Origin of the sequence: Streptomyces zhaozhouensis, from assembly GCF_900230195.1 — a bacterium.
Classification (GTDB): domain Bacteria; phylum Actinomycetota; class Actinomycetes; order Streptomycetales; family Streptomycetaceae; genus Streptomyces; species Streptomyces zhaozhouensis.
Genome location: NZ_OCNE01000007.1, coordinates 57,672 through 113,870, shown reverse-complemented (window position 1 = coordinate 113,870; position 56,199 = coordinate 57,672). Strand labels below are relative to the sequence as shown.

Sequence of the window (56,199 nt, the reverse complement as noted above, 5' to 3'; positions counted from 1 at the left end):
CTCCGGCGCGGTCAACCTGCTGGATCCACGCCGGGTCGTGATCGGCGGCACCCTCACCCGGCTGGCGCCGTGGCTGCTGCCGCCGCTGCGGCGGGAGTTGGGCCGGCGCACGGCGGTGGCGGCCGGCGGCCGGGAGACCCCGCTGCCGGTGACCGCCTCGCCCCTGGGCCCCGACGGCCCGCTGCGCGGCGCCGCCGGCCTCGCCGTGCGCACGGCGCTGGACGACCCGGCGCGCCTGCTCGCGGCCGCGCGGGGCGACTGAACGTGTGGCCGGCGCCGTCGGCCGCTCAACTCGCCTTCCACGTCCGCGACTTGTCCGTACGGGAGAGCGAGCGGCCCCCCGCAGGGGTTGATCGGTTCACCGGATAAGGCGAAAAGCTGGCGCAACGGCCGTTCCGCGACGGGTGAGACGTCAGGATCGCCCCGTGACAAGTGGGCAGCGAACGTGGTGGAGCACCCTCGGCGCCCTCGGCGTCGCCGTGTCGCTGGTGGCCGGGTTCGAGGGCCAGGCGTCGGCCGCCGGGCGGCCGGGCGACTCGTGTGCGATCGCGGGTGAGCCGGTCTTCTGGGACTGCCGCACCCCGGAGCCGGAGCCGACTCCCCCGCCGCCCGAGCCGAGCGAGCCGTCGTCGCCGCCGAGCGAGGAGCCCCAGCCCCCGCCGGAGCCGGCCCCCGAGCCCCCGGCCGCGCCCGCGCCCGAGGCGCCCGCGCCGCCGGACGACCCGGAGCCGGCGCTCCCCCGCCCCCCGGCCGTCCCGGAGCCCGAGCCCCCTCGGCCGCCGGACGACCCGGCGCCGCCGGGCGAGCCCGAGGAGCCCGCTCCCCCGCCGCCGGCGGCCGCCCTGCCGCTGTCGGCGGCCGTCCGCACCCTGCCCGACCCCCCGCCGCCCGCCCCGAAGCAGTCGGTGGTCAGTCGGATGCTGCTGGTCGTCGCGCCCGCCGTGCTGGCGGCGGCGGCGCTGCGCCCCCGTTCCCGTGCCCGTCCCAGCGTCTCGTAGCCCCCGGGAGACCGATCGATGTCCGAATGGCTGGTCCTCACCCTCGCCGTCCTCGCCACCTGCTCGGTGGTGCTGATCGTCGCCGTGCTGCGGCAGCGGCGGCAGAGCGCGCGAGGGGACGACCCGAGCGAGACACCCGACGTCATCGAGTACATGACGATGATGATCGGCGTGGTCTACGCGATCGTGCTGGGCCTGGCCATCGCCGGGGTCTGGGAGGAACGGTCCGCCGCCGACGAGTGGGTGCGGCAGGAGGCCCAGGGACTGCACGAGATGACCGAACGCGCCGCCGTCTTCCCCGACGAGCACGCGGCGGAGATCCGCGCGGCCGTCGACTCCTATGTGGCGCAGACCGTCGGCCCGGAGTGGGACCACATGCTGGAGGAGAACGAACTCACGGACGAGGGCGAGGAGTTGCTGGGGACGCTGCGCGGCACCGTCGCTGAGCGCGAGCCGACCACGCTCGCCGAGGTCACCGCCTACCAGGCACTGCTCGACGAGGCGGCGGACGTCGACGAGGCGCGGGCCGGGCGCGGCCAGAGCGCGGAGTCCACCATGCCGGCCGTGGTGTGGGTCGGGCTGCTGGCGGGCGCCGCGGTGACGGTCGGCATGGTCTTCACCCTCCAGATCCAGCGCTCCGGAAGGGAGTTGCTGCTGGCCGGGCTCTTCAGCGCGTTGATCACCTTCCTGCTCTTCCTCATCTGGTACTTCGACGCGCCCTACGCCCGCGCGCTCGGCGACTCCACGGAGGCGTTCCAGAACTTCTTCCCCGAGGTGACCGGCGGGTAGCCCCCGCCACGACCTCAGGTCGGCCTCCTCGGGAGGCCGCGCCGCGCTTAGCATGAGCGGATGAGTTGCCTGTTCCCGGCCTTGGACGACCCTCCGGCCAAGCCCGCGCTGCACTTCGGTGACCAGATACTCGACTACCCGGCGCTGCGTTCCGCGGCGCTCACGCTCGCCGAGACGCTGCGCGACCAGTCCCGGGTCGCGGTGTGGGCGACCCCGACGCCCGGCACGGCCGTCGGGGTCGTCGCCGCGCTGCTGGCCGGCGTCCCGGTGGTCCCGCTGAACCCGCGCGGCGGGGCGCGGGAGCTGGCCCACGTGGTCGGCGACAGCGAGCCCTCGCTGGTGCTGGCCGAGCCGGGTGCCGAACTCCCGCCGGCGCTCGACGGGTTGCCGGTGGTCACGGTGACCGCCGAGGCGCCGGGAGGCGACCGGGAACCGCCCGCCGCGCCCGCCGTCGACCCCGAGCAGCCGGCGCTGGTCGTCTACACCTCGGGCACCACGGGGCCGCCGAAGGGCGTGCTGCTCTCCCGCCGGGCCGTGGCGACCACGCTCGACGCGCTCGCCGACGCCTGGGCGTGGACGGAGGCGGACGTGGTGGTGCACGGGCTGCCGCTCTTCCACGTGCACGGGCTGGTGCTGGGCGTGCTGGGCCCGCTGCGGCGTGGCGGGACGGTGCGCCATCTGGGCCGCTTCTCGCCGGACGGGGTGCGTGCCGCGCTGACCTCGGGCGGCACGGTGCTCTTCGGGGTGCCGACGATGTACCACCGGCTGGCCGGGGCGGCGGAGGGCGACGCCGCGCTCGCCGAGGCGCTGGCCGGGGCGCGGCTGCTGGTCTCCGGCTCGGCGCCGCTGCCGCTGACCGACCACGAGCGGATCTGGCGGACGACGGGGCGCCGGGTGGTGGAGCGTTACGGCATGACGGAGACGCTGATGAACACCAGCGTCCGCGCGGACGGCCCGCCGGCGACCGGCACGGTCGGGGTGGCGCTGCCGGGCGTCGAGGTGCGGTTGGTGGACGAGGCGGGGCGCCCGCTGGACGTGGGGGACGCCGAGACGGTCGGCGAGATCCAGGTGCGCGGCCCGAACCTCTTCAGCGGCTACCTCAACCAGCCGGAGGCGACGGCCGGGGCGTTCGACGCGGAGGGCTGGTTCCGCACCGGGGACGTCGCGACGCGGGACTCGACGGGCGGCTACCGGATCGTGGGGCGCCGTTCGACCGACCTGATCAAGAGCGGCGGCTACAAGATCGGCGCGGGCGAGATCGAGAACGTGCTGCTGGCGCACCCGGAGGTGGCCGAGGCGGCGGTGACGGCCGGGCCCGACGCCGACCTGGGGGAACGGGTGGTGGCCTGGGTGGTGCCCCGGGACGCCGCGCACCCGCCGACGCTGGAGGAGTTGAGCGAGCACGTGGTCGGTCAGCTGGCGGCGCACAAGCGGCCGCGCGAGGTGCGGTTCCTGGCGGCGCTGCCGCGCAACGAGCTGGGCAAGGTGCTCAAGCGGGAGCTGGCGTGAGCCAGGCGGCCCGCCCCGCGCGGGAGTTGCTCGAGCTGCTGGCGCCGGGCGCGGCGCCGCTGCCGGCCAGGGACGGCGTCGGGCCGGCGGACGGGCCGCTCGACTGGCCCGGCCACGCCGCGAGCAGGCGGCGGGCGGCGGAGCGTTCCGGCGCCCCCGAGTCGGTGCTGGCGCGGGTCGGGCGGGTCGGCGGGAGCGAGGCGGTGGTGCTGGCGTTCGAGTTCGGCTATCTGGGCGGCTCCATCGGCCGGGCGGCGGGGGAACGGATCGGCGCCGCGCTGCGCACCGCGCGCGACCTGGGGCTGCCGGTGGTCTCGCTGCTGGCCTCGGGCGGGACCCGGGTCCAGGAGGGGATGCACGCGCTGACCCAACTCCAGGTGATCGCGCGCGAGATGGTGCGGCTGCGGGACGCCGGGCTGCCGCATCTGGCGGTGCTGGCCGGACCGGTGACCGGCGGTGCCTGGGCGACCCTGGGCGCGGGCGCGGACGTGCGGCTCGCGCTGCCCGGGGTGCAGGTGGGCTTCTCCGGCGCCCGGGTGCGGCCGCCGGGCGCCGACCCGGCCGCCTACACCGCCGAGGCCCAGGCCGCCGCCGGCCAGGTCGACGCGCTGGTGCCCGCCGAGGAGCTGCCGGGGGCGGTCGCCGGGTGGCTGGCGCTGCTGACCCGGCCGCTCCGGGGGCCGGTCCCCCCGCCCCCGCCGCCGCGCGGGGCCGATCCCCCGCGCACCGGCTGGGAGGCGGTGGCCAGGGCCAGGGCGGCGGACCGGCCGGGCGCGCGGGCCTATCTGGCCGCCGCCTTCGACCGGTTGGCGCCGCTGGCCTGCGTCGATCCCGGGCTGCTGGTCGGCTTCGGGGAGAGCGGCGGGCGCGGCGCCGGCTACGTCGCCCAGCTCGGCACGCGCACCACCCCGGCGGGGTTCCGGTCGGCGACGCGGCTGATCCGCCTCGCCGACCGGCTGTCCGTCCCGGTGCTCACCCTGGTCGACACCCCGGGCGCGGCCAACGACGAGGCGGCGGAACGGGACGGCGTCGGCGCGGCGATCGCCGAGACGATCACCGCGCTGGCGGGGTGCCGGGTGCCCGTCACGACGCTACTGGTCGGCGAGGGCGGCTCGGGGGGCGCGGTGGCGCTGACCGCGCCGGAGCGGACCTGGGTGGCGCCGGAGAGCTACTACTCGGTGCTGGCGCCCGAGCCGGCGGCGGCCGTGCTCAAGCGCGACGCGTCCGACCCGGCCGTGGTGGCGGAGGTCGCCGACCTGTTGCGGCTGCGCCCGCAGGACCTGGTCGCGATGGGGCTGGCCCGGGGCGTCGTCGGCTGACCGCGCGGCGCTACGCCGCGGCGCCGCCCACGCCGACGGCGCGGGCCAACCGGCGGTAGGAGTCGAGCTGTTCGGAGGGGTCGTGGGTGGCGAAGGTGACCATGACCTCCTCGGCGCCGGTCGCGGCGACGAGGTCGGCCAGCCGGGCCGCGACGGTCGCCTCGGTGCCGCTGACCTGCCCGGCCAGCGCCTCGCCCAGGTAGCGCTCCTCCCGCTCGGTCAGCCGGCGCCCCGCGACCTCCGGCGGCGGCGGCAGCGGGGGGAAGTCGCCGCGGGTGCGGGAGTGGACCACGGCCCAGGCCTCGGGGAGCTGGCGGCGGCGGGCTTCCTCCTCGGTCGCGGCGACGGCCACGTTGACGGCGAGCAGCAGCCGGGGGCGGCCGCCGGCGGCGCGGGGCGTGAAGCGTTCCCGGTAGCGGGCCGCGGTCTGCCGGGTGCGTTCCCGGTCGGCGGAGGAGGCGAGCACCAGCGGAAGGCCGAGGTCGGCCGCCGTGTCGGCGCCGGTGCGGCCGGCCAGCACGAACGCGGGCACGTCGAGCCCCCGCGCGGGCACCGCGCGCACCGGACCGGTGCCGTCGAAGTAGCTGAGCAGCTCGCCGAGTTGGGCGGCGAAGTCGTCCATGGCCTCGCGTTCGGTGCCCAGCGCGCGCCGCACCGCGCCGGTGAAGCCGACGGACCGGCCGAGCCCCATGTCGACCCGGTCGGGGAAGAGGGAGGCGAGCACCCCGAACTGCTCGGCGACGACCAGCGGCGGGTGGTTGGGTAGCATCACCCCGCCGGTGCCGACCCGGATGCGGGAGGTGGCCGAGGCCACGGCGGCGGCGAGCACGGTGGGCGCGGCGCCGGCGACGCCGGGCACCGCGTGGTGCTCGGCGACCCAGAACCGGTGGTAGCCGAGCCGTTCGACCTCCCGCGCGAAGGCGACCGTGCCGCGCAGCGCCTCGGCCGGCGGGCGCCCCGCGCGCACCAGGGCGCGGTCCAGCACGGACCAGCGGGTCGCGGCGAGGGCCGGGGGCGGCGGCACGGGGTCGGGCGGGGTGCTCATGTTCCGAGGGAACGCCGGCCGCGCCTCCGGGATTCCCGCCGCCGGCTGGCCGGCAAGGCGGCGCGGGGCGGATGATGGGGGAATGCGTGAGGCGAGGACGGCGGCCCTGGACAGCCTGCGCGGCCTGGCGCTGGGGGACGCGTTCGGCGAGACCTGGTTCCCGGTGCTGCGCGCGGGCGGGGACGCGCGCGCGTTGATCCGGGCGCGGCGCGTGCCGGAGGCGGCGCGGTGGCCGTGGACGGACGACACGGCGTTGGCGGCGGCGCTGCTGCGCGCCGCCTGGCCGGACGGCGAGGTGGCGCAGGACGCGGTGGCGGGAGAGTTCGGCCGGACCTACCTGGCCGACGACGGACGTGGCTACGCGGCGGGGATGCACGAGCTGCTGCCCCGCCTGGCGGCCGACCCGGCGGCCTGGCGGGCGGGCTCGCGGGCGCTCTTCGGCGGGGAGGGCAGCCTGGGCAACGGCGGGGCGATGCGCGCCGCGCCGCTGGGCGCGCTGTGCGCGCGCGACCCGGCGGTCGCCGCCCGCCGGGCGGCCCTCGCCGCCGAGGTGACGCACCGCCACCCGGAGGGGGTGGCGGGCGCGGTCGCGGTGGCCCTCGCCGCGGCGTCGGCCGTCACGGCGCGCGCCCCGGTCGAGCCGGCGGCGCTGCTGCGCGGGGTGGCCGCCCGCACGCCGCCGGGTCGGGTGCGGGACGGTGTGGCACGGGCGGCGGCGCTGCCGTCGGACACCGGGCCGGCCGAGGCGGCCGCCGTGCTCGGCAGCGGGCGGCGGATGCGGGCCGACGACACGGTGCCGTTCGCGCTGTGGTCGGCGGCGCGCCATCTCGACGACCTCGTCGGGGCGCTGTGGTGCACCGCCGAGGGGCTGGGTGACGTCGACACCACCTGCGCCATCACGGGCGGGGTGGTCGCGGCGCGGGTCGGGACGGCGGGGGTGCCGGCCCCGTGGCTGGCGCGGGCCGAACCGCTGCCGGAGTGGGTGGCGCGGCTGGCCGGCCAGGGTCCCTCTCCGCGGGCCGAAGAAGATCGCCCGGACAGGGCCTAGGTCGCCTCGTTCGGATCTTCGTGGATCAGGGCGCGGCGTCAGATGCGGTGCATCGCAAGGCGCCGGATCGCAGCTCATACTTGGTCGTATTCGCGCGATTCGGTAACGCAGCGAGGTGCCGTAGCTGGCGTCGCGCCCCCGCGAAGGTCCAAACGAGACGGCCTAGTTGGCCGTGAGGTCGCCGGCCGGGCTGGTGGTGGCGACGGGGTCGACCCCGGCCAGGCGGCACATGGAGACGAAGAGGATCAGCGGTTGGCTGTAGGGGATGCCGTGGTGCGGCCAGTGGATCAGCCGGGGCGCCCACAGGCCCTCGCCGGCCCACTCGGGCGGCGCCGCGACGGCGAGCCGCACGTCGGTGAGGTAACGGGCGGGCGCCGGCCAGCACATGCCGGTCTGGGAGCCGGTCGGCACCGGCCACCACCAGCTGGGGCCCACGGAGAAGATGGCGCCGGGCCGGGGCAGGGCGCCCAGCACACGCAGGCCGTCCTCCCTGGGCATCTCGACGACGTCGCTCTCCAGCCAGCCAGGGCGGCGGCTGCGCAGGGCCCGCAGATGACGCGGGCGGGAGGCGGGTTGGGTGAGGGAAACCATGGGGTGGCGTCAGGACCTCTGCTCGGTGGGGGCGGCGGGGGTGACGGATGCGGCGGAACGTCGGGGGGCGCGGCCGGTCGCCGCGTCCATCTCCCAGTCTGCCCGCGGCAGTTCGGCCCAGACACGCTGGCCGGCGCCCGTTCCCTCGGCGGCGACGCCCCAGCGCAGGGTGAGGGCGTCGACGAGGGCCAGGCCCCGTCCGCACTCGTCCTCCTCGGCGGCGGCGCGGCGGCGCGGCCCCTCGGCGCCGGCGTGCTCGTCGGTGATCTCGACGCCCAACACGTCCCCGTCGTCCCACAGCCGCGCGCCGACGGTGGCGCTCGCGGTGTGCCGCACGGCGTTGGCGACGAGCTCGGAGACGACCAGCTCCACGGTGCGCGCGGTCTCCTCCGGCACGCCCCAGGAGGCGAGCGTGACCCGGACCCGGCGGCGCGCCTGGCCGGCGGCTCTCAGTCCTGCCGGGAGCCGGAAGCCGACCTCACCGGCGACGGCGGATCGCGGCGAACGCTCGGGGGCCGCGGCGGTGAGGGGAGACATGAGCGCTGCCTTTCTCTACAGATGCGCACACTGAACCCGCCAACACGCGAACGTAAAGGGATGATCCCCCCGCGTTCGGCCACGGGTCACGCCGGGGTAAACGCTTCCTACTCACTGTCGCACTGCCAAGTTCAGTCCGCAATAGGTAACTTGCAATTTGCATATCGCCACTGTCACGACTGCGAAACGGAGGGCGCGGAACGGTCACGGACCGCGCGCCGGACCCTCACCCGCCGGCGGGCGCGGGGGCGTTCAGCCGCGCGCGTCGTCCAGCAGGCCGGCGTCGTGGACCAGCAGCGCGATCTGGGTGCGGTTGGCGAGGTCGAGCTTGGTGAGCAGGCGCGAGACATGGGTCTTGACGGTCGGCACCGACAGGTGGAGCGCCGCGGCGATCTCCGCGTTGGATTTGCCCCGGCCGACGAGCAGGGCCACCGCGCGCTCGCGCTCGGGAAGGGCGTCGACCCGGCGCCGCGCCCCGCGGCGCTCCCGGCCCGAGCCGGCCACCTGGGCGATCAGCCGGCGGGTGACGGCGGCGGAGAGCACCGGCTCGCCCTCGGCGACCCGGCGGACGGCGTCGACGATCTCCCGGGGCGGGGTGTCCTTGAGCACGTAGCCGGCCGCGCCGGCGCGCAGGGCGCGCAGCACCTGTTCGTCGGCCTGGAAGGTCGTCAGCATCATCACCTCGGGCGCGTCGTCGGAACGGCGCAGCCGCTCGGTGGCGGCGAGTCCGTCAAGCCCCGGCATCCTGACGTCCATCAGCACCACGTCCGGCCGGTGCGCGGCCACCAGCGCCGGCACCTCGGAGCCGTCGGCCGCCTCGCCGACCACCGTGATGTCCTCGGCCGCGCCCAGCATCAGGCGCAGCCCCGAGCGCACCAGCGGATCGTCGTCCACCAGCAGCACACTGATCGTCATGGGGGCCACGGTAGCCAGGCGGTGAGCCGGAAGCCATCCCGGTCCCCGCCGTGCTCCAGCCGGCCGCCGGCCAGCGTCACCCGCTCCTCCAGACCGGTCAGCCCCGCGCCGGCGCCCGGCACCCGGAGGGCGGGCCCGGCGGCCAGCCGGTTGCCGACCCGGACGGTGAGCCCCTCGCCGGGGCCGCCCTCGACGGTGACCAGCGCCTCGGCCCCCGGCGCGTGCTTGCGGACGTTGGTCAGCGCCTCCTGCACCACCCGGTAGGCGGTGCGCCCGACGGCCGGCGGCGGGTCCTGGCCGGGCGCGGTGCGCCGGTCGAGCCGGACCGGGGTGCCGGCGCCGCGCGACTCGTCGGCCAGGCGCGGCAGGTCGTCCAGCGTCGGCTGCGGCCTGGTCGTGCCGGCCGGCTCCGTCCCGTCACCGGGCGGGCCCGCGCCCTCGGGGGTCTCACGCAGCACGCCGATGACGTCGCGCAACTCCTCCAGCGCCTGGTGCGCGGAGGACCGGATGACGGCCGCCGCCGCGCGGACCTGCTCGGCGGGGGCGTCGGGGTGGAACTCCAGCGCCCCGGCGTGCACGCTCAGCAGCGACAGCCGGTGCGCCAGCACGTCGTGCATCTCCCGGGCGATCGCCTCCCTGGTGCGGCGCTGCGCCTGCTCGTAGAGGGTCGCCCGCAGCCGCCTGCGGTAGCGCACCGACAGCCCCCAGGAGACCACCGCGGTCATCACGACCAGCATCATCGCGACGGAGGCGGTGTCCGAGAGCGAGGACTCGGGGCGCTGGGCGACGTTGAACGGCATCAGCAGCAGCTTGAGCACCAGCAGCCACACCAGGGTGCGGGTGCGGCAGTGCACGGCGACGGTGAACAGGGAGGCCAGCATGGGGCCCGCCATGGCGTGGGACGGGAGCGCCAGCACCTGGATGACCAGGGCGACGCCCAGCGGGTGGCGGCGGCGCCACCACAGCAGGCCGCAGGCGAGGGCGGCGACCACCTGGTCGAGGACGACGACATCGGGGTTCTCGTGGGTCTCGCCGGCCAGGACGCCCGAGGTCAGGACGGTGGTGACGGCGGCCAGCCCGATCATGGCCAGGTCGACCGTCAGCTGCCGGCGCCCCTCCTCGCGGCCGCCGCGCGTGCCCCGTTCCTGTGCCGTCACAGCTCCCGAAGGTACCCGCGGGGGCGCCGGCGCGGTGCCCTCCCCCGCGGAGTCGATACCTTCGTCGACGGCGGGCGACCAAGGTCGCGTCCGCCGGCGACCTTCGGCCGACGCGGCGCGACGGGTGGCCCGCCTAGCGTGCCGGCCATGCAGAAGATTCTCGGTTTCCTCAGCTTCGTGCTGCTGACCCAGGGCGCGGGCGGCCTGGCGCACTACTTCCTGGACTGGTTCGACCTGTGGACCGTGGTGCACCGGATCGGGTTCCTCGACGGCTACGAGGTCTTCGCCTCGGTGGTGCTGCTCGTGCTGGGGCTGCTGGTCGGCGCCGTCTCCGACCGGTTCGATTGAACGGCGGGGAAGTCGACGACCCGGTCGCACCAGCGGCGCAGCAGCACCCGGTCGTGGCCCACGGCCAGCAGCGCGGCGCCGGAGGCGGCGCGGTACTCCTCGACGACGGCGACCAGCGCGGCCGTCGTGGAGGCGTCCAGCATGGCGGTCATCTCGTCGCAGATCAGCAGCGCCGGCCTGAGCAGCAACGCCCGCGCCACACAGGCGCGTTGCAGTTGCCCGTCGCTGACCTGGTGGGGGTGGCGGGTCAGCAGTTCGGTGGTGAGACCGACGGTCGCGGCCCACTCGTCCACGCGGCCGGCCAGCTCGTCGCCCCGGCCGGTGGCGTGGGCGGGCGCGGCGATCAGCTGGCGGAGCGTCATCCTGGGGTCGGCGGCCAGGCGGGGCTGTTGGAAGACCAGGCCGACGGCGGTGCGCTGCTCCCGGGGCGCGCGGAAGCGGAAGCCGCCGGCCGGGCGGCCGGCGAGCCGGACGGTGCCGGCGTAGGGGCGGTGCAGCAGCGCGGCGACCCGGGCGAGCGTGGACTTGCCGCAGCCGCTCGGGCCGAGCAGTCCGACGGCCTCGCCGTCGGCGACCGCCAGGGACAGCTCCCGCACCACGGGGGCGCGGCGGTCGTAGCCGGCGGTGATGCGTTCCAGCTCAAGCACGGGCGGCCTCCCTCGGGTGGTGGCAGGCGACGCCGCCGGCCAGGGCGGGAAGCGCGCCGCAGGCGTCGGTGGCCGCCGGGCAGCGGGGCGCGAAGGCGCAGCCGGCGGGCAGCGCGTCCAGCTCGGGCGGCATCCCCGGGATCGGCGTGAACGCGCGCTCAGGCAGCGCGTCCAACAGCCCGGCGGCGTAGGGGTGCCGGGGGCCGGGAGAGCCGAAGAAGGCGTCGGCGCGGGCGAGTTCGACGATCCGCCCGGCGTACATCACGGCGACCCGGTCGGCGATCCGCTCGGCGGCGGCCAGGTCGTGGGTGATCACCAACAGCCCGCGTCCGTCGTCGACATGGCGGCGCAGCTCGTCCACGGTGCGGTCGACCAGGTCGCGGTCGAGCCCGGTGGTCGGCTCGTCGGCGATCAGCAGCGGGGCGTCGCCGACCAACGCCAGCGCGGTGGCGGCGCGTTGGGCGAGGCCGCCGGAGAGCTGGTGCGGGTGGCGGTCCAGGTGGTCGAGGGGGAACGCGGCGCGCTCCGCGGCCCGTTCCCCGGCGGCCCTGAGCTTGGAGCGGGGGACGTCGGTGATCTCCCTGACGGTCTCCTCCAGTTGGGAGCGGACGGTGCGCACCGGGGTGAGGTGGGCCGACGGGCTCTGCGGGATCAGCCCCAGGCGGCGACCGCGCACGGTGCGCGAGAGCGTCGCCTGGTCGGCGGTGAGCAGGTCCGGTCCCTCAGGCGCCAGCCGGGCGCCGCCCCGGACCATGGCGTTGGCCGGCAGCAGCCCCAGCAGGGCGGAGGCGAGCACGGACTTGCCGCAGCCGCTCTCCCCCACCAGCGCCAGGCACTCGCCGGCGGCCAGGTCGAAGGAGACGTCCTCGACGGCCGCCACGTCGCGCCCGCCCGGCATCAGGAACCGCACCGACAGGCCGGCCACGCTCAGCAGCGGCTCGCCCTCCGGGGACCGCCGGGCGGGCGGCGCGGGGCGGGTGGTGGGGGGTGCCTCGGTCACAGGACCAGCTCCGATCGGCGGCGTGGGTTGATCCGTTCGCGCCACAGTCCCGCGACTCCGGCGACGGCCAGGGTGGTGACCACGATGAACAGCCCGGGGAAGAGCGTCGGCCACCAGTCGCCGGCCGACAGCGAGCCGCGCGCACCGTTGATCATGGTGCCCAGGCTCGCCTGGTGGGCGGGGATGCCGAGCCCGAGGAAGGACAGCGCCGACTCGTGCCACACCGCGTGCGGCACCATCAGCACCGCCGCGAGCCCCGCCTGCGGCAGCACGGCCGGCAGCAGATGGCGCGCGGCCACCCGCAGCCGGGAGGCGCCGCCGGAGATCGCGGCGTCCACGAACGGCCGGGAGCGCAGCGAGTGGACCTCGGCCCGCACGATGCGGGCGGTGGAGACCCAGTGCGTCAGCCCCACGGAGGCGACCACCGGCCAGACGCCGGGCCGGAACATCGCCACGATGAAGACACCCATCAGCAGGTGCGGCACGGCGGTGAACGTGTCGACGACCCGCATCAGCACCCGGTCGAACCAGCCGCCGACCGCCCCGGCCAGACAGCCGAGCGCCAGCCCGATGAAGCTGGCCACCAGGGCGGCGACGAGCCCCACCAGCAGTGAGACCCGCAGCCCGTAGACGCTGCGCAGCAGCAGGTCCCGGCCCATGTCGTCGGTGCCGAACGGGTGCGCGCCGGAGGGCGGCAGCAGTTTGGCCGTGAGGTCGACGGCCTGCTGGTCCAGCGGGAAGAACACCGGCACCAGCAGCACCGCCAGCGCCGCGAGTCCCACCAGCGCGCAGGAGACCACGGCCCGCACCCGGCGGGTGCCGCGTCGCGCGTCGCCCACGGGGCGCCAGCCGGCCCCGGCGGACGCGGGCGCCGCGGCGGTGGTCGGGGCGGATTCCTGTGCCATGGCGGTCACATCTCGTTCAGGTCGACGCGCGGATCGGCGAGCCCGTAGAGGAGGTCGGCCAGCAGGTTGCCGGCCAGCACCGCGAGCGCCGAGAGGGCGGTGAGCGCGGCCAGCAGCGGGAAGTCCGTCGCCGTGGCCGCGCGCACGGTGGCCGAGGCGATGCCCGGCCAGCTGAAGACGGTCTCCACCAGCAGCGCCCCGGTGATCAGCTCGGGGATGCGGGTGCCGACCAGGGTGAGCACGGGGAGCAGCCCGGAGCGCAGCCCGTGGCCGAGCAGCACCGTCCGCTCGCTCACCCCGCGCGCCCGCGCCCCGCGCACCGGGTCCTCGTGCAGGGCGTCGGTGACGCCCTGGCGGACGTAGAGCACGAACCACGGCAGCTGCGAGACGGTCAACACGGCGGCCGGCAGCGCCAGATGGCTCAGCAGGCCGCCCGAGGTGACGGTGTCCTCGCCCGCCTCGGTGAGGCCGCCGGCGGGCAGCACGTCGAGCTGGAGCGCGAAGAGCCAGATCGCCAGCAGCGCCAGCCAGAACGGGGGCGCCGCCTGGAGGGTGTAGCCGAGGGAGGTGACGGTCCGGTCCAGCCAGCCGCCCTCCCGCCGCGCGGCGAGCACGCCGAGCGCGGTGCCCAGCAGCACGGAGCCGACGAACGCGACCGCGCACAGCAGCAGCGACCAGCCGATCCGTTCCGCGATGACCTGGGAGACCGGCTGGCGCAGCGCCAGGGACTGCCCGAGGTCGCCGCCGAGCGCCGAGGTGAGCCAGCTCCACCACTGCTCGACGAAGGTGCCGTCGGGCGAGAGGTTCTCGCGCAGCGCGTCCAGCGTCTCCTGGGAGGCGCCCGAACTCTCCCCGACATAGCGCCGCACCGGGTCGAACGGCGAGGCCGCGGCGACGGCGAACATCCCGAGGGTCACCACGACCAGCACCGGCACGGCGGCCAGCGCCCGCCGCCCCACCAGGCGCGCCACCGCCGGCCAGGGCACGGTCACGGGCGCACGCGCCAGTCCTCCACGTTCCACCAGGGACCGTGCCCCAGTCCGTGGTCGTGCGGCTCGACCTGGGTGGTGACCCCGTCCCAGGCGTCGGCCATCACGTAGACGTGGTCGACGTGGGTGAGGAAGGTGTAGCCGGGGTCCTCCAGCAGCTCGCGCTGCACCGCCTCGTAGGCGGCCTCGCGCTCCGCCTGCTCGGCGCTGCGCCGTCCGGCGTCCAGCGCCTCGTCCACGGCGTCGTTCCGGTAGTGGGCCATGTTGTTGTAGCCGTTCCCCGCCAGCTCGGAGTGGAGCAGGTTGTACAGCTGGAAGTCGGGGTCGGTGGGTTCGCCGCCGCCGGAGAGGACGGCGTCCTCGGCGAGACGGCCGTCGATGACCTCCCAGGAGCCGGACTCCACGGTGATGTCGACGCCGATCTCCTTGGCGTCCGAGGCGTAGGCCAGGGCGTGCTCCTGGCGCAGCCGGTCGCCCGCCGGGTACCAGAGGGTGAACGCGGCGCGCTGCCCGTCCCGTTCCCGCACGTCGCCCTCGCCCAGTTCCCAGCCGGCCTCGTCCAGCAGGCGGCCGGCCTCCTCGGGGTCGTGGGCCCGCTCGGTGCCCTCGGCGAACCACGGGCTGGCGGTGGGGATCGCGCTGTGCGCGGGGTGGCCGGCGCCCAGCAGGATGCTGTCGACCATCAACTCCCGGTCGACGGCGAGGTCCAGCGCGCGGCGGACGGCGGTGTCGCCGGTGACCGGGTTGTCCGAGGGCAGGGTCACGGCGCGGAAGTCGGCGCTCTCGGCGGTGACGGTGGTCATCCCGTCCTCGCCGGCGAAGCCCTCGGCGAGGTTGGGCGGGAGGACGGCGGCGTCCAGGTCCCCGGAGCGCAGCCGGGTGGCGCGCACGTCGTCGTCGGGGATGACGGCCATGGTGACCCGTTCGACCTCGGGGGCGCCGTCCCAGTAGTCGGGGTTGGCGGTCAACGAGATGCGCTCGCCGGGCGACCAGTCGGTGAGGGTGTAGGGGCCGGTGCCGACGGGCTCGGTGTTGTAGGAGCCGGTGTTGACGTCCTGCTCGCCGGCGACGTGCCGGGCGGCGATGGGCAGCACGGTGCGCTCGGTGAACGCGGCGTACGGGTACTTCAGGGTGAAGAGCACCTCGTGGTCGCCCGCGGCCTCGACGCTCTCGACCGCGTCCAGCTCGCCCTTGGCGGCGTTGTTGGTGCCGTCGTCGAGGATCGTCTCGTAGGTGAAGACGACGTCGGCCGCGGTGAACGGTTCGCCGTCGCTGAAGGTGACGTCCTCCCTGAGCGGGAAGCGGTAGGTGAGCCCGTCCTCGCCGACCTCCGGCAGCTCGGCGGCGAGCGCCGGCTGGAGCTCCAGGTTCTCGTCGCGGCGGAGCAGCCCGTCGAAGATCTTGGAGTTGCCGTCCTTGCCGTAGCCGAGCAGCGGGCTCAGCGTCTCCGGCTCGTTGGCTATGCCCACCACCACGCTGTCCCGGCCGCCGCCGGCGGAGTCGCCGCCGTCGGCGTCGCCGGGCGTCGAGCAGCCGGCGACGGCGACCAGCGCGGCCACCGCCCCCGCCACGGCACCGTCACGGACCCGCCTGCGGACCGTCATCACCACACCCCTGCCGAGCGTCACATCGGTTGTTATTGCGAACAACTCGCAATAGGGCAATTAAAACAGGTGATCGGGTGGCCCTGTCCAGGGGTCCTGGCGGCTCCGGGGCTCCCCGCGGGGGAACGCGGCACCGTTCCGCGGGCGTTCACCCCGCCGTCGCCGTCCGGGAAGCCCCGGTTCCGTCCCCGTCCGGGGAGCCCCGGTTCCGTCGCCGTTCAGCCGGTGGGAGCCAGCCCGCGCCCGGCCAGCCAGGCCAGCTGCCGCACCTGCTGGTCCGAGCCGCCGCCCGCGTGGTCGGAGAACTCCCAGACCGTGATGTCCTTCTCCCCCGCGTAGCGGTTGTAGGCGGCGTAGACCGTCGACGGCGGGCAGACCGGGTCCATCAACGCCACGCTGAACAGCGCGGGGGCGGTCGCCCGCGCGGCGAAGTGCTGGCCGTCGAAGTACGCCAGCACGTCGAACACCCGCGCGGGCTCGACCCGTTGGTGCGCGCCCAGGTAACTCACCAGCTCGGGGTAGGGTCCCGCCCCCGCGATGTCGGCCCCGCGCCGGTAGTGGCACAGGAACGGCACGTCCACCAGCGCCCCGGCCACCGCGTCCCCGAGCAGCCCGGCCACCGCGAGGGTCAGCCCGCCGCCCTGGCTGCCGCCGGAGACGACCACCCGGTCCCGGTCGACGGCCGGGTGGGCGCGCAGCGCCTCCACCGCGCGCACGCAGTCGGTCATCAGCCGCCGGTAGTAGTACTCCTCGCGGCTGGCTATGCCGCGCGTCATGAATCCGCGCACCCACTGCGGCGCCGAGGAGGGGTCGGAGTCGGGCGTCTCGTGGCCCTGACCCCGGCTGTCGACCACCAGGTGCGCGTAGCCGGCGGCGCTCCACAGCAGCCGGTCCAGGTGCGGCCCGCGCCCCCCGCTGTAGCCCTGGTAGGTGACCACGGCCGGCAGCGGGCCCGGGGCGTTCCTCGGCAGCAGCAGCCAGGCGGCGACGGGCTCGCCGGCCCAGCCGGGGAAGCGGACGTCGTAGACGTCGACCGAGGTCAGCGGCGAGTCGGCCACCGGCCGGTACACCGCCTCCACGCCCTCCCCCGCCGCCCGCGCGGCGTCGAGCGTCCCGGACCAGAACTCGGCGAAGTCGGGGGGCGCGGAGAGCCCCGAGTCGTAACGCCGCAGTTCCTCCAACGACAGATCGGTCAGCGCCACGGCCGACCTCCCTTCCCGGCCGCGCCCGCCTCGGGCCGGCCAATGATCGACTGCGGCAAGCTACGGCGCGCGTCCCCGCACGTCAACGGCCTGTCCGGGGTTCGGGCGACCCCACGCGGGCCGCCCCCCGGCGGGCCGGGACCGCGTCCCGGCGCGAGCCCGGTGCCGCGTGACGGCACCGCCCGGCACCGCCTCTCCCCCGCCCCCCACCCGGGGTTGAGCGAGCACCCCCGCCCATGCGGTATGGTTCTACCGCGCGCTGATCGAGGGCAAAGCCCCAGATCAGACGGGCACCGGGACGTGGCGCAGTTTGGTAGCGCACTTGACTGGGGGTCAAGGGGTCGTGGGTTCAAATCCCGCCGTCCCGACGGTGTCGAAGGTCCGTTGAGCGGGAGGTTTCCTCCCAGCTCAACGGACCTTTCGTCGTTTCCGGTCAGGGACTACCGCACCACTCGGAGATGGCCACGCGTTCCCGTGTTGGGGACCGTTCGCAGCGCCGAAGACGGACACCGGCGAACATTTCAGGGCAGGGAGCGAGTCGCGTGGGCGACGAGCGGAACGGCCGCGGTACGGCGCGCGTCGAGCTCAGGAGACAGCGGTGGCGCCGCTTCTCCGTCAGTCCGCGGTACGCCTCGGTCCGCTGCGGGTCGTCGGTGCTTCTGACGGAGGGGAAGCCGCGGAGCCCGTGTCGGGTCGGTCGCGCTTGATGGCCGCGTCCACCGCGGCACCGATGCGGCGCAGTGCCGCCAGCTCTTGGGGCTCGAGATCATCGATCAGGTACTCGCGGACCGCGGCGACGTGTCCCGGCGCCGCTGCCACGACCACCTCGTACCCGGCCTCGGTCAGCGTCGCGGCGGTGCGCCTTCCGGAGCCGGGGATCCGGTTCCGTGCGAGCAGTGCGCGCTTCTCAAGCCGACCGACGACATGGGACAGCCTCGACAGTGACGCCGCCGTTCGCGCGGCCAGGGCGCTCATCTGCATGGTGCGATCCGGCTGCTCGGACAGGACCGAGAGCACCATGTACTCGAAGAAGGTCAGTTGGGCCTCGCGCTGCATGCGCGCATCCAGCGCAGCCGGCAGGCTGATCATGATCGCGGAGTTGGCCAGCCACGCCGCAAGCTCGTCGCCGTTCAGCCATCGCGTCTCGGCAACCGCACCAGTGGACTCCCCCGAGCCGGAGCCTTCTCCGGCAAGCGCCGCCGTCTCGGACCCGGTCCGTGGACGCCGGCGTCGCTGGCCGTTCGTGTCATCTGCCGTGCTCGCCATGAGGACATCCTAGACCCACTTATTGACGCGTCAAGTTCGATGGAGTGGAACTTGACGCGTCAAGTTCTCTTCGCTGCCGACCGAGCGCGTAAGCAACAGCGGCGCGATGTGCCATCGCCCCCGTTACGCACCCTTCTGCGGCGCTGAGGCCTGCCCCTCGCGGACACGCGGGGCCGGCGGGCAGGTTCAGGAAAGGACAACAGATGCGGTCCACGTCTCTCGGCAGGCTCGATGTCTCGCGCATCGGCCTGGGTGTCATGGGGATGTCGGCGTACTACACCGGCGCCGGTCGGGACGAAGCCGAGTCGATCCGCACCATTCACCGCGCCGTCGACCTCGGTGTCACCCATCTGGATACCGCCGAGGTGTACGGGCCCTACGTCAACGAGGGACTGGTGGGTCGCGCGATCAAGGGCCGCCGGGACGACGTTGTTCTCGCCACCAAGTTCGGCCTCGTCTCCCACACCGGCCGGCCGGGCCCGGACAGCACCCCCGCCAACATTCGCACGGCGGTCGACGGCTCACTGCGGCGGCTCGGAACCGACCGCATCGACCTCTACTACCAGCACCGGGTCGACCCCCGCACTCCCATCGAGGAGACGGTGGGGGCGCTCAGCGAGCTGGTGGAGGCGGGGAAGGTCCTCCACATCGGACTGTCGGAGGCGGCGGCGGCGACCATTCGCCGGGCCCACGCGGTCCATCCCGTGGCCGCCGTCCAGAGCGAGTACTCGCTGTGGGCACGAGATCCCGAGGCCGAAGTGCTCCCCACGCTGCGTGAGCTCGGCATCGGACTGGTTCCCTACTCACCGCTGGGACACGGCTTCCTCGCCGGCGACATCGGCACCCTCGACGGCCTGGACGCCACCGACTGGCGTCGCTCCAATCCCCGGTTCACCGGCGACAACCTCACGCGCAACCTGCGCATCGTCGACCAGGTACGCGAGGTCGCCGACGAAGTCGAGGCCACCCCCGCGCAGGTCGCTCTGGCCTGGTTGCTCACGCGAGGCGACGGCATCGCGCCCATTCCGGGGACGAAACGTAGCGACCGCCTCGAGGAGAACAGCGCCGCCGACGGCATCCGGCTCACCCCAGGCCAGATCACCCGCCTGAACAACCTGACACCGGCGTCCGGCGAACGCCATGCCGAGCCCGACATGGCCGCCATCGACCAGTGAGAGAAGCACGAAGCCGCCCATCGCCCCGCGCCATCCGCCGAGTCAGCACTGCGAGCCCGGGCATCGAGCGGCGAACCGGGCGAGGCAAACAAGATTCTGCCGCAGCGAAAGAAACGGAACACCACATCATGTCAAGCGATCTCATCCGTGTCGGCATCATCGGCGCGGACACGAAGGCGAGCTGGGCGGGGGCAGCGCACATACCCGCGCTGGCGGCACAGCCCGACTTCCACCTTGCCGGTGTGGCGACGCGGCACGAGGAGAGCGCGCGCGGCGCTGCCGAGGCGTTCGGCGCCGAGCGTTGGTTCGCGGACCCCTACGCGCTCATCGGTGACCCTTCGATCGACCTCGTCACCGTCGCGGTGAAGGTCCCGGCTCACCGCGAGCTCGTCCTGGCGGCCCTCGCGGCGAACAAGGCCGTGTACGCGGAGTCGCCGCTGGGCACGACCGTCGCGCAGACCGAAGAGATGGCTGAGGCGGCCGGCTCACTGCACACCGCGATCGGCCTGCAGGGCCGGCTCAACCCCTCGGTACGCCGCGCGGCGGAGATCATCGCTCAGGGCCGGCTCGGGCGGCTGCTCTCGGCACGAGTCGACGCGACGACCTTCGGCAACGGCCCGGAATCGGTGAGCGCGTACGCGTACTTCGACAAGGCGGCGTCCGGAGCCGGCTTTCTCCCCATCGCCGCGGGCCACGTCCTGGATGTCGTCGAAGCCGTTCTCGGCGACATCACCGAAATCGACGCCCGCACCGAACTCCTCTGGCCACAGGTGAGATTGGTGGACACCGGCGCGATCTCCGTCCGCGAGGTCCCGGATCACCTGGACGCCATCGCCAAGACCTCCTCGGGGGCGCCGGTCGGAGTGCAGATCCTGGCGGGCGTACCCGCCGCCGACGCCCGTTTCAGCCTGAGAGTACGCGGATCGGAGGGCTGGCTGAACCTGACCGGCGACCACCCCGCAGGCGTGCAGGTCGGCGACCTCACCCTCTCGTCGAACGTCGACTTCACCGCGCCCGACAGCCTCGTCGCCACCGGCACGGGCCCCACCGCCGCCGACATCTGGACGGGCGCTTCCCTCAACGTCGGCGAGGTCTACGCCAGCCTGGCCCGCGACATCACTAACGGCACCCACCACACCCCGGGATTCCCTCACGCTGCCCACAACAGCCGACTCGTCGCCCGAGTCGAACAAGCCGCTCGGACCGGCGTCCGGCAGTGAGGCCACCCCGCCTCGTGGCACCGTGCACCGCTGCCGGAGACGCACGGACGGCCGACAGAGACGCCCCACCCGTCAGCCCCTGGTGTCCGCGATCAAGGTCGCGGACACCAGGGGCCGCATGGCGGCAGCCTTCGCAGGGCCGGGCCCGTGACGGATACGGCGACCGATCCGCGCGTACGGGCGGCCGACATAGGTTCGGACCCGCTGAAGGGTTCCCGAGGCCCACAACCCCGATCAGGGAGTCGTTGATGATGTCAGTTCCTCGTCACCATGGCGCTCGCGGCGCTTCGCGGCAGGCTCACGGCGTATGACCACCTCCGCGCGCGCCGCCGTCCTCGAGGCGCGGGACGGGCCTTTCGCATTCCGCGACATCGAGATCGAGGACCCGCGGCCCGACGAGGTGCTCGTCCGCGTCGTCGCGACCGGGATATGCGCGACCGACGCTCACGTGCGGGCGCAGCGCATGGCGACGCCGCTGCCGGTGGTGCTGGGGCACGAGGGAGGAGGAGTCGTCGAACGCGTGGGGGCCGCTGTCACCACCGTCGAGCCCGGTGACCACGTCGTCCTCTCCTACCACTCGTGCGGCCGCTGCAAGCCGTGCATGTCTTCGCACGCGGCCTACTGCGACAACGTCTGGGCGGCCAACTTCGCGGGTGCCCGCCTGGACGGTTCGAACGGTCTCCACGTCGCCCACGGTGCCGAGCCGCACGGTCACTTCTTCGGCCAGTCCTCGTTCGCCACCCACGCCCTGACGCACCAACGGAACACGATCAAGGTCCCCCGCGATCTGCCCCTCGACGTCATGGCTCCGCTGGGGTGCGGGCTGCAGACGGGCGCGGGGGCCGTGCTCAAGGCCCTCGCCGTGCCGGCGGGAGCGTCCTTCGCGGTCCTCGGCGTGGGAGCGGTGGGCCTGGCGGCGGTCATGGCGGCACATGTCGCGGGGGCGACCACCATCGTCGCCGTCGACGTCGACGCCGGCCGCCTCGGGCTGGCCCGCGATCTCGGAGCGACGCACCTCGTCGACCCCAACCGGGTCGGGGATCTGACTCGCGCGCTCCGCGCCGTCGACGAACGCGGTCTGGAGTACGTCCTCGACACGAGCGGCCGCGCGGAGAACCTCGACGCCGGGGTCGGCGCCCTGGCACCGATGGGTCGATTCGGCTTCGTGGCGTTCCACGAAGGAGCGGGCGCCGTGCTCGACGCCGGCCGGCTCACGCTCGGACAGTCGCTTCAGGGCATCATCCAGGGCGACGCCGTCTCGTCGCTCCTGATCAACGACCTTGCCCAGCTCTATCGAGCGGGCCGGTTCCCCATCGACCGGCTGCTGTCCTTCTACGACTTCGCCGATATCAACACCGCGTTCGAGGACGCGGGCTCAGGCCGCGTCACCAAGGCGGTCCTTCGCTTCACGTGACCGGGACAGACCACCCGTTCGACAGATTCCCAGGAACACAGAGAGGCTCCCGCCGATGTGCCAGAGCAGTCAGATACCCATCAGCGTCGAAGAAACCCCCAGCTTCTACGGGATCGACCACTACGGATTCCCCCGCGCGGGGGCGGACGACCCGTTGGACCCCGAGGGCTATTACCCCCCGTATTTCCAGAGCGAGCACTTCCAGAAGTACGGCTACCACGTGGAAGAACTGCGCGGCGGCTTCTACTGGGTCACCAGTGCCGGCTACGACGCCGCGTTCGTGGTGACCGAGGAGGGCGTGGTCGCGATCGACGCGCCCCCGACGCTGGGCGAGAACATGCTGGCGGCGATCGAGGACGTCACCGACCGACCGGTGACCCACGTCATCTACAGCCACTGGCACGCCGATCACATCGGCGCGGCCTCCGTGTTCGGCCCCGACGTCGAGATCGTCGCCCACCGCATCACCAAGGAACTCCTGGAGCGCTTCCCCGACCCGAAGCGGCCCCTGCCGACGAGGACGTTCGACGACGAACTCGTCCTCGAAGTGGGCGGCGTGAGCCTGCAGCTCTCCTACAAGGGAGAGAACCACTGCCCCGGCAACATCTTCATCTACGCACCCCGGCAGAAGGTGCTCACGGCCGTCGACATCGTCAGTCCGGGAAGCGTCACATTCATGCACTGCGACGCCTCGCAGAACATCTCCGGCTGGTACGAAGCTCAGTCCCAGATCCTCGCATACGACTTCGACTACTTCGTCGGCGGGCACCACATGCATTACGGCACCTACGAGCAGGTGAAGCTGTGCGTGGAGTACTTCGCCGACGTGCTCGAGGGAGCGACTGCGGCGGTCGAGCGGTTCAGCCGCTCGGACGCGCTCGCCGACATCGTGACCGGCACCGGCTGGAACAGGATCTTCGTCGGCACCGAGAACTGGATCAGCTCCATGGCGAACTACACCACCCGCCACGTCCTCGAGAAGGAGACGAGCGACGGCCGGCTCTGGTGGGAACGGCTGGCGGGAGCCACCACCCAGACCAAGTACCACGCGTACACCGTGCTGGAATCGATCCGCCTCGAACGGCCCCGGCCCGACTACCGCCTGCGGGGCGAGAATCCTCCGGTCTTCCTGACCTGACACTGTTCTGAACAGTGCGAGCAAACGACCCTTGTAAACGAGAAGGACCACCATGAGAGCCGCCGTCATCACCTCGTTCGGCGAACCCTCCGTGTTGCGGGTCGCGGAGGCTCCGCGACCGGTGCCGGGTCCGGGTCAAGTACTGGTGCGGGTTCACGCCGCCGGGGTGAACCCGGCGGAGATCCAGGCACGAGCCGGAGCGTTCCGCCTGCGTGCTCCCGCCATCATCGGATTCGAGTTCGCCGGCGTCGTCGAGGCGGTCGGCCCGGGCGTCGACGAGGGCGTGGTCGGCGACCGCGTCGCCGGGTGGCCGGACTCCGCCACCCAGGGCTCCTACGCCGAGTACACGGTCAGCGGCAACTTCGCGACGATCCCCGACGGCGTTTCCTTCGAGGAGGCCGCGGCTACCGTCATCGGCGCCGACAACGCGGCGAGGGCTCTCGGGCTTCTGCACTTGCGCCCGGGTGAAACGCTCGTGGTCACCGGCGCGAGCGGTGCTCTGGGCGGCGCCGCCGTGCAGTTCGCGCGACAGCGCGGTGTGACGGTGATCGGCGTCGCCGGGACTGCCAACGCCGACTTCGTCAGGAGTCTCGGAGCGACCCCTGTCGCCCACGGTCCGGGCCTGGTCGACCGCATCCGTGCCGCCGCTCCTGGCGGGGTCGACGCCGCGCTCGACACCGCCGGCAAGGGGCTCCTTCCCGCCCTCGTCGATCTTCTCGGCGGCCCCGACCGGATCGTGACGCTCGCCGACCGCGATGCCGCACAACACGGCGTCGCGTTCAGCCCCGGGGGCAGCGGGAACCGCGACCGCGGCCCTGTCCAGGAAGCCCTGGATCTGATCGCGGCCGGCGCATGGACCGCACGCATCGGCCGGAGCTTCCCACTCGACGAGGCCGCGGACGCTCATCGCCTCGTCGCCACGGGCCACACCCACGGCAAGGTCATCCTTCTTCCCTGACGCGGCCGACCGGCCGTTCCACCACGACAACAAACAAGCGGAGAATCCGAAATGCCCGCAGTCCTCGTCCATGGTGTACCTGATACCCACCGGCTTTGGGACACCGTCCGCCCCTATCTTCAACGCGAAGATGTGGTGACGATCGATCTCCCCGGGTTCGGCGTACCCCTGCCAGCGGGATTCACGTCGACGAAAGAAGAGTATCTCGACTGGCTTGTGAAGAGGATCGAAGAGATCGGCGAACCCGTCGACCTGGTCGGTCATGATTGGGGATCTCTGCTCACGGGCCGTCTCGCGTCTATCCGACCGGATCTGGTGCGGACTTGGACAGGCATCAGCGGACCAATCGATCCGGAATATCCGTGGCATTATCTTGCCAAGATCTGGCAAACGCCAGGCGAGGGCGAGCAATGGATGGCGGACCTCGACCTCGAGGCGTTCGCAGCAAGCCTCAACGAGGCGCAGATGCCGCGCGACGCGGCAAACGAATCGGTCCGGCATCTCGATGCCACTATGAGAGCAAGCATTCTTGCCCTTTACCGTTCGGCGATCGAGGTCGGGGCGGAGTGGAAGCCGGGTCTGAGCAACGTGACCGCACCAGCGCTGGTGATCTGGGGCCTGGACGATCCGTTTCTTCCGCACCGCTTCGCCGACGAGCTCGGGAATGCCACACGCGCACGTGCCGTCTTCAAGCTGCGCAGCTCGCACTGGCCGATGATAGAGCGTCCGGCCGATGTCGCGCGCCAACTCGAGGCCCACTGGGCTCACGGGTAGAACCTGCGCCTGGGGCACTCGGGCTCAAACCCCGCAGCCGCTACGCGAACGGCTGTAATCGCCCGCTCGCCATGGTGAGCCCGAGTGCCCACGTATTTGTCCGGAAACGAATCATCGTGACGCGGCCCGGAGCGCGTTGCCGGGGCTGCACACGGCAGGAGCATCCTGATGACGAATTCAGCGAATACCCGGATCGGCGTCGGCCTTGTCGGGGCCAGTGCCGAACGGGGTTGGGGCGGAATCGCTCACGTCCCGGCGCTGCAGGCGCTCGACGCTTTCCAGATCCGCGCCGTCAGTACGACTCGTATGGAGAGCGCGAACGCGACCGCTCGTCGGCTGGGCGCCGATCTCGCCTTCGACACACATGAGGCTCTGGTCGTACGACCGGAGGTCGACCTGGTGGTGGTTGCGGTCAAGGTGCCGGACCACAAGCAGATTGTTTCCGACGCGCTGGCCGCGGGCAAGATGGTTTATTGCGAATGGCCGCTCGCAAGAAACCTATCGGAGGCCGAAGCGCTGGAGGGGTTTGCCCGCGAGCGGCGGCTGCGGACGGTTGTCGGGTTGCAGGGCGGCCTGCACCCGCCGATCCTCTTCCTCCGCGACCTCATCGCGCAAGGCGTGATCGGCAAGCCGCTCAGCACGAGCATCCGAGCGCATGTGACCGACGACATGTGGGTCGGCCGATATGACCCGCCGGTCGAGTACATGGCTCACGCGAAGCACGGCGCCACGCTTCTGAGCATCATGCTCGGCCACGGGCTCGAACCGCTCGCGCGCGTGCTCGGCACGTTCGAGCGTCTGTCCGCCGTCGTCGCCAATCAGCGCGGTGACGGCGTCCGCCTCTCCGATGGCGCGTCTCTCCCGAAGGACGCGCCGGACGAGATCGTCGTCGCCGGCGTTCTCGAAGGCGGGATCGTCACTTCGCTGCACTACAGTGCCGGGCAGTCTGCCGGCCCGGCGACGGTGTGGGAGATCCAGGGCACCGAGGGCAGTGTGCGTGTGGAGTCGGCGTCGGGCTACCTCCATTTCACCGATCTCACCCTCACGCTGCGCCGCGGCAGCGAGCCCGTCCACGTGCTACAGGTCCCTCCCGCTTATGCGGCTCCCGACCTGGGACTCGACGCACCCGCGGCGGGGGTCGCCCGTCTCTACGCCCAGTTCGCCGCCGACCTCCACGACGGAACCGCCGATGCGCCGGATTTCGCGGTCGCACTCGATCGCCACCGGGTACTCGAGGCGATCACACGGGCCGCTGAAACAGGTCATCGGCAGCATCCGTCCCGCCCCGACCGGATGAACTCCCATCAATGACCCCGGGAGAGGCACTGCCGCGGGACCCGAGGCCCGCGGACGTCCTCGCGTTCTTCGACCTGCCCGGCACGTCCACCCCCCTGATCGCGAAGAGCCCCGCACGGACACAGACACGGACACGGACACGATTCCGTGGCAGCTGCGCACCATGCCCGACCCGTGCGTGGCGCGGAGCGTTGCCCGTCCGGGGTCCCGCGTTCGACCCGGCCCCGAGTCGACCGTGCCGGAGATCGCGGACATCATCCTCCGTACGGGAGACGAGACGGACGTCGACCACGTCGTCGACCTCGTCCACCTGGCCGACCAAGGCGTGGACCAGGCCCTGGAACTGCCGCGTCAGACGATGGAACCGTCCCGCGGAAAGCCGAGCCGCAGGACGGCGCGGTCCGCCCCGGGGGCCGCGTCATCGCGTCGGTCCCCCGCGCGCGGTTGAGGCGGCGGCATAGAGCCAACGGCGAAGGACGAGGGTCACGGCCGGCATCATCACATACGTCATCAACGTGCTGAACAGCAGCGCGAGCAGCGGCACCCGCGCCACAAGCGGCCAAGCACTGAGCGCCGGCCCCAGGAGACCGTTGCCGATCAGGGAGATCGGAAGTACGGCCGTGAACGCGGCGAGCGCCATCTTCCACCGAGGCGGCGCCGTCGTGGGCGTGTCGTGCGCAGTGGTGAACAGGGTCTCCATGCCGGAGAGTTCGCGACGCGCCACCTCGCTCTGATGATGGCCCTCGCAGGAGTCGAACAGTGCGGCCCGCTCAGGTGACGTCGTCCAGTGCCGCGCGGACTCCTGGTCGCGGAACCGGTGGATCAGGACCCACGCCCCGGCGGCCGTGGCGGGCCGGAACAACCCGTCCCCCAGGTGTCCGGGAAACGCTGAGGCGGTGTCGGTCACCCGCCCGAACCAGTCCCGGAATTCCTGCTCGTAGCCGGGTTCCACAGCGCGCGCGGTCAGCAGGGTGACGTCGGCCGGGCCGACGTCGTCCGTCTCGGTCATCGCTTCTCATTCCGCCGTCGTGAGCTGTCAGAGCTGCGGTGCCACACGCACGAGGTGCTTGGTCTCCTGGAATTCCTCGATCCCGCGGATGCCGTTCAGACGGCCCACTCCCGACTGCTTGAAGCCGCCCTCCTCGAACTGGTCGTGGACCATGGCCCAGGTGTTGGTCCAGACGGTCCCGGCCCGCAGTTCGCGGCCGACGCGCAGGGGGCGGTCGACATCACGGGTCCAGACGCTCGCGGCCAGGCCGAACTCGGTGGCGTTGGCACGCGCCACGGCGTCGGCCTCGGAGTCGAACACCTCGAAGGTGGCGACCGGCCCGAACACTTCGCGCTGCACGATCGGCGAGGACACGTCGGCGACCTCGATCAGGGACGGGCCGAGGAGCGCCCGATCCCGCCTGCCCCGCACGAGGACGGTGGCGTAGTCGGCCGCGGCGGCCACGGTCTGTTCGACCCGTTGGGCGTTTCCTTCGTCGATCATGGCGCCCATCTCGCTGGCGGGGTCGTCGCCGGGCCCGACCCGGACCGTTTCGAGGGCGGCGACGAGCCGCCGCCGGAGTTCGTCGGCCACGCCGCGCTGGACCAGTATCCGACTGCCCGTCATGCAGAACTGGCCCGCGAACATGGTGACGGCCTTGGTGAGCACGGGCACGACGGCGTCCAGGTCGGCGTCGTCGAAGACGAGCATCGGCGTCTTTCCGCCCAGTTCCATGGACAGTGTTTTCAGCGTCGGGGCGGCCTGTTCCATGATCACGCGGCCGACCGCGGTGGAGCCGGTGTAGCTGATCACGTCGACGTCCGGGGAGGAGACCAGCTCCGGAGCCCCGGCGTTGCCGCTCTCGGTGAAGACGTTGAACACGCCCGGGTCCAGGCTCGGGGTGTCGGCGACGATCTCGCTCAGCACTCCGTTGACCAGGCCGGTCTGCGCCGGCATCTTCATGACCACGGTGCAGCCGACCGCCAGGGCGGGTGCGAAGGATCGCGCCGAGAGGATGACCGGTGAGTTCCACGGCACGATCACCGCGGCGACGCCCGCGGCTTCGCGCAGGGTCATCGAGTACACGCCGGGTCGCACTTCCCCGGCCCTGCCGTGGTCGGTAAGGGAAAGCGCCGCGTGGTAGCGGAGCTTGGGCACGGTGCCCTCGACTTCGAGGGCCGCCTCGGCGAGTATTTTGCCGTTCTCCCGCGCCAGGAGGGTGATCAGCTCGTCCTTGCGCTGCTCCAGCCGGTCGGCCAGTTCGTGCAGCGCCGCCGCACGCCGGTGGCGGTCGCGGGACCAGGCGGTGGAGTCGAAGGCCCTTCGGGCCGCGGCCACGGCGGCCCTCGCCTCCCGCGCACCGCCGTCGGCGAAGGTGCCGAGCAGGCCGTTGGTCGCGGGGTTGCGTGACTCGCCGCGGGAGCCGGAGTCCTGCCACTGCCCGTCGATGTAGTGGCGCGCGTGGGGCAGGGTTTCGGATGTGGGCATGAGGTGACCTCTCGTCATGCGTCGCACGGCGTTTCGCCGCGGGTCCGCGGGACAACGTCAGCGACGCTACAAATCAGGGCCGGTGAGCGAATCGGGCGGGCGATCCGTCGTTTCCGCCGGAGGCGTCGCGCGCCCGCTCCGCCGCGGCCTCCCCGCGCTCACGGCGGCTCACCACCGGCGTGGAGGTGGCTCAGCTCGGTTCGGGTGTTGATGCCGAGCTTGGCGAACACGTTCCCGAGGTGGTGGCCCACGGTGCGGTGGCTGATCCGCAGCTGTACGCCGATCTCGCGATTCGTCAGCTGTTCGGCGGCCAGTTGGGCGACTCGCCTCTCCTGGGCGGTGAGCCGGTTCATCGCCCCGGTGTCCGAGCTTCCCCGGCGTCCCGGCGGCCCGGTGAGGTCCTGCTCGCGCCGCGCGCGTTGGCGCAGCGGCTCGGCACCGAGCCGGTCGAACGCCTCCAAGGCGGCGCCGATCCGGACGCGCGCATCGGTCCGCCGGCGGCCCCGTCGCAACCACTCGCCGTAGGACAACTGAGCGCGCGCGTAGAGCAGCGGGTGGGACCGGGCGCCCGGCACGTCGAGTGCGGCCCGGAAGGCGCCCTCGGCCCGAGCGCCGCCGAGGAGCCCGCGCGTGACGTGCGCGGCACAGCGGGCCCACGGCGCTCCCGTGCGCCGTGCCCAGGCTTCGAGCACCCGTGCCCGTTCGTCCGCGAGGTCGTTTCTGCCGACGCGCACGGCCGCCTCGGCCGTGTCGAGAGCGGCCAGGAGCGCGAAGGTCGGGTGTTCCGCGCCATGGCCCGGCTCGGTCAGGCGCACCAGGATGTCCAGTGCTTCCGCTGGACGCTCGTGAAACAGCGAGGCCATGCCGCGGTTCCAGTACGCGGCGGCGCTCAGCGCGCGGACGCCCTGCGGGAGTGCCGTCTCCAGAGTCCTGGCGGTGGTCTCCGCGACGGCGCGTTCGTCACCACGCGCCGCGGCGAGCCAGCCCAGGCTGGTGCGGCAGTGGGAGGCGATGTGGTCGGCACCCAGGTCCCGGGCCAGCCGCAGTCCCTCCGCGGCCGAGGACTCCGATTGCGGCCAGCGGCCGGCAGCGTTGTCGAGCATCGCGGTCTGGGCCAGGGCGGCGGCGAGCCGAGCGCGCTCGTCGCGCCGCCGCAGGTGCGGTAACCGGCGGCGCAGCGCGTCCGCCATCGGCTTGTCGATCCCCCAGGCCAGGGCGAGGGGTGTCGGTGGCAGCAACGGCAGGATGGTCGTGCGGGCCCGCGCGGCGGCATCACCGAGGTCGGGGGTGTCCGTCGGCGCCGCGTCGGCAGACACGTCGTCGCTCCACCAGGCAAGCGTGCCGGGTAGTCCGGGCCGGCCCTCGATGTCGCCTTGGAACAGCAGCTCCAGCGCTCCGTCCCGCAGGTCGCCGCGTCCGACGGACCAGGCGGCGCGCATGGCCAGCGTGCCCAGTTCCAGCACCGTTCCCCGTTCCCGGACGCGCTTCATGTCGGTGACCAGGAAGTGGTGCGCCATCTCGGGCATACCTCGGGCGAACTCCATGATCCCCCGCAGACCCCGGCTCCGCCGGGCGACGTGAGCACCGGGGGCCAGCCGTTCCGCGTCATCGAGCAGGCGCTCCGCCGTGGCTGCCCACCCGGCGTCCCAGGAAGCCCTGGCCGCCTCGGCAAGGCGTTGTGAGGCGTCGATCGGTGCGGCCGACAGTTCGGCGGCCCGCCACCACGCCCGTGCCGCCGTGCTCGTGGCCCCGCGGAGCCGGGCGCGGGCGGCGGTCCGTTCGAGGAGCCGCGCGACGTCCTCGTCGCCTCCGTGGGCCAGGGCGGCGAGATGCCATGCGCGTTCCTCCGCCTCCTTCGGCATCGTGGCGGCCAGGGCGCGGTGGGCCCGGCGCCTCGTCGCGGCGCCGCAGCCCTCGTAGACGGCTCTGCTCACGACGGGGTGCCGGAAACCGACGCGGTTGCCCGCCACATGGAGCAGGCCCGCGTGGGTCACTTCTTCCCAGACGGCGTCACCGGCACCCGACGCACGGCCGGCCCGCTGCACCGTGAGCCGGTCGCCGTGCTCCTCGGCCGCCGCGAGCACGGTCAGCAACTGCGCCGGAGGGCTCAGGGCCTCGATCCCGGCGCGGAAAGCCCGCTGCAGGCGCGGCCCGACGGGCGGTCGTCCTCGCTTCCGGCGTTGCTCGGCGTCGTCGAGGTCGCCCCCGAGCGTGGCCAGTTCGTGCAGCGCCAACGGGTTGCCCCCGGCGTCCCGGACCATGTTCCGCGTCGTCGCCTGGTCGGTGAGCGGCGCCACGGCCGCCACAAGCTGCCGCGCGCTCTCGTCGCTGAGGCCGTCGACCCGCACGTCGGCCACGCCTTCCCAGGGCCGGGCGGCCGGATCGCTGTGATCGGCGAGCACGACGACCACGGGATGCGCCCCTACGCGTCGAGCGACGAACCCCAGGCACAGCGCGGTGGCCTCGTCGAGCCACTGCCCGTCGTCCACCACGACGAGCACGGGCTGCCGCTCGGCGAGTCCGCAGAGCAGCGACAGCACGGCCGCCCCGACCACCAGGCGGTCCGTCGGCTCACCGCTCAGCCCGAGCGCGGTACGCACAGCGGCGGCCTGGGCCGTCGCCAGCAGCTCGACACGATCGGCCAGCGGTCGCAGCAGCCCGTGCAGCCCCGCGAAAGCCAGGTCCGACTCGGGCCGGGTGGCCGTGTGTCTCAGCCGGACGAAGTCCGCGGCCCGGCCGTGCACGTGGCGAAGCAGAGCTGACTTGCCGATGCCCGGCTCGCCCCACACCACGAGCGCGCCACCGCTCCCGCCGCGGGCCCGCGAGAGCAGCCCGTCGAGAGCCGCGGTCTCCTCGCGGCGTCCGAACAGCTCCGTCGGCGCCGCCGCTGTCGCGGCTCCGTCATCGGACCCGCCGCGCGCCCACCGCATCACGTCACGCGTTCGGACTGGACGAGTTCGCGGGCGCGGGGCGCGACCTCGTGACCGAGGAGGTTCAGGTCGGCAGGCTCGTCCGAGGCGAGTAAGACCCCGGATACGCCGTGCCGCAGGGCGAGGTCGGCGATCTGTTCGGCCCAGTCGCCGGGAGTCCCCCGCAACAGTCCGCCGCCGGCGCCGGACGTGCATCGGCCGCTCGGGTTGAGCAGGCGGCTGACCGCCGCGGGCTCTCGCCCCGCGGCGGAGGCGGCCTCGTCGATCTGCTCGTTCATCGCGCGCAGCGATGCCGGGCCCTCGGGCAGGAATGCAGGGGAGGGCAGCCAACCGTCGGCGATCCTGCGGGTCAGCCGGAGCATCCGCGGCTTGTGGGCACCGACGCGGATCGGGATGCGATGGGCGGGTGCCGGGCCGCGCTTCGCGCCGTTCACGGTGCAGAACTCCGCGGTGACACGGAGGGGCCCGGTCTCGTCGGTGGCCCACAGCCCTCGGATCACGTCGACGGCCTCCTCCACCGCCCGTACGGTGTGTGCGTTCATGGGCCAAGGCTGCACGGCGATGATCACGAGCAACAAGCGGGACATGACCAAGTCATCAAAAGTGACACGCTCCAGTATCATGACCGTATGACCGGTCCTCGACAGCCCGACGATTCCTCCGCCACCGCGGGTCAGAGCCGCCCGGAAGCGGGCTATGAACACATCGACGACGACGTGTGCCGCAGTTTTCAGCGCTCGGTCGAGATCGTGGGCAAGAAGTGGAGCGCCGCGGTGCTCCTGGCGGCGATGCGGGGCGCGCGCCGATTCGTCGACTACCGAGCGCGGATCCCCGGAATCTCGAACCACCTTCTGTCCCAGCGGCTGCGTGAGCTGGAGGGTCACCGACTCATCGAGCGGCTCGTGGTGCCGACGACGCCGGTCCTGATCACGTACCGGCCCACCGAACAAGGCGCCAGCCTGATGCGTGTCCTGCATCCGCTGATCGAATGGAGCGCCAAGAACGGGGACATGGACACCTGACGAGCCGGTCACATGCCGCCCACGCACCCGATCCGTTGCGTACCGGGACCGGTGCGTGCGCGGGCGGTCGCCCACCGGCTCGTGAGGGAATGATGGCGACATGGAGGATCCGACACCGCCCTCCGGGGACGAACTGCTGGACACCGTGGACGAGCACGACCGCGTGGTGGGGCAGGCCAGGCGCGGCGAGGTGTACGCCCGCAGGCTGCGTCACCGCTGCGCGTGCGTCCTGGTGCGGAACACGGCGGGGGAGTTCTTCGTGCACCGCCGCACCGCCGGGAAGCTGGTCTTCCCCTCGCTCTACGACATGTTCGTCGGCGGGGTGGTGGGCGCGGGCGAATCCTATGACGCGGCGGCGCTGCGCGAGGCGGAGGAGGAACTCGGCGTCACGGGCCTGCCGGCTCCCACGCCGCTGTTCACGTTCCTCTACGAGACCCCGGAGCACGCCTGGTGGTCGTCCGTCTACGAGGCGCGCTGCGCGGAGCCGGTCAACCCGCAGACCTCCGAGGTCGCGTGGCACGCGTTCCTCACCCAAGGCGAACTGGATCAGCGGCTCACCGAGTGGGACTGGGTCCCCGACGGCATGGCGGCCTACCGCAGGCTCCTGGCCTGGCGAGAGCGGGAGGCCGACGGATTCGGAACAACGCCCGGATAGCCACCGGAACGGGGAACACGGTCCGCACCGCGGCCGCGGGTCAGGGCCGGCACGGAGCGGCGGCGACCGGGCCGGTGGCGGCCGCGAGGGATCGGCGGCGTGCCGACGCGCGCACTCCCCGGGCGCTCGGGGGTGTGGACGCCCCGGAAGAGAGCAGAAGCACTATCCCGGCCCCACAAACTCCGGAGGTTCCCATGGAGTTCGCCCCCGCCCCCGCGATCACCGCGTTCCACGTGCGGACGCTGCTCGACTCGCCGGCCGACGACCCCGTGCTCTACGTCGACACCAAGGAGGCACCCCGCATCGAGGTGTGGACATCGGGCGACATCCGGCGCGCCACGATCGTGACCACTCGCCGGCAGGTCACCGGCTGGATCGGCGAGGAGCCCGACGACGACGCGATCCACGAGATCCTGCCCCGGTTGCAGGACATCGCCGACACGGTGGTCGGCGGCTCCTGACGGCACGGCGACGCGTCGCCCCTCCGTGTCGCCGACCCTGGACGCGGATCAGCCAACAAAGAGACGATCATCCGCCGTTCATGGGCAATCAAGTTACTGTTCGCGACGGAAAGAAACGGTTCTGAGGCGGTCCCGGAGCTGAGGGCTGCCCCCAACTCCCGGTGGCGCGGCCCGGTGTCGGAGCACCGCCCCGGGCAGCCGAGCAGTGAAGAGGCATCATGTTTCGTTTCCGACGGCGTCGGAACCAGAGCGTCAGAGAGAGAACCGTCTCGGCGACCGTCGCAGCCGCCCTGGTGGCCGGGCTCGGCGTGGTCGCGGCGGCACCGGGCTCCAGCGCAGGCGACCGGGGCGGCGACACCGCGCGACTCAGCCCGTTCGACGCGGTGGACCAGTTCATCGGCACCCGCCACGACACCACCCAGAACAAGGGCAACAGCGCCTACGGCAACACCTGGCCCGGCGCCACGCTGCCCTTCGGCAGGGTCCAGTTCACCCCCACCACACACGACACGCGCGGCGGCGACAACTGGGGCGGATACGAGTACGACGCCGACCAGCTGCGCGGCTTCGGCCTCACCCGGCTCTCCGGCACCGGCTGCGCCGGCAACAACGGCGCCTTCGACATGCCCGTCCTGCCGTACACCGGCCGGCTGACCGCCGACCACGGGCTGCCGACCTCGCCGGCCGACGGCATCCGCGACTACTACCTGGACTACTCCCACGACAACGAGCACGCCGAGCCGGGCCATTACGCGGTCGGCCTCGACAACGGCACCGACGTCAGCCTGACGGCGACCCCCCGCACCGGCGTCGCCACCTTCGACTTCCCCGACGACCGGGACTCCGCCACCCTCATATTCGACGTGGCCGGCTCCAACAACGGCTCCAGCGCCAGCGCGGTCACCGTCGAGGGCGACACCGTCTCCGGCTGGACCGAGACGCGCACCGTGTGCGGCGGCGGAAGCTACCGCGTGCACTTCTCCGCCACCTTCGACACCCCCCTCGCCTCGCACGGCACCTGGAGCGGCTCCGACATCACGCCGGGCGGCACCGAGGCGGACTCGACGTTCAGTCACGGCTCGGGCGCCTTCGTCACCTTCCCGCGCGGCGCCGAGGTCACCGCCCGCGTCGGCATCTCCTACGTCAGCGTGGAGAACGCCGCGCTCAACGCCGCCACCGAGGCCGGCGACCGCGCCGCGGAGGAGCTGCGCGCGGAGGCCGCTTCGGCCTGGCGGGACGCCCTGGCCACAGTCGACGTCAGCGGCGGCGACGACGCCCAGCGCACCGTCTTCTACACGGCGCTGTACCACGCGCTCCTGCACCCCAACCTCTACGACGACGTCAACGGCGAGTACCTCGGCTACGACGGCACCGTCCGGCGCGTCGCCGACGGCCGCCACCAGTACGCCACCTACTCCGGTTGGGACAGCTACCGCGGCCACGCCCAGTTGATCGCGCTGCTCTTCCCCGACGTCGGCTCGGACATCAACCAGTCCCTGACCGACCTGGCGACCCAGACCGGGCGCTGGCCCAACTGGCCGCACAACGGCGTCTCGCAGCAGAAGATGAGTGGCGACGGCCTCCAGGTCATGCTGGCCTCGATCGACGCGTTCGGCAGCACGGACTACGACCGCGAGGCGGCGCTCGCCTCCATGGTCGCCACCCAGACACTGCCCGCCGACAACAGCAACCGCGCGCATCTGCACCAGTACGCCGGCCTGGGCTGGGTGGAGAACCGCAACGGCGATGTCGCGACCTCCAAGACGCTGGAGTACGCGATCAACGACTTCGCGATCGCCCAACTCGCCGCCCGGCTCGGAGACGAGGACAACCACCGCCGGTTCATGACCAGGGCCCAGCACTGGCAACACGTCTTCGACCCGGAGAGCGAGCACATCAGGCCCCGCGGACGCGACGGCTTCGACCGGGACTTCAACCTCGGCGAGCGCGGTGACCAGTTCGAGCAGTCCACCGGCCACCAGTACGGCTGGCTCGTACCGCACAACCTGGCGTCCCTGATCGAACGCCGGGGCGGCACCGAGGCCGTCACCGAACAGCTCGACACCTTCTTCACCGAGCTGGACGCCGGCGTGTACGACACCCCGTACGCCTACCTCAGCAACGAGGCCGTCTTCCACACGCCGTGGATCTACAACTGGCTGCGTCAGCCCGCCGGAACCACCGATGTGCTGTACCGCGCCGCGGACGAGATGTTCGACACCTCGCCGAGCGGTCTGCCGGGCAACGACGACCTCGGCGCGCTCTCCGCCTGGTACGTCTGGGCGTCGATCGGCCTGCACCCCTCGGTGTACGGCACCGCCGACCTGGCCGTCTCCTCGCCGATGTTCCCGCGGGTGCTCATCGACAGCGCCGGCGGCGACCGCGTCATCGCCATCGACGCCCCGGGCGCCGGATCGGACCGGCGCTACGTCCAGTCCCTCGCCGTCAACGGCACCGACTCCACCGCCTCCTGGCTCCCGGAGTCGTTCTCCCGGACAGGCGGCACCCTGGACTTCACCATGGGCGCCACCCCCGGCAGCTGGGGCACGGGGGCCGACGACGTCCCGCCCTCGTACGGCGCTCAGGAGGACGCGTACAACAACGTCGGCACCACGGCGGACGGTCGCGGCGCCACCGGCATGTTGGACGCCTCCGGCAACAGCCTGCCCCGCGACCGCCTGGCCGCCGCGGGAGCCGCCCCCGGTGCCGCGCTGACGGTGCCGGAGACCGACACCGTCTTCCACTGGCCGGACACCCGGGCGGGCGAGCCCGACAACTGGGTACCGCACGGCCAGCGTGTCGACCTGGGCGGACGGCGGGGCGCCTCGGTGTCCTTCCTCGGCCTGGCCACCAACGGCCCCGCCGAGGGCACGGCGACCGTCGTCTACGCGGACGGCTCCACGCAGGAGGTCCCCGTCCAGTTCACCGACTGGACGCCGGGCACCTCCTACCGCTTCGGCAACGTCCCCGTGGTCACCGTCCCCGGCCGCAACGACGCGGACGGCGGGCAGGACACCACCGAGGCGAAGGTCTTCGCCACCGCGCCGGTCGCCGTGGACCCGGATCTGGCCGTCGAGGCGGTGCTGCTGCCGGAGGGCTCCGACCGGGGCGTCATGCACATCTTCGACGTGGCGCTCGGCGACACGGCGCCTCCGGCCCCGGACGAGACCCCCGAACGCGTGGTCCTCACCCCGGCCGCCGACCCGGCCACCGAGCAGCGGGTCACCTGGCGCAGCCGGGCGGAGTCGGGCACGGTCCAGCTCCGCGCCGAGGAGACGGACGAGGTACGCACGGTCGAGGCCGAGGTGCTGACGGAGGCCCATGTCGGCGATGCCTCGTTCACCGGCTACACGGCCGCCCTCACCGACCTCGAACCGGACACCCGCTACGCGTACCGGGTCGGCCGCGAGGGGGCGTGGAGCCCCTGGCACGCCTTCACCACGGCCGCCGCCGGCGCCGAGCCGTTCACCTTCCTCTACTACGGCGACAACCAGCAGGGCCTGGGCGACGTCTGGCCCGCCATCGCGGCACGGGCGAACGAGGAGTACCCGGACGCCAGGGCCGCCCTGTACGCCGGGGACCTGATCGACAACTCCCACGAGGGCGAGTGGAACACCTGGTTCGCGGCCAACCCCGCCGCCCTCGCCTCCCAGCTGAACCTGGTGACGGTCGGCAACCACGAGTTCAACTCCGGCAACGGTCTGCTCCAGACCAACCGGGCGAGCTTCGTCTACCCGGCCAACGGACCGACGCCGGCCGACGCCGGAGCGGACGCCGACCGGTACGGTGAGCATCTCGCGGCGGCGCTGCGGGACACCGTGTACCACGTGGACCACCAGGACGTCCGGTTCGTGGTGCTCAACGCCAACCGGGACGACATCTGCGAACTCGTCCGCCCCGCCGGGCTCGCGGACTTCGACTGCGCGGAGGCCCGCGAGATCTGGGTGCGGATGCAGGCCGTCTGGCTGGACCGGGTGCTGGAGGAGAACCCCAGCACCTGGACGGTGGTCCTGCACCACCAGCCGGTGTTCTCCGCCGGCGCGGGCCGCGACGAGCCGGACATCCGCGAGGCGTGGCTGCCCGTCTACCAGGAGCACAACGTCGATCTGGTGCTCGCGGGCCACGACCACACCTACGCGCGCGGCCACGTGGACGACGACGCGACGGACACCCCCGGCCTCACCACGGGCCCGGTGTACGTGGTGGCGGACGCCGGCTCGAAGTTCTACGACCTCCAGCCGGAGGACGACAACGTCTGGACGCGCAACGGCGCCACCCAGGTCGTCCGGGCGCAGCAGACGTCCACGTACCAGGCGATCACGGTGGACGGCGAGCGCCTGTCGTACCGCTCGGTGATCGCCCACAAGGGCGACGACCGGGCGGCGCCGGGGGAGATCGGGGACACGCTGGACAGCTTCACCGTGACCCGGTACGCGGACGGGTCGAAGTGGGTCACCGAGGAAGGGGTGGCCCCGCCGGAGCGGCCGGAGGACCCGGGCGACCCGAGCGATCCGGGCGACCCGGGTGACGACCCCGCGGACCCCGACGACGGCAGGGACCCGAACGGCGGCGGTCACACGGGCGGCGACACCGGTGGCGACACCGGCGGTCAGGACGGCCGGCTCACCCCGTCCCCCGGCACCGGCGACGGCGACGACGACGGCGGTTCCGGTGGCGGTGGCGGCCTCGGTGGTGGCGACGGCGGCTCCCCGGACGGGGGCGGCAGGGGCCCGCTGGCCGTTACCGGCAGTGCCGCGCTTCCCGTGCTCGTCCTCACCTTCGCGGCGCTGCTCGCCGGCACCGCGTTCCTCCTGTGGCGCCGCCGCCTGACGGCGCGCTGAACCGGCACCGCTCCCGGGTCCCCCTCACCTCGGTGCGGGGGACCCGGCCAACCCGCGCTACCGGCCGTCGCCGAGGTCGACGAGCTTCTCGAAGAAGAACTCGTGCTTGAGATAGGACACCTCGTACTCCTGTCCGGGGTAGGGCGGGATGAGCTGGGCCGCCTGGATCAGCCGCCAGCCGTCGCACAGAGCCGCCACGCCCGTGGCGTAGGGCGGTTCCTCGCCGTCGCCCGTGGTCGGCGAGGTGCGGCCGGTGCCGTCGTAGTGCGACCAGCCGACGACCTCGGAGTCCAGCGCGGAGGTCGACAGGTACAGCACCAGCAACCGCTGGCGGACGGTGGACGCGGGGACGGGACGCGGGGCGCTCATGCCGCGGCCCCCCGGGGCCGGTTGGAGACGCGGGTGACCCAGTGCTCCAGGTCGAAGTCCTCGTCGCCGGTCAGGGCCCGCCACAGCAGAACGCGGTTGTACCGTTCCAGGCGGCTGGTCGCGTGCTCGTACCAGGGGAAGTGGACGTCCAGCTCCGCCGCCACCCGCGGGTCCTCCAGGTCGGAGGTGTCCCAGAGGCGCCGCTGCCGCACCGTCGGGTTGAAGCGGATCTTGAACATGTAGCGCGCGGTGTCGCTGTCGTTGCGGCGGCCGCCGTGCCACAGCCCGTGGTGCATAAACACCACGGTCCCCGCCGGGCAGACCAGCCGGCTCTGGCCCCGCAGATTCTGGTAGCGGCCGGTGTCGCTCTCGTTCGTGCGCCGCAGATGGCTGCCGGGCACGCTGAGCGTGCCGCCCATCTCCAGGGTCACCTCGCTCGGGTAGTACATGAGCTGGACGTCGAACGCGTCCGGCCGCACGTCGATGATGGCGTCCGCGTGGAGCGGCTGCGCCTGACCCTCGTGTGGCTGGCGCACGTGCACGGCGTGGTGGTCGATGTGCGGCTCCGGGCCCACGAGGCTGTGCAACACGCCGGCCAGCGTGTCCAGTTCGATGAGCCGCCGCACGAAGGACCCCTCGGGGTACGCCAGGGTGACCGGCGTGCCGTGGGGCGCCGCCCGGATGCCTTCCCGCAGGACCTCCATGGCTTCGGCGTTCAGCTCCGGTGGCACCACGGCGTCCAGCCGCAGCGAGCCGTGCGAGACGAAGTGTGCCATCTGCACCGACGTGAGCAGCTTGGGTGCGCTTGTCGTCGTCATGGCACCACGGTAGGCGGGGTACCGCCGGCCACGCGTGGGTCCGGTTCCCTCTCCGCTGGTAGATTCTCACCATGCGGGAGACCGTCGTATGCCTCGCCGAACCCCCGGTGGTGACGAGCGTCGGGGTCGGCTTCCACGGCCCGGCCGGGCACGTCGACGTCTTTCGGCTGCCCGACCTGTGGCAGCTGCACCTGTACCCGTACGAGGCGGATCTCACCGTGGACGGCACGCAGCACGCCATCCGCCCCGGTCGGATCAGCCTCGTGCCGCCGGCCACGACCGTCCGCTACCGGTATCGCTCCCGATGCCAGCACCTCTTCGCGCATCTGCGCCTGCCGGACGTCGGCGAGCGTCGCACCGTGCCCGTCATGCAGGACGCGGGACCCGAACTGCCCCTGCTCTCCTCCCATATGCACCAGGCCGTAGCCGCCTGGCCCGGCACCCCCGTCCGGGCCGCGGCGGAGATCTGGGCCGTCCTGTGGCGCGTCGCCCATCTCGCCCCGCCCCGGTCGTCGCCCCAGGGGCGGGGGAAGGCCCCGCACCCGGCGGTCGACACCGCGATCGCGTACATCGAAGCCCGCCTCGCCGAGACCCTCACCGTGCCGGCCGTCGCCCACGCGGCCGGCGTCTCCCACAACCACCTGACCAGGATCTTCGGCGCGGCCACCGGCGACACGGTCGTCGCCTACATCCGCCGGCGCCGGATCGCCCGCGCCCGGCACCTGCTGCGCGAGTCCACCCTCTCCATCCCCGCGATCGCCGCCCAGGTCGGCATTCCCGACCTCCAGGCGTTCAACAAGGCCTGCCGGCGGGAGCTCGGCGCCTCTCCTCGGGCCGTCCGGCACGGGTCGGGCGAACGCGCCCCGTGACCGGAGCGGCGGGACGTGCGCGACGCCGAGCGGACGGACCGCCCCGCCCTGGCCTTCCCGGCCGGGGCCCGGCGCTCCACCCCGGCGCCGTGGACGACCGCGCGTCCGACTGACACCCCACGCGACAACGGGGAGGGCGGTCTCCCCCTCATCCCGCGCGCCCCCCGGAGGGAGGACACGGCCCGCGTTCGGTCCGACGGCAGCTCCGCCGTCGTGATGACGCGGGAGGCGGCTCCTCCGGGTGCCGCTCACCGGGAACGCGGTGTCAGGGTCCCGGGCCAGAGATAGGAGGACGGGGGTTCCGACCGGCCGCGTATCCAGGCGTCGAAGAACCCCGTCATGTCCCGGCCCGCCTCTTCGCCGGCCATCACCTCGAACTCGTGCCAGGTGCGCACGCCGTGGGCGTTCTCCGTGGGCCAACGCGTCAGCAGTCGCCGGAACGCGTCCTCGCCGACGTAGTGCAGCAACGCGTGCATCATGAACGGGGACTTGGTGTACGTGGCGGCACCGGACTCGATGGTGCCGCTCCACCACGCCTCGTCGTCCTGGTGCTCCCTGATTCCGTCCCGGTAGCGGTCGTCGAGGTCGACACCCGACTGATCAGCCGCCCACATCCACTCGGCGTAGGTGGCGAAGCACTCGCCCAGGCAAGCGCTCGCGCTTCCGTCGCCGCCCACGGACACCCCGAACCACTGATGCGCGAGTTCGTGGACGAGGACGCTCTCGTCCGCCCAGTCCGGTGCCGGGAAGACGACGCGGCCCTGGGGCGCGTAGAACGGGGTCTCCTCACTCAACGCCTCCACATAGATGCCCCCGAACGTGTCGAAAGGGTACGGACCGTAGGCGCCGGCCAGGAAGTCGACCATCCGGGGCGCCTGGTCGGCCAGCGGCTTCATGCGCTCCTTCTGCCCCGCGCCGTAGACGTTGGTCACGGGCGTGCCGTCGCTCAGGCGGGAGCGTTCCGTCTCCCACGGCCCCATTCCCAGGACGGCGCTCTCGGGCGACAGGGCGTGGGAGGTGCTCCACCCGAAGACGGCCGTGTCCCCTCGCGCCTCGGGGGGAGTCGCCGTGCCGTTGGAGACGGCGACCCAGTCGGACGGCACGGTCGCCCTCACCCGCAGGAGCGCCTGGTCCCGGGTCGTGTCGTGCGCGGGGAACCAGGTGCCGACCGAGGCGCCGGTGACCGTCACGGAGCCGCCGTCCGTGGTCGGGACCCAGGCCGGGCTCTCCCCCGGGACTCCCTCGTAGGTGATCTCGGCGGTGAAGCGGTGCCCGTCCGGCAGTGGACCGGGAAGGTCGACGCGGAGAGTGTCGTCGGTCTGTCGGAAGCTCTCGACGGGGGCGCCGTCGACGGTGACGGAGGTCGCCGTCAGCCGCAGTGCCAGCTCGATGCTGTGCAGTTCGGGGCCGGCCGTGGCGGTGAGGGTGGTCCTGCCGCTGAGCGTCTCGGACTCCGGCGTGTACGCGATGTCCACGTCGTAGTCGCGCACGTCGTAGGGCAGGTCCGTCGCGGCGCGGGGATGCCCTGACGATGCGGCGGTCGCCGGAGCGGCGGCGGCCTGCGGCGCCGCGAGGAGCAGGGAGAGAGGAGGTGTGAGCAGGGCTGTCCGAAGGCGGAGGCCGGGGCGTGGCATACGAATTCCCTTCCGTGGTGGCCCGCCCGACGGTTGACCGGTGGCGCCGGGCGGGGCCTGGAATCGACACCCTAGGCATCCGGTTTGAGCGCCCCGACTCGGCGCCATGAGCGTTCCGTGACAGCCTGGCGCCGGGCCGTGGTGGGGGAAGGCGCGGCCGGTGCCGCCCGTGCCGGGGCCCGCGGCCGGGGGCGGAGCGCGCACGCGAGGAGCGGAGGCGTGGTCGGTCGTCGTAGCCTGGCGGGTATGCAGCCGACCGTCGAGGATCTCGCCGAGCGTGTCCGCGCCCGTGGACTCCCCGAAGCCGTGGTCACGATCGCTACCCGGGGCGGAGAGGTCGTGCATCCCGATCTGGAGTATCGCGCGCAGGCGGTGGGGGGACCGTCCTGGTCGGTGATCGGGCATTCCGCCCGCGCGGATCTGGTGCCGCTGTGGACATGCGGGACGACGACGCTGTTCTCCACCGGGGACGGCACGTTCCTGGAGTGGGACGCCGAAGAAGACGAGCCGTCAAGGACGTTCCCCGACTTCCCGGCGACGGTGCGGTCACTCCTCACCGACCTCTACGAGGACGAGCTCGACGATGACGCCCTCCGGACCATCGGTGAGCTCCTCCTGGCACCCCACCAGGTCAACGCGGCGCTGCGGCCCGAGGACCGATAGGCGCCTCACCGGGGCCGAGGGGCAGGCACGGCCGTGTTCGATCCTCGGGCTGGTGCGCGGCTGACGGGCCACGCGGCGTTCGAGAGCGGGCACGTCCGCACCGGGCGGTCGCGGCGCGGGGTGAGGCCCGCGCCGCGACCGCCCGGGAACTCCCGACTCAGGGCGCGGCCGGCTCAGAAGGCGCCGTTCCCCGTCGGCGCCACCTCGTTCGCCTCCTCCTCCGCGACCTTCGTACGCCGTGGTCATGCCGAGGAGTTCGATGCCGTCGGCGGCCAGGGCGCGGAAGTCCACGGTGTGGCCGCCGCGCGCACCGCTGACCGCGATGGTGACGTGCGCGGCCCCCCGGGGCGGTGTCTCCGCGTCCCAGAGCCCGAGCACACCGAGCCACCAGCAGAAGTCACGCCCCCGGTACCGGCGCGGAGGACGGTCGTGCGGGCCGACGGAGAGGAGCACCCGGCGGCCGGACCGGCGCAGTTCCTCGGCGATCTGCACACCGGAGGAGCCGGCTCCGACGACGAGGACCGCGCCTGGTGGCAACTGCGCCGGGTTGCGGTACCCGCTGGAGTGCGTCTGCGCGGCGACCGCGCCGTCCGGGACGACGGGCGGGATCACCGGCCGCTGGAACGGTCCGGTCGCGGCGACGACGAACCGGGCGTCGATCCCACCCCGCGACGTCTCGATCCGGAAACCGGGCCGGCCCACGTGCCTGCGCACCGAGGTCACCTCGACCCCGGTACGGATCGGGGCGCCGATCTTCTCCGCGTACGCGGAGAAGTACTGCGCGACCTGGTCCTTCGCGGCGAAGCCGTCGGGCGCCACGTCGGAGAACTCCAGCCCCGGGAACCGGTCGTGCCACGCGGGACCGTTCGCGACCAGGGAGTCCCATCGCTCCGATCGCCACCGTTCGGCGACGCGGTGGCGCTCCAGCACGAGGTGCGGCACACCGTGGGCTCCCAGGTGTTCGCTCATCGCGACACCGGCCTGGCCCGCGCCGACCACGACCACTTCGGTCTCTTCGCTCAACGTTCAGCCTCCGCTCAGGGCGGTAGCGCATCCTCTGCCACGTCGGCTGTGCCACCGCGCGAACATCCTCGAACGTGCCCTGATCTCTGTCCAACAGATGTTTCTGTTGCGATGGATCTACTCAGCAGATGACCGGGTTCGGCGGAAGGCGGCGGGGACTCGAAGTAGGCGTGCCTCAGCGTTCCCCCGGCAGTCCGTGGGCCGGGTAGACGCGCTGGCGTTCGAACCGTTCCAGTGTCGCGGCGTGCGTGGAAAGAGCCGCGCGCGCTTTCCTGCCGCTCCAGACCACAAGCCAACCGCCGAGTCCCGCGACCGCCACGGGCAGAAGCACCGCGAGAGGCATCGACACGTCGGCGAGCGCCCACGCTCCGACGAGGGCGAGGAACAACAGGAGGCCGAAGGCGAGCAGCGGATGGCGCCAGGGGTGGTGCCGCTGTTCGTGGACGGCGATGCGGTAGGCGGCAGCGTCCTCCGGCGAGACACCGGCGGGGGGTGGCGGGGTGGGCCAGCAGGAGGCCCACCAGGCGCCGGAGGCGCGGTAGTGATGGTCCGCCCAGGCGGCGCGGCGGCGAGCGTCCTCGCTGTCGTCACGCACGAAGCGCATCCGGAAACGGGTCGGCCGCACCGTCATGGCGTAGTCGTCGAGGACGTAGCCGTACTCGTGCGCGATGGCCACGACCCGCGCCGGATGATGGACAACGGTCAGCGACACCTCGCCCTGCCCGCCGAACGACGCGATGATCTCGGGATCCCTCATCCCCGTCTCCTTCCCCGCCGGGGGGGAATGGCACCGTGGTCGGGCACGCGTCGACGACACGTCAGCCGCGTGCGCTCACGCGCCGAGTCATGGAAGGACCGGGAGGGCCGACGTCACACGGGAGTGCTAGCCGCCCTCCGCGTAGTCGGAGCAGATCTCGTCGAGGACGCGGCGCGCGTCGTCGGCCCGTGCGTCAGCCTGTTCGTCGGCGCGCTCCAGGCCCTGGGCGCAGGCGACGAGCGTCTTCCACAGGGCCCAGCCGCGCCCGCGTGCCCAGGCGGCCTCGTCGACGGCGAGCCGCGCGCGGAACGCCCGCCGGCCCTCCCGGTCCAGCAGCGTCCAGGCGACGGCGAGATCGCAGGACGGATCGCCGACGCCGCAGGTCCCGAAGTCGATGACGGCCGCCAACTCCCCGTCGCGCAGTAGCAGGTTGCCCGAGGCGACGTCGCCGTGGAACCACGTGTCCACGCCGTCCCGGGGAGCGGCCAGCGCGGTCTGCCAGATCTCGTGTGCCAGGCCGGTGTCCACGTGACCGGCCAGCGTCGACAGCGCCCGCCCGACCTGCCCGTCGTAGGCGCGCGGCGAGGCGCCCCGGAACCAGTTGTGCTTGCCCGGCCGGGGGGCGCCGGCGGTGTCGACGGCGCGCAGCGCCGCCAGGAAGCCCGCCAGGTCCACCGCGAACCGGACGGGGTCGGCGACGCGGTCCGCGCGCGCCGGCTCGCCGTCCAGCCACCGGTAGACCGACCACGCGTACGGGTAGCCCGCGCCGGGCCCGCCCCGGGCCAGGGGAACGGGAACGGGCAGCGGCAGTCGGGGAGCGAGCACGGGGAGCCACCGCTGTTCCTTGTCGACCGCCAGGGCGTACTCGGCCGCGCTGGGAAGGCGGGCCAGCATGGCGTCGCCGAGGTGAAAGGTCCAGTTGTCCCAACCGCCGTCGGACACCGGCCGGATCGGGAGATCGGCCCACCGCGGGAACTGGGCGGCGACGAGCCGCCTCACCTGTTCCGTCTCGACGGTGACGCGCTCAGGCGGTGGATCCACCCGCGGGGTACGGCTCAACGGCGGCGTCCTTGCCTGCGAAGGGACGGTGAAGCGGGGCCGGCCTGAGCACGAGTACGCGCGGCGCGTCGACCAGGCGGGCACCCCCGCCGTCGAGACGGGGCGTGCTGGCCGCCAGCAGCCTATAGCGGGACGTCCCCGAAGGCCGACCCGGCGACGGCCAGGCCGGGCCCTCCGGCGGCGCCCCTCAGTGTTCGTGTCGCGCGGGCGGCGCGTCCCACTCCGGGAAGGGGTCCGGCAGACGCGCCCAGGACGCGGGCCCCGCACGCGACTCCTCCTCGTCCAGCAGGCAGGCGTTCAGCGCCGCGCGCAGCTCCTGGTGGGCCAACCCGGTGCCGATGAAGACAAGTTCCTGCCCGTCGGAGAGGCCCCCCTCCTCGGGCGCCGCCCGGACACCGGACGGTTCGAACCGCGCCACCGAGCCCGCCTGCGACCACAGCCCCGTGACCTCGGGGCGGGTCGCCAGCCAGAAGAACCCCTTGGAGCGCAGGATCGCGCCGTACGCCCCGCCGTCCATCCGCTCGGTGACGAAGCGCCACAGCCGTTCGGGATGGAAGGGACGCGCGGCGCGGAAGAGGAGGCTGGAGATCCCGTACTCCTCCGTCTCCGGCACGTGGTCGCCGTTCAACTCCGCCAGCCAACCCGGTGCCTCCTGGGCCCGCGCGAGGTCGAAGGCGCCCGTGCCGAGGAGTTCGCCGACCGGAACGCGACCGTGGGTGGCGCGCAGCACCCGCGCGGCGGGGTTGAGGCGACGCAGCGCGGCCGCCAACCGGTCCGCCTCCGCCTCCGGGACGAGATCGACCTTGTTGAGGACCAGCACGTCGGCGAACTCGACCTGGTCCGCGAGGAGGTCGCTGACGGTCCTCTCGTCCTCCTCGTACTGGTCGAGACCTCGCTCGACCAGTGCGTCCCCCCGCTCCAGCTCCGGGAGGAAGTGCGCCGCGTCCACCACGGTGACCATCGTGTCCAGCCGGGCCAGGTCACCGAGCGTCGCCCCGTCGTCCCGGGGGAAGGAGAAGGTGGCGGCGACGGGCATGGGTTCCGAGATCCCGCTGGACTCGATCAACAGGTAGTCGAAGCGGCCCGCCCGCGCCAGCCGGTCCACCTCCTCCAGCAGGTCGTCCCGCAGCGTGCAGCAGATGCACCCGTTGGTCATCTCCACCAGCCGCTCCTCGGTGCGGGAGAGCGCCCCTCCGTCGCGCACCAGGGCGGCATCGATGTTGACCTCGCTCATGTCGTTGACGATCACCGCGACCCGCAGGCCCTCGCGGTTGCCGAGCACGCTGTTCAGCAGGGTCGTCTTGCCGGCGCCGAGGAAGCCGGAGAGCACCGTCACGGGAAGACGACGGTCCGCCCCCGCGCGGGCGGTCGCCGCTTCGACGGTGCCGGGACCGCCGGTCGGGCCGGCCTGACGCATCGCACACCTCACCTTGATGGATCCTTATTGGAAATGATTGCCGTTTGCGTATAGTACCGCCATGACGCGCGACAACGCCCTCCCCGTGCCCGCCGCCCTCCCGACCTCAGCCCACGGCGCCCCCTCCCCCGCCCTCGCGGAACTCCCCCGCCACGCCGCACGCGAGATCCCCTTCGACGCGGCGGCCGCGTTGACGACGGCCGTGGCGCTGTCCGCCGCGTCGAAAGAGCCCTACCTGCTCTACGAGAACAACGGCGACGTGATCTGGGCCGAGGGGGAGGCCGCGGTCGCGGAGATCGGTGCGGACGGCCCCTCGGTCACCGTCGGGGGCGTGCCCGTCGAGGTGCCGCACGGCCCCTCCCCGCTGGCCGCCCTCGGCCGGGTGCTCGACGCGACGGCCCAGCCCGCCTACGGCTGGGCCACCTACGAACTGAGCCGGCTGCTGCACGGCGACCGGCCCGTGACCGAGCCCGTTCTCCGCCTGGTGCTGCCACGACGGGAGGTCAGGTTCCCCCCGGACGGCACCGCGCGGCTCCGGGCCGGGTCCGCGCGGGACCTGGACGCCCTGGAGGCCAGGCTGGCGGCCGCCTCCGCCCTCGTGCCCGGCGCCGTCGAGGAACGGGTGCCGACGGAGCTGGAGGGGCACGGGGCGGACGACTACCGGAAGAGGGTCGCCACCGCCGTGGAGGACATCCACGCCGGGCTCATGGAGAAGGTCATCGTCTCCCGACGGGTGCCGGTCACGGAACCCGTGGATCTGCCCGCCAGTTACCTGGTCGGTCGACGGGCCAACGCCCCGGCCCGCTCGTTCCTGCTGCGCTCCGGGGGGTGGGAGAGCGCCGGTTTCAGCCCGGAGATCGTCACCCGGGTCACGGCGGACGGCACCGTGCACGCCCAACCCCTCGCCGGCACACGGGCGTTGCGGGGAGACCCGTCCGACGAGGACCGGCGCGCGGAGCTGTACCGGGACGCCAAGGAGGTCTACGAGCACGCCGTCTCCGTGCGACTGGCCGCCGAGGAACTGCGCGGCGCCTGCGCCCCGGGCTCAGTCCGCGTCGACGACTTCATGTCCGTCAGCGAGCGGGGCAGCGTGCAGCACCTCGCCTCCCACCTGACCGGCCGCCTCGCCGAGGGGAAGACCCGCTGGGACGCCCTGGCCGCGCTCTTCCCCGCCGTCACGGCGTCCGGCATCCCCAAGGCGCGGGCCTGCACCTGGATAGACGACGCGGAGCCGGCCGAACGAGGGCTGTACAGCGGGGCGGTGATCGTCGCCGACGGCGACGGGACGCTCGACGCGGCGCTCGTGCTGCGCAGCGTCTACCGGCGGGACGGTCGGACCTGGCTGCGCGCGGGCGCCGGTGTCGTCGGCCAGTCCGACCCGGAGCGCGAACTGGAGGAGACCCGCGAGAAGTTGCGCAGTGTGGGGCTGTTCCTGGTGCCGGAGTCCGCCGGCGCCGCGTTCGGGAGGCCCTGACCGGAAGCCGGTCTCAGGGGTGCCCCCCGTCCCCGGCGAGGGCCCGCCCGGCGCCGGCCATCCTGCCCTCGGCGAGGGTCACGACGCGGTCGGCCGTCGCGCGGACCTCCGGGTCGTGGGTGATCAGCACGACGCCCAGCCCCTCGGCCCGCCGCAGCTCCGTCAGCAGGTCCAGCACGGCGTCGCGGGTCTCCGTGTCCAGGGCGGAGGTCACCTCGTCGCACACCAGCACCAGGGGGTCGGCGGCCAGGGCCCGTGCGAGGTTGACGCGCTGTCTTTCCCCGCCTGACAGCTCGTGGGGAAGCCGCCCCAGCGACCTCGGCGACAGACCGACCCGCCACAGCAGCCGCTCCGCCTCCTCCCCGGTGGCCTCCCTTCCGCCCAACGGCCGCAGCAGGGCCCTGCGGACCGGCTCGCGTGGGTTGAGTGCCGCCACCGCGTCCTGCGCGACCAGTTGGAGGGCGCGCCGCTGGTCCCGGGAGCGTCCGCGGAAGTCCGTCGCCAGGTCGGAGCCCGCCAGCCGCAGCGCGCCGGTCCAGGAGGAGTGCAGTCCCAGCAGGCAGCGGGCGACCGTGGTCTTCCCCGACCCCGAGGGCCCGACCAGGGCCGTGCAGCCGCCGGGGGCGACGTCCAGGGAGACCCCCTCCACCGTGACGCGCCGCCCGTGGGTGGCCCGCAGGCCGACGAGCTCCAGCAGGGCCGGCCGGTCGGCCTGGGCACGCGCGTCGCGCGGCCGTGGGCCCGGTTCGCGGACGAGCGCGGGACGGCGAGGGGTGGTGAGCCGGCCCCCCTCGATCCGGAGTGTCCGGTCGGCGAGCGCCCCGGTCAGCGACCTGTCGTGACTGACCAGCAGCATCGCGCCGCCCGCCCCGCGGTGGCGCGCGCTCAGCCGGGCCGCCAGGTCCTCGGCGAGGGCCGGGTCGAGCCCACTGGTCGGCTCGTCGAGGACGAGCAGCCGCGGGTTCCCCATGGTGGCGACCGCCAGGGCGACACGCTGCGCCTGGCCGCCCGAGACCTGGTGGGGATAGCGCCTCAGGAAGGCCGGGTCCGCCGGCAGGTCGACCTCCGAGAGCGCCTCGCGGACGCGCCGCTCCCGCTCCCGGCGCGCCGAGGCGCGCCAGCCCGCCGCGCCGGTCATCGCGGCGGCCTCGCGCAACGTACCGCCCAGCCGTCGCGCGGGGTTGAGCGCCGATGCCGGGTCCTGGCCGAGGAAGCCCACCAGCCCGCCGCGTACCCGGGCCCTCCCCCCGGGGGTGAACGGGTCGTGCCCGGCGACCCGCACGGTCCCCGCGCGGACACCGAGTCCTTCGCGCACCCGACCCAGCAGGCTCAGCGCGAGGGTCGTCTTCCCCGAGCCGGAACGGCCCGCCAGCGCCAGCACCTCGCCGGCGCGGAGCGTCAGGTCGACCCCGTCCAGCACGGCCGGGCCGCCGGCGTCGCGCCCGACGGACAGGCCGTCGACCCTCGCCAGCTCGTGCGGCTCGTCCATCCTTCTCACCCGTCGCTCCCTGAGGTGTCGAGGCCCGCGACGCGTTCGGCGACGCGGTCGGCGAGCAGGTTCACCGCGACCGCGAACGCCGCCAGCAGCGCGGCGGGCAGCAGGACGGGCAGGGGGTTGAGCGCGGCACCCGGGAGGTTCTCGCGGATCATGCGCCCCCAGTTCGCGTCCGGCGCCCCCCGTCCCAGGCCGAGGAACCCGGCCGTGGCGGTCAGATGGACGGCGGCGACGAACCGGATCCCCGCGTCGGCCAGCACCGTGCCGGCGATGTTGGGCAGCACGTCGTAGCGGACGACGGCCGTCCAGCCGTCGCCCCGGGCCCGCGCGGTCAGCACGTAGCCCGTGGCGGCCACCCGGCGGGTGGCCGCCCTGGTCACCCGCAGGGAGAACGGCGTGGCGGCGAGCCCCACCGCCACCAGGACGGCCAGGTCGCCGGCCGGCGCCCCGGTGGCAAGCAGCAGCATGAGCAGCAGCGGGGGAAACACCGCCAGCAGGTCCACCGCGCGCATCACGATCTCCCCGCCGCGCCCGGCCGCGAGTCCCAGCCAGATCCCGCCCCCCGCCCCCAGCAGTGTGGCCAGCGCCGTGGCGCCGACGGCCAGCGCCAGCACCACCCAGCCGCCGTGCAGCAGCCGGGCCGCGAGATCGCGCCCCAGGAAGTCGGTGCCCAGGGGCAGGCCGGCCCCCGGCCCCGCGAACGGAGGCCCGACCTGCTCGGTGGGGGAACCGGGGGCGAGCGGCGGCCCGAGCACCGCGACCGCGAGGACCAGCAGGCAGACGCCCGCGCAGCACCAGGCGAGCGGACCGAGCGCCTCGCGCGCACCCGTTCCCGGGGAGGCGGGCCTCACCGGAGGCTCCCGCGCCGCGGGTCGAGCGCCCTGGCCGCGAGGTCGGCCAGGAGCACCGTGGCCAGGGTGGCGGCGCACAGGACGAGCGCGATGCCCTGGACCAGCGGGATGTCCCGGTGCGCCACGGCCTGTTGCAGCTCGAGTCCGATGCCGGGGTAGCCGTAGACGGTCTCCACCACGATCGCGCCGCCCACCAGCGCGCCGGTGATCAGTCCGAACGCCTGGGTGGCGGGCGCCAGGGCGCCGGGCAGCACATGACGTACCGCCAGGCGTGCCCCGCCGACCCCGCGCAGCCGGGCGGCCTCGATCCAGGGCGAGGCGACGGCCTCGGCGCTCGCGGAGCGGACCAACCGGGTGCCCACGGCGACGCCGGTGGCGGCCAGCGTCAGCGCGGGCAGGACCAGGATCTCCGGCGTGTCCAGCGGGCTGCCGCCGAGGGGGACCAGGGAGACCCGGGGCAGCAGGCCCAGCTCGCCGGCGAGCAGCCACCACAGGGCCGTGGCCGTGACGAACTCCGGCAGCCCCGCGACCAGCAGGACCCCGGTCGAGACGGCCCGGTCCGCGCGCCGTCCGGCCCGGCTGCCGGCCCACAGGCCCAGGGCGATCGAGAGGGGGACCGTCACCGCCAGCGCCAGGCCGGCCAGCAGCAGGCTGTGGGGCAGGCGGGAGGCGATCAGCTCGTGCACCGCCCGCCCGCCGGTGTAGGCCGTGCCCAGATCCCCCCGCACCGCGCCCCCCGCCCACCGGAGGTAGCGCGTCACGGGGTCGTCGTCGAGCCCCAACCGCTCGCGGACGGCGGCGCGTTCGGCCTCGGTGGCGTCCGGGCCCGCGACGGCGCCGACCGCGTCGCCCGGCAGAAGCTCCGTCGCGCCGAAGACGAGCACCGACAGGGCCGCCAGGGTGGGGACCAGGGCGGCCAGTCGCCGCAGCAGGAAGAGGCTCCAGCTCACGAGAGGGTGGCCCGGCTGAAACCGGGGAACTGCTCGAAGAGGTCGTCGGCCACGCCGGCCACCCCCGGCACGTGCGCCGTGGTGAAGGGTTTGAAGACGGGGGCGATGGTGTTGCCCTCCTCCCACAGCGTGCGTTGGGCGGCCAGTCCGGCCCGCGCCGACTCCTCCCCCGAGGTGCCGCGGGCCGTGGCCACCAACTCGTCCACGTCCGGCCGGTCCCAGCCCAGCGCCGCCGGGTTCCGCGCGCCGTAGGACATCTGGTAGAGCGGCAGCGCCGGAGTGGGCACGGAGAAGCTGGCCGCCAGCGGGAGTCGCGCGTAGGCCGGGTAGTCCGCGAAGAGCTGCCCGGCCGGCAGCTCCTCCAGCGTCGCCTCCACCCCCACCGCGACGAGGTTCTCCACGTAGAGCGTGGCGACCTCCACCATGCCGGGCGTCTCCGGGCCGGTCGTGAGGGTCACCCGCATCCCCTCGGCTCCGGCCTCGCGCAGCAGCCGCCTCGCCCGGTCGGGGTCGAAGGGGCGCTGTTCGATCTCGTCCGCGTAGTCGGGGAAGCCGGGCCCCAGCAGGTCGTTGCCGACCGTGGCGTCGCCGAAAAAGACGGACTCCACCATCGCCTCGCGGTCGGCCGCCAGCTTGAAGGCGGTGCGCACCCGGGGGTCCCGGAACGGCTCGTGGGCCAGGTTCATCCGGAAGAAGAGACCGGAGACGTAGGGCGGGTCGGTGCTGGTCACCGTGAAGCGCTCGTCGCCGCGCAGGGTCCTGGCCGTGACCGGGGACAGGTCGTGCGCGAGATCCACCTGGCCACCGGTGAGCGCCGCCGCGCGGGCGTCGCTGTCGGGCAGGGAGCGCAGCTCCAGCCCGTCCAGATAGGGGGCCTCGTCCGCTTCGGGGTGGGAGAACGCCTCGTTGCGCGTCAGCAGGCAGCCCTCCCCCGGGGCGAACTCCTCCAGTCGGAACGGGCCGGAGGTCGCGGTCCCCGGCGAGAAGTCGCTGTTCTCCTTGAGCACGAGGTAGTTGCCCTGGCACAGCACCATGCGGCCGTCGGCCAGGGGCGCCCGCGTGGGCAGCACCAGCGTGTGGTCGTCCTCCACCCGGGCACCGCCGAAGTCGAAGGTGCTCGCCGGGTTCCTGTAGACCGGCAGCGACGCCGGGTCGTCGGCCGGAGAGCTCAGCGACCACAGGACGTCACGCGCGGTCAGCGGCGAGCCGTCGCTGAAGGTGAGGCCCCGGCGCAGGCGCAGGGTGTAGGCGCTCAGTTCCTCGTCGACCTCGATGGTCTCCAGCACCCCGTACCGCACGCCGTCCGGCGCCGACGGGTCGAGGTCGCCGAGGGTCGCGTGCAACGCGCGGGCCCTGACCATGTCGAGGGCCGTCCCGCCGACGAAGTGGTTGAGCGTCTCGCCGGCGCCGGCGCCGGTGAAGGCCGCCCGCAGGGTGCCGCCGCGTCGGGGTCCCGCGCCGGTGGGCGCGGAGCTGTCCCCTCCCGAGCCGCATCCGGTCAGCAGGGCGGGGCCGGCGACGGCGGTCGCCGCCGCCAGCAGGCCGGAGCGCAGCAGGGTGCGTCTCGCCAGGGGCTCCATGGGTGTCTCTCTTTCGGTCGTGCTTTCCGTCGTGCTTTCCGTCGTGCCGGGGGCTTCGCGTCGGAGGGCGCCGCGTTTCGCGTGCGCTCAGTCGTCGTGCAGGGTGATCGCGCCGGCCGGGCAGTCGTCCACGGCGCGGAGCACCTCGGCCGTCTCCTCGAGGCCGGGCCTGGCCCGCAGAAGGACGACCAGCCCGTCGTCCTCGCCCTGGTCGAAGAGACGGGGGGCGGCGAGCACGCACTGCCCGGCCCCGACGCATGTCTCGGGTCGTACCTCTACGCGCACGGGCCTCTCGCCTCCGCTCCGCGGGGTGCGCCGGGGCGGGCGTTCAGGGGGCGGCATGGTGGGTCAGGGCGCGCAGCGCCCGTTTGTCGATCTTGCCGACGGGGGTGAGCGGCATCTCCCGCAGGCTCCGCACGCGGTCGGGGGCCTTGTAGGCGGCCACGCCCCGCTCGCGGAGGAAGGCGGCGATGTCGCGGGCGCTGGGCGGGGGGCCGGCGCAGACCAGGAAGGCGACGGTGCGTTCCCCGAGTTCGCCGTCGGGGGCGGCCACCAGGGCGGCGGAGGCCACCGCGGGGTGGGCCAGGAGGTGCTCCTCGACCTCGGTGGCGTCGATCTTCTCCCCGCCTCGGTTGATCTGGTCCTTCACCCGTCCCACCACCCGCAGATGGCCACTGGGCAGGCGCCGGACGAGGTCACCGGTGCGGTAGTAGCCGTCCTCGGTGAAGTGGGCGCGCGTGTGCCGGGGCGCGCGGTAGTAGCCGTTGAGGGTGTAGGGGCCCCTGGTCAGCAACTCCCCCGCCGCGCCGTCGGGTACGGGGCGGCCGTCCTCGTCGGTGACGCGCACCTCGTCGCCGGGGGAGATCGGGCGGCCCTGGGTGGTGCAGACGATCTCCTCCGCGTCGTCGAGCCGGGTCAGATTGAGCAGCCCCTCCGCCATGCCGAACACCTGCTGCAGACGGCATCCGAGCTCCGGGCCGATCCGCCGTGCCCACTCGTCCGGCAGCCGCGCGGCGCCGACCTGGAGAACGCGCAGGCTCGTCAGGTCCGGCCGGGTCTCCTCGGCCTCGGCCAACCAGTGGGGCACCAGCGGGGGGTTGACGGCGGTGAGGGTGACGCGCTCGCGCTCGATCAGCCGCAGCGCGGTGGCCGGGCTGGGGTTGGGCGCGAGGACGACGGTGCCGCCCGCCCGCAGCGTGCCCAGGATGCCGGGGCAGCTCATGGTGAAGTTGAAGGCGATCGGCAGCACGGCGAGGTACACCGTCTCGGGGCCGAGTCGGCAGATCTCGGCCGCCGCCCTGGCGTTGTAGGCGTAGTCCCGGTGCGTGCGCGGGATCAGCTTGGGAGTGCCGGTCGTGCCTCCGGAGAGCAGCAGCAGCGCCAGGTCGCCGGGGTCGGGCGGCTCCCCTCCGGGAGGGGGACCGTCGTCCTGCCGCAGTGCCTCGAAGGGAACCAGGTCGGGGTGGCCGCCGGCGTCACCGACGACGATCACCCGGCGGACGGCGTTCCGGGCCTCGCGGATCTCCACGGCCAACGACCGGTGGTCGAAGCGGGCATGGCGGTCCGGCACGACGTAGGCGACGGCCCCGGTCACCCGCGCGAGGTGGTCGATCTCGGAGCGACGGTGCGCGGGCATCGCGTGGACGGGCACCGCGCCCAGCCGTTGCAGGGCGAACCAGGCCAGCACGAACTCGGCCACGTTGGGCAGTTGGACGATGACCCGGTCGCCGCGCCGGAGCCCGAGCCCGTGCAGGGCGCGCGTCACCGCCGCGATCTCCCGCTCCAAGGCGGCGTAGCTCCACCGGCGTTCGCCGTCCACCAGAGCCGTCGCCTCGGGGCGGGCGGCCGCCTGCCGCCGGACGATGTCACCGAGCAACTCGTCCGTCCAGTAGCCGGCGTCGCGGTACCGGGAGGCGGCCTCCGGCGGCCAGCCCTGCCAGTCCGGCGCGTCTCCGGGGGCCTGTCGAGACCTCGCGCTGTCCATCCTGAACGGCTCCTTCCCTCTCACCAGGGGGCGTTCGGCGGCGAGATCACCCACCCCTCTTGAACATGATTATCATCTTTACATAAGCTCCGGGAAGCGCGGGCCCCTCCCGCTCCGTGAGCACCACGACCCACATCCAGCGGACCGGCCGTACCCGCCGTTCGCGAAGGAGGCGTTCCCCACCCGTGACCGACGCATCTGAGACCGAACGGGCGACGACGGCGGAACCCTCGCTTCAGGCGACGGTCGCCGCCCTGCTGGGCATACCGGCGGACGACATCGGTCCCGAGGACGACCTGTTCGAGCTGGGCCTCGACTCCCTGGGCCTCATCCGGCTCAGCGCCGAGTGGCGTCGCGACGGGTTCGCGGTGAGCTTCGAGCAGTTGGCGGACGCGCCCACGGTCGGCGACTGGGCGCGCCTGTTGGCGGAGACGCCCCGCCGGCCGCCACCGGCCGAGAGCGGGACGGCATCCGCCCGGGGCCCCGCGGGACGAGCGGAGAGCGACACGGCGGGCGACAACGCCTTCCCGCTCGGCCTGATGCAGCACGCCTACTGGATCGGCCGCCAGGAAGGACAGCCGCTGGGCGGCGTGGGCGCCCACTTCTACGCCGAGTTGAGCGGGTCGGGCGTGGACCCCGCGCGGCTGAGCGCCGCCGTCACCGCGCTGCGCCGGCGCCACGAGACGCTGCGCGTCACCGTGCTGGACGACGGGCGCCAGCGCGTCGGCGACGCGGTGCCCGAGCGGGCGGTCACCGTGCACGACCTCGGCCACCGCACGGCCGAGGAGGCGGAGACGTTCCTCGCGGAGCTGCGCGACCGCCTCACCCACCGCCGCATGGACGTGGAGAGCGGCGAGGTGTTCGACGTCGCGCTCACCCTGCTCCCGGCGGGGGCGACCCGGGTGCATCTCGACCTCGACATGATCGCGGCCGACGCCGCCAGCATGAGGGTGCTGCTGAGCGACCTCCAGCGGCTCTACGCCGACCCGGCGGCCGAACTCCCGGCTCTGGTCACCCGCTACGGCGA

51 protein-coding genes and 1 tRNA gene (2 of these 52 running past the window's edge) are annotated in these 56,199 nt (G+C 73.5%); 23 read left to right on the top strand and 29 right to left on the bottom strand.

Annotated elements, in window-relative coordinates; genetic code table 11:
- The 5 genes from CRP51_RS12485 to CRP51_RS12465 all read left to right on the top strand — a co-directional run.
- On the top strand, positions 1 to 262 hold the end of the coding sequence (locus tag CRP51_RS12485) for an ROK family transcriptional regulator (RefSeq protein ID WP_097231321.1). The gene continues 914 nt to the left of window position 1, outside the view; the window shows 262 of its 1,176 coding nt (coding positions 915-1,176); its start codon lies off the left edge, out of view; the stop codon is at positions 260 to 262.
- A gap of 163 nt (positions 263 to 425) precedes the next feature.
- A complete protein-coding gene (locus tag CRP51_RS12480; RefSeq protein WP_141514588.1) occupies positions 426 to 998 on the top strand; it encodes a hypothetical protein in 573 nt (190 codons plus the stop codon).
- 18 nt (positions 999 to 1,016) lie between these two features.
- A complete protein-coding gene (locus CRP51_RS12475) occupies positions 1,017 to 1,787 on the top strand; it encodes a bestrophin-like domain (protein ID WP_097231181.1) in 771 nt (256 codons plus the stop codon).
- Positions 1,788 to 1,847: 60 nt separating this feature from the next.
- A complete protein-coding gene (locus CRP51_RS12470) occupies positions 1,848 to 3,296 on the top strand; it encodes an acyl-CoA synthetase (RefSeq protein WP_097231180.1) in 1,449 nt (482 codons plus the stop codon).
- Positions 3,293 to 4,615: a carboxyl transferase domain-containing protein gene (locus tag CRP51_RS12465; protein ID WP_170970529.1), complete on the top strand. Its 1,323-nt coding sequence runs from the start codon at positions 3,293 to 3,295 to the stop codon at positions 4,613 to 4,615. The genes CRP51_RS12470 and CRP51_RS12465 overlap by 4 nt, the downstream gene beginning before the upstream one ends.
- Before the next feature lie 10 nt (positions 4,616 to 4,625).
- On the opposite strand, the gene CRP51_RS12460 is transcribed toward CRP51_RS12465, so the two are convergent.
- Positions 4,626 to 5,660: an MsnO8 family LLM class oxidoreductase gene (locus CRP51_RS12460; protein WP_097231179.1), complete on the bottom strand. Its 1,035-nt coding sequence runs from the start codon at positions 5,658 to 5,660 to the stop codon at positions 4,626 to 4,628.
- Between the two features lie 82 nt (positions 5,661 to 5,742).
- On the opposite strand from CRP51_RS12460, the gene CRP51_RS12455 reads away from it, so the two are divergent.
- The gene (locus CRP51_RS12455; RefSeq protein ID WP_170970528.1) at positions 5,743 to 6,708 is read left to right on the top strand and encodes an ADP-ribosylglycohydrolase family protein; all 966 of its coding nucleotides are present in this window, start codon (positions 5,743 to 5,745) and stop codon (positions 6,706 to 6,708) included.
- A gap of 162 nt (positions 6,709 to 6,870) precedes the next feature.
- On the opposite strand, the gene CRP51_RS12450 is transcribed toward CRP51_RS12455, so the two are convergent.
- From CRP51_RS12450 to CRP51_RS12435, 4 genes are all read right to left on the bottom strand, one after another.
- On the bottom strand, positions 6,871 to 7,299 hold the full coding sequence (locus CRP51_RS12450; RefSeq protein WP_097231177.1) for a hypothetical protein: 429 nt from the start codon (positions 7,297 to 7,299) through the stop codon (positions 6,871 to 6,873).
- Between the two features lie 9 nt (positions 7,300 to 7,308).
- Positions 7,309 to 7,836 (bottom strand): ATP-binding protein, encoded by a 528-nt coding sequence (locus CRP51_RS12445; protein ID WP_097231176.1) that lies wholly within the window; start codon positions 7,834 to 7,836, stop codon positions 7,309 to 7,311.
- Between the two features lie 252 nt (positions 7,837 to 8,088).
- Entirely contained in the window at positions 8,089 to 8,751 is a 663-nt protein-coding gene (locus CRP51_RS12440; RefSeq protein WP_097231319.1) for a response regulator transcription factor, read from the bottom strand.
- The gene (locus CRP51_RS12435; RefSeq protein WP_097231175.1) at positions 8,748 to 9,908 is read right to left on the bottom strand and encodes a sensor histidine kinase; all 1,161 of its coding nucleotides are present in this window, start codon (positions 9,906 to 9,908) and stop codon (positions 8,748 to 8,750) included. Before CRP51_RS12435 ends, CRP51_RS12440 begins: the two co-directional genes overlap by 4 nt.
- Before the next feature lie 147 nt (positions 9,909 to 10,055).
- Between CRP51_RS12435 and CRP51_RS12430 the strand changes: the two genes are divergently transcribed.
- Positions 10,056 to 10,256, top strand: coding sequence for a hypothetical protein (locus CRP51_RS12430; protein ID WP_097231174.1), 201 nt, complete (start codon positions 10,056 to 10,058; stop codon positions 10,254 to 10,256).
- Here CRP51_RS12430 and CRP51_RS12425 read toward each other — a convergent pair.
- From CRP51_RS12425 to CRP51_RS12400, 6 genes are all read right to left on the bottom strand, one after another.
- Positions 10,181 to 10,903 carry an ABC transporter ATP-binding protein gene (locus tag CRP51_RS12425; protein ID WP_097231173.1) on the bottom strand — a complete coding sequence of 241 codons (723 nt, stop codon included), beginning with the start codon at positions 10,901 to 10,903 and terminating at the stop codon, positions 10,181 to 10,183. The two genes, CRP51_RS12430 and CRP51_RS12425, sit on opposite strands and share 76 nt — an antisense overlap.
- Positions 10,896 to 11,903, bottom strand: a complete 1,008-nt coding sequence (locus tag CRP51_RS12420) for an ABC transporter ATP-binding protein (protein WP_439333157.1) — start codon at positions 11,901 to 11,903, stop codon at positions 10,896 to 10,898. Before CRP51_RS12420 ends, CRP51_RS12425 begins: the two co-directional genes overlap by 8 nt.
- The gene (locus CRP51_RS12415) at positions 11,900 to 12,808 is read right to left on the bottom strand and encodes an ABC transporter permease (RefSeq protein WP_097231318.1); all 909 of its coding nucleotides are present in this window, start codon (positions 12,806 to 12,808) and stop codon (positions 11,900 to 11,902) included. The genes CRP51_RS12420 and CRP51_RS12415 overlap by 4 nt, the downstream gene beginning before the upstream one ends.
- A 5-nt stretch (positions 12,809 to 12,813) precedes the next feature.
- Complete coding sequence (locus tag CRP51_RS12410; protein WP_245880542.1) at positions 12,814 to 13,800, bottom strand: ABC transporter permease; 987 nt, start codon at positions 13,798 to 13,800, stop codon at positions 12,814 to 12,816.
- Positions 13,797 to 15,401, bottom strand: coding sequence for an ABC transporter substrate-binding protein (locus tag CRP51_RS12405; RefSeq protein ID WP_097231172.1), 1,605 nt, complete (start codon positions 15,399 to 15,401; stop codon positions 13,797 to 13,799). Before CRP51_RS12405 ends, CRP51_RS12410 begins: the two co-directional genes overlap by 4 nt.
- Positions 15,402 to 15,619: 218 nt before the next feature.
- Complete coding sequence (locus CRP51_RS12400; protein WP_097231171.1) at positions 15,620 to 16,603, bottom strand: acetylxylan esterase; 984 nt, start codon at positions 16,601 to 16,603, stop codon at positions 15,620 to 15,622.
- Between the two features lie 294 nt (positions 16,604 to 16,897).
- Here CRP51_RS12400 and CRP51_RS12395 point away from each other — a divergent pair.
- Positions 16,898 to 16,971: transfer RNA gene (locus CRP51_RS12395), tRNA-Pro, on the top strand.
- Between the two features lie 247 nt (positions 16,972 to 17,218).
- Here CRP51_RS12395 and CRP51_RS12390 read toward each other — a convergent pair.
- A complete protein-coding gene (locus CRP51_RS12390; RefSeq protein ID WP_097231170.1) occupies positions 17,219 to 17,869 on the bottom strand; it encodes a MarR family winged helix-turn-helix transcriptional regulator in 651 nt (216 codons plus the stop codon).
- Positions 17,870 to 18,072: 203 nt separating this feature from the next.
- Between CRP51_RS12390 and CRP51_RS12385 the strand changes: the two genes are divergently transcribed.
- The 7 genes from CRP51_RS12385 (at position 18,073) to CRP51_RS12355 (ending at position 25,859) form a co-directional block, all read left to right on the top strand.
- On the top strand, positions 18,073 to 19,044 hold the full coding sequence (locus CRP51_RS12385) for an aldo/keto reductase (protein ID WP_097231169.1): 972 nt from the start codon (positions 18,073 to 18,075) through the stop codon (positions 19,042 to 19,044).
- A gap of 128 nt (positions 19,045 to 19,172) precedes the next feature.
- A complete protein-coding gene (locus CRP51_RS12380) occupies positions 19,173 to 20,264 on the top strand; it encodes a Gfo/Idh/MocA family protein (protein WP_097231168.1) in 1,092 nt (363 codons plus the stop codon).
- A gap of 307 nt (positions 20,265 to 20,571) precedes the next feature.
- Positions 20,572 to 21,678, top strand: coding sequence for an NAD(P)-dependent alcohol dehydrogenase (locus tag CRP51_RS12375; protein WP_097231167.1), 1,107 nt, complete (start codon positions 20,572 to 20,574; stop codon positions 21,676 to 21,678).
- A 55-nt stretch (positions 21,679 to 21,733) separates the two neighbouring features.
- Positions 21,734 to 22,816 carry an MBL fold metallo-hydrolase gene (locus tag CRP51_RS12370; RefSeq protein WP_097231166.1) on the top strand — a complete coding sequence of 361 codons (1,083 nt, stop codon included), beginning with the start codon at positions 21,734 to 21,736 and terminating at the stop codon, positions 22,814 to 22,816.
- Between the two features lie 52 nt (positions 22,817 to 22,868).
- Positions 22,869 to 23,774, top strand: coding sequence for an NADP-dependent oxidoreductase (locus CRP51_RS12365; protein ID WP_097231164.1), 906 nt, complete (start codon positions 22,869 to 22,871; stop codon positions 23,772 to 23,774).
- A gap of 51 nt (positions 23,775 to 23,825) precedes the next feature.
- On the top strand, positions 23,826 to 24,548 hold the full coding sequence (locus CRP51_RS12360) for an alpha/beta fold hydrolase (RefSeq protein ID WP_097231163.1): 723 nt from the start codon (positions 23,826 to 23,828) through the stop codon (positions 24,546 to 24,548).
- 168 nt (positions 24,549 to 24,716) lie between these two features.
- Entirely contained in the window at positions 24,717 to 25,859 is a 1,143-nt protein-coding gene (locus CRP51_RS12355) for a Gfo/Idh/MocA family protein (protein ID WP_097231162.1), read from the top strand.
- 403 nt (positions 25,860 to 26,262) lie between these two features.
- Here CRP51_RS12355 and CRP51_RS12345 read toward each other — a convergent pair whose 3' ends face one another.
- The 4 genes from CRP51_RS12345 to CRP51_RS12330 all read right to left on the bottom strand — a co-directional run bounded on the left by CRP51_RS12345 (position 26,263) and on the right by CRP51_RS12330 (position 31,873).
- Positions 26,263 to 26,853, bottom strand: a complete 591-nt coding sequence (locus CRP51_RS12345; protein ID WP_097231160.1) for an antibiotic biosynthesis monooxygenase — start codon at positions 26,851 to 26,853, stop codon at positions 26,263 to 26,265.
- A gap of 27 nt (positions 26,854 to 26,880) precedes the next feature.
- Positions 26,881 to 28,320 carry an aldehyde dehydrogenase family protein gene (locus CRP51_RS12340; RefSeq protein WP_097231159.1) on the bottom strand — a complete coding sequence of 480 codons (1,440 nt, stop codon included), beginning with the start codon at positions 28,318 to 28,320 and terminating at the stop codon, positions 26,881 to 26,883.
- A 158-nt stretch (positions 28,321 to 28,478) separates the two neighbouring features.
- Positions 28,479 to 31,250, bottom strand: coding sequence for an ATP-binding protein (locus CRP51_RS12335; RefSeq protein WP_097231158.1), 2,772 nt, complete (start codon positions 31,248 to 31,250; stop codon positions 28,479 to 28,481).
- A complete protein-coding gene (locus CRP51_RS12330) occupies positions 31,250 to 31,873 on the bottom strand; it encodes an LLM class flavin-dependent oxidoreductase (protein WP_245880541.1) in 624 nt (207 codons plus the stop codon). The genes CRP51_RS12335 and CRP51_RS12330 overlap by 1 nt, the downstream gene beginning before the upstream one ends.
- A 6-nt stretch (positions 31,874 to 31,879) precedes the next feature.
- On the opposite strand from CRP51_RS12330, the gene CRP51_RS12325 reads away from it, so the two are divergent.
- The 4 genes from CRP51_RS12325 to CRP51_RS12310 all read left to right on the top strand — a co-directional run bounded on the left by CRP51_RS12325 (position 31,880) and on the right by CRP51_RS12310 (position 38,229).
- Positions 31,880 to 32,272, top strand: a complete 393-nt coding sequence (locus CRP51_RS12325; RefSeq protein WP_097231157.1) for a winged helix-turn-helix transcriptional regulator — start codon at positions 31,880 to 31,882, stop codon at positions 32,270 to 32,272.
- Positions 32,273 to 32,372: 100 nt separating this feature from the next.
- A complete protein-coding gene (locus CRP51_RS12320) occupies positions 32,373 to 32,927 on the top strand; it encodes an NUDIX hydrolase (protein ID WP_097231156.1) in 555 nt (184 codons plus the stop codon).
- Positions 32,928 to 33,121: 194 nt separating this feature from the next.
- Positions 33,122 to 33,388 carry a hypothetical protein gene (locus CRP51_RS12315; protein ID WP_097231155.1) on the top strand — a complete coding sequence of 89 codons (267 nt, stop codon included), beginning with the start codon at positions 33,122 to 33,124 and terminating at the stop codon, positions 33,386 to 33,388.
- A gap of 218 nt (positions 33,389 to 33,606) precedes the next feature.
- On the top strand, positions 33,607 to 38,229 hold the full coding sequence (locus tag CRP51_RS12310; RefSeq protein ID WP_097231154.1) for a GH92 family glycosyl hydrolase: 4,623 nt from the start codon (positions 33,607 to 33,609) through the stop codon (positions 38,227 to 38,229).
- Positions 38,230 to 38,286: 57 nt separating this feature from the next.
- Here the strand turns inward: CRP51_RS12310 and CRP51_RS12305 are convergent, their stop codons facing one another.
- Positions 38,287 to 38,598 carry a hypothetical protein gene (locus CRP51_RS12305; protein ID WP_097231153.1) on the bottom strand — a complete coding sequence of 104 codons (312 nt, stop codon included), beginning with the start codon at positions 38,596 to 38,598 and terminating at the stop codon, positions 38,287 to 38,289.
- Positions 38,595 to 39,416, bottom strand: a complete 822-nt coding sequence (locus CRP51_RS12300) for a phytanoyl-CoA dioxygenase family protein (RefSeq protein ID WP_170970527.1) — start codon at positions 39,414 to 39,416, stop codon at positions 38,595 to 38,597. Before CRP51_RS12300 ends, CRP51_RS12305 begins: the two co-directional genes overlap by 4 nt.
- A gap of 71 nt (positions 39,417 to 39,487) precedes the next feature.
- Here CRP51_RS12300 and CRP51_RS12295 point away from each other — a divergent pair, with 71 nt between their 5' ends.
- Positions 39,488 to 40,285: an AraC family transcriptional regulator gene (locus tag CRP51_RS12295; protein WP_097231152.1), complete on the top strand. Its 798-nt coding sequence runs from the start codon at positions 39,488 to 39,490 to the stop codon at positions 40,283 to 40,285.
- A 248-nt stretch (positions 40,286 to 40,533) separates the two neighbouring features.
- Here the strand turns inward: CRP51_RS12295 and CRP51_RS12290 are convergent, their stop codons facing one another.
- Positions 40,534 to 41,919, bottom strand: a complete 1,386-nt coding sequence (locus tag CRP51_RS12290) for a M1 family aminopeptidase (protein WP_170970526.1) — start codon at positions 41,917 to 41,919, stop codon at positions 40,534 to 40,536.
- Positions 41,920 to 42,138: 219 nt separating this feature from the next.
- Between CRP51_RS12290 and CRP51_RS28815 the strand changes: the two genes are divergently transcribed.
- Entirely contained in the window at positions 42,139 to 42,582 is a 444-nt protein-coding gene (locus CRP51_RS28815; protein WP_170970525.1) for a hypothetical protein, read from the top strand.
- Here the strand turns inward: CRP51_RS28815 and CRP51_RS12285 are convergent.
- The 4 genes from CRP51_RS12285 to CRP51_RS12270 all read right to left on the bottom strand — a co-directional run bounded on the left by CRP51_RS12285 (position 42,466) and on the right by CRP51_RS12270 (position 46,838).
- Positions 42,466 to 43,605, bottom strand: a complete 1,140-nt coding sequence (locus CRP51_RS12285; protein WP_245880540.1) for a flavin-containing monooxygenase — start codon at positions 43,603 to 43,605, stop codon at positions 42,466 to 42,468. The two genes, CRP51_RS28815 and CRP51_RS12285, sit on opposite strands and share 117 nt — an antisense overlap.
- Positions 43,606 to 43,780: 175 nt before the next feature.
- A complete protein-coding gene (locus CRP51_RS12280; RefSeq protein WP_097231150.1) occupies positions 43,781 to 44,362 on the bottom strand; it encodes a hypothetical protein in 582 nt (193 codons plus the stop codon).
- Between the two features lie 126 nt (positions 44,363 to 44,488).
- Complete coding sequence (locus CRP51_RS12275; protein ID WP_097231149.1) at positions 44,489 to 45,421, bottom strand: aminoglycoside phosphotransferase family protein; 933 nt, start codon at positions 45,419 to 45,421, stop codon at positions 44,489 to 44,491.
- A 187-nt stretch (positions 45,422 to 45,608) separates the two neighbouring features.
- On the bottom strand, positions 45,609 to 46,838 hold the full coding sequence (locus CRP51_RS12270; protein ID WP_097231148.1) for a GTP-binding protein: 1,230 nt from the start codon (positions 46,836 to 46,838) through the stop codon (positions 45,609 to 45,611).
- A gap of 61 nt (positions 46,839 to 46,899) precedes the next feature.
- Between CRP51_RS12270 and CRP51_RS12265 the strand changes: the two genes are divergently transcribed.
- On the top strand, positions 46,900 to 48,312 hold the full coding sequence (locus CRP51_RS12265; protein WP_097231147.1) for a salicylate synthase: 1,413 nt from the start codon (positions 46,900 to 46,902) through the stop codon (positions 48,310 to 48,312).
- Positions 48,313 to 48,325: 13 nt separating this feature from the next.
- On the opposite strand, the gene CRP51_RS12260 is transcribed toward CRP51_RS12265, so the two are convergent.
- The 6 genes from CRP51_RS12260 to CRP51_RS12235 form a co-directional block, all read right to left on the bottom strand.
- Positions 48,326 to 49,801, bottom strand: coding sequence for an ABC transporter ATP-binding protein (locus tag CRP51_RS12260; RefSeq protein WP_097231146.1), 1,476 nt, complete (start codon positions 49,799 to 49,801; stop codon positions 48,326 to 48,328).
- Positions 49,802 to 49,806: 5 nt separating this feature from the next.
- The gene (locus CRP51_RS12255; protein WP_097231145.1) at positions 49,807 to 50,658 is read right to left on the bottom strand and encodes an ABC transporter permease; all 852 of its coding nucleotides are present in this window, start codon (positions 50,656 to 50,658) and stop codon (positions 49,807 to 49,809) included.
- Positions 50,655 to 51,608 (bottom strand): ABC transporter permease, encoded by a 954-nt coding sequence (locus tag CRP51_RS12250; RefSeq protein ID WP_097231144.1) that lies wholly within the window; start codon positions 51,606 to 51,608, stop codon positions 50,655 to 50,657. Before CRP51_RS12250 ends, CRP51_RS12255 begins: the two co-directional genes overlap by 4 nt.
- Complete coding sequence (locus CRP51_RS12245) at positions 51,605 to 53,188, bottom strand: ABC transporter substrate-binding protein (RefSeq protein WP_097231143.1); 1,584 nt, start codon at positions 53,186 to 53,188, stop codon at positions 51,605 to 51,607. Before CRP51_RS12245 ends, CRP51_RS12250 begins: the two co-directional genes overlap by 4 nt.
- An 87-nt stretch (positions 53,189 to 53,275) precedes the next feature.
- Positions 53,276 to 53,473, bottom strand: coding sequence for a ferredoxin (locus CRP51_RS12240; RefSeq protein WP_245880539.1), 198 nt, complete (start codon positions 53,471 to 53,473; stop codon positions 53,276 to 53,278).
- 43 nt (positions 53,474 to 53,516) lie between these two features.
- Positions 53,517 to 55,172: a (2,3-dihydroxybenzoyl)adenylate synthase gene (locus CRP51_RS12235; protein ID WP_097231141.1), complete on the bottom strand. Its 1,656-nt coding sequence runs from the start codon at positions 55,170 to 55,172 to the stop codon at positions 53,517 to 53,519.
- Between the two features lie 185 nt (positions 55,173 to 55,357).
- Here CRP51_RS12235 and CRP51_RS12230 point away from each other — a divergent pair, with 185 nt between their 5' ends.
- Positions 55,358 to 56,199, top strand: the 5' end (the start) of a protein-coding gene (locus CRP51_RS12230; RefSeq protein ID WP_097231140.1) for a non-ribosomal peptide synthetase. It continues 5,785 nt past the right edge of the window; 842 of the gene's 6,627 nt are visible here — the first part of the coding sequence; the start codon lies at positions 55,358 to 55,360; its stop codon lies beyond the right edge, outside the window.

Excerpts from the sequence above, each read along its gene's own strand:
- CRP51_RS12475 (WP_097231181.1), top strand. The coding sequence starts at position 1,017 with ATGTCCGAATGGCTGGTCCTCACCCTCGCCGTCCTCGCCACCTGCTCG.
- CRP51_RS12470 (WP_097231180.1), top strand. The coding sequence starts at position 1,848 with ATGAGTTGCCTGTTCCCGGCCTTGGACGACCCTCCGGCCAAGCCCGCG.
- CRP51_RS12460 (WP_097231179.1), bottom strand. The coding sequence starts at position 5,660 with ATGAGCACCCCGCCCGACCCCGTGCCGCCGCCCCCGGCCCTCGCCGCG.
- CRP51_RS12455 (WP_170970528.1), top strand. The coding sequence starts at position 5,743 with ATGCGTGAGGCGAGGACGGCGGCCCTGGACAGCCTGCGCGGCCTGGCG.
- CRP51_RS12450 (WP_097231177.1), bottom strand. The coding sequence starts at position 7,299 with ATGGTTTCCCTCACCCAACCCGCCTCCCGCCCGCGTCATCTGCGGGCC.
- CRP51_RS12445 (WP_097231176.1), bottom strand. The coding sequence starts at position 7,836 with ATGTCTCCCCTCACCGCCGCGGCCCCCGAGCGTTCGCCGCGATCCGCC.
- CRP51_RS12440 (WP_097231319.1), bottom strand. The coding sequence starts at position 8,751 with ATGACGATCAGTGTGCTGCTGGTGGACGACGATCCGCTGGTGCGCTCG.
- CRP51_RS12430 (WP_097231174.1), top strand. The coding sequence starts at position 10,056 with ATGCAGAAGATTCTCGGTTTCCTCAGCTTCGTGCTGCTGACCCAGGGC.
- CRP51_RS12415 (WP_097231318.1), bottom strand. The coding sequence starts at position 12,808 with ATGGCACAGGAATCCGCCCCGACCACCGCCGCGGCGCCCGCGTCCGCC.
- CRP51_RS12405 (WP_097231172.1), bottom strand. The coding sequence starts at position 15,401 with ATGACGGTCCGCAGGCGGGTCCGTGACGGTGCCGTGGCGGGGGCGGTG.
- CRP51_RS12390 (WP_097231170.1), bottom strand. The coding sequence starts at position 17,869 with ATGGCGAGCACGGCAGATGACACGAACGGCCAGCGACGCCGGCGTCCA.
- CRP51_RS12385 (WP_097231169.1), top strand. The coding sequence starts at position 18,073 with ATGCGGTCCACGTCTCTCGGCAGGCTCGATGTCTCGCGCATCGGCCTG.
- CRP51_RS12380 (WP_097231168.1), top strand. The coding sequence starts at position 19,173 with ATGTCAAGCGATCTCATCCGTGTCGGCATCATCGGCGCGGACACGAAG.
- CRP51_RS12375 (WP_097231167.1), top strand. The coding sequence starts at position 20,572 with ATGACCACCTCCGCGCGCGCCGCCGTCCTCGAGGCGCGGGACGGGCCT.
- CRP51_RS12370 (WP_097231166.1), top strand. The coding sequence starts at position 21,734 with ATGTGCCAGAGCAGTCAGATACCCATCAGCGTCGAAGAAACCCCCAGC.
- CRP51_RS12365 (WP_097231164.1), top strand. The coding sequence starts at position 22,869 with ATGAGAGCCGCCGTCATCACCTCGTTCGGCGAACCCTCCGTGTTGCGG.
- CRP51_RS12360 (WP_097231163.1), top strand. The coding sequence starts at position 23,826 with ATGCCCGCAGTCCTCGTCCATGGTGTACCTGATACCCACCGGCTTTGG.
- CRP51_RS12355 (WP_097231162.1), top strand. The coding sequence starts at position 24,717 with ATGACGAATTCAGCGAATACCCGGATCGGCGTCGGCCTTGTCGGGGCC.
- CRP51_RS12345 (WP_097231160.1), bottom strand. The coding sequence starts at position 26,853 with ATGACCGAGACGGACGACGTCGGCCCGGCCGACGTCACCCTGCTGACC.
- CRP51_RS12340 (WP_097231159.1), bottom strand. The coding sequence starts at position 28,320 with ATGCCCACATCCGAAACCCTGCCCCACGCGCGCCACTACATCGACGGG.
- CRP51_RS12335 (WP_097231158.1), bottom strand. The coding sequence starts at position 31,250 with ATGCGGTGGGCGCGCGGCGGGTCCGATGACGGAGCCGCGACAGCGGCG.
- CRP51_RS12330 (WP_245880541.1), bottom strand. The coding sequence starts at position 31,873 with ATGATACTGGAGCGTGTCACTTTTGATGACTTGGTCATGTCCCGCTTG.
- CRP51_RS12325 (WP_097231157.1), top strand. The coding sequence starts at position 31,880 with ATGACCGGTCCTCGACAGCCCGACGATTCCTCCGCCACCGCGGGTCAG.
- CRP51_RS12320 (WP_097231156.1), top strand. The coding sequence starts at position 32,373 with ATGGAGGATCCGACACCGCCCTCCGGGGACGAACTGCTGGACACCGTG.
- CRP51_RS12315 (WP_097231155.1), top strand. The coding sequence starts at position 33,122 with ATGGAGTTCGCCCCCGCCCCCGCGATCACCGCGTTCCACGTGCGGACG.
- CRP51_RS12310 (WP_097231154.1), top strand. The coding sequence starts at position 33,607 with ATGTTTCGTTTCCGACGGCGTCGGAACCAGAGCGTCAGAGAGAGAACC.
- CRP51_RS12305 (WP_097231153.1), bottom strand. The coding sequence starts at position 38,598 with ATGAGCGCCCCGCGTCCCGTCCCCGCGTCCACCGTCCGCCAGCGGTTG.
- CRP51_RS12300 (WP_170970527.1), bottom strand. The coding sequence starts at position 39,416 with ATGACGACGACAAGCGCACCCAAGCTGCTCACGTCGGTGCAGATGGCA.
- CRP51_RS12295 (WP_097231152.1), top strand. The coding sequence starts at position 39,488 with ATGCGGGAGACCGTCGTATGCCTCGCCGAACCCCCGGTGGTGACGAGC.
- CRP51_RS12290 (WP_170970526.1), bottom strand. The coding sequence starts at position 41,919 with ATGCCACGCCCCGGCCTCCGCCTTCGGACAGCCCTGCTCACACCTCCT.
- CRP51_RS12280 (WP_097231150.1), bottom strand. The coding sequence starts at position 44,362 with ATGAGGGATCCCGAGATCATCGCGTCGTTCGGCGGGCAGGGCGAGGTG.
- CRP51_RS12270 (WP_097231148.1), bottom strand. The coding sequence starts at position 46,838 with ATGCGTCAGGCCGGCCCGACCGGCGGTCCCGGCACCGTCGAAGCGGCG.
- CRP51_RS12265 (WP_097231147.1), top strand. The coding sequence starts at position 46,900 with ATGACGCGCGACAACGCCCTCCCCGTGCCCGCCGCCCTCCCGACCTCA.
- CRP51_RS12260 (WP_097231146.1), bottom strand. The coding sequence starts at position 49,801 with ATGGACGAGCCGCACGAGCTGGCGAGGGTCGACGGCCTGTCCGTCGGG.
- CRP51_RS12245 (WP_097231143.1), bottom strand. The coding sequence starts at position 53,188 with ATGGAGCCCCTGGCGAGACGCACCCTGCTGCGCTCCGGCCTGCTGGCG.
- CRP51_RS12235 (WP_097231141.1), bottom strand. The coding sequence starts at position 55,172 with ATGGACAGCGCGAGGTCTCGACAGGCCCCCGGAGACGCGCCGGACTGG.